General features: G+C 66.6%; 58 protein-coding genes and 4 pseudogenes (1 of these 62 only partly in view). 31 read left to right on the forward strand and 31 right to left on the reverse strand.

What is annotated here, in order from left to right; all coding sequences use genetic code 11:
- The first annotated feature begins 1,199 nt into the window (after positions 1–1,199).
- The 3 genes from A5767_RS07340 (at position 1,200) to A5767_RS07355 (ending at position 5,071) form a co-directional block, all read left to right on the forward strand.
- Positions 1,200–2,456, forward strand: coding sequence for an IS701 family transposase (locus A5767_RS07340; protein WP_006554210.1), 1,257 nt, complete (start codon positions 1,200–1,202; stop codon positions 2,454–2,456).
- Positions 2,457–3,107: 651 nt separating this feature from the next.
- Complete coding sequence (locus A5767_RS07350) at positions 3,108–4,097, forward strand: hypothetical protein (RefSeq protein WP_006554208.1); 990 nt, start codon at positions 3,108–3,110, stop codon at positions 4,095–4,097.
- Positions 4,094–5,071, forward strand: a complete 978-nt coding sequence (locus tag A5767_RS07355) for a hypothetical protein (protein WP_052040179.1) — start codon at positions 4,094–4,096, stop codon at positions 5,069–5,071. The genes A5767_RS07350 and A5767_RS07355 overlap by 4 nt, the downstream gene beginning before the upstream one ends.
- A 920-nt stretch (positions 5,072–5,991) precedes the next feature.
- Here the strand turns inward: A5767_RS07355 and A5767_RS23040 are convergent.
- Together A5767_RS23040 and A5767_RS07360 are read right to left on the reverse strand one after the other, a co-directional pair.
- Positions 5,992–6,375, reverse strand: a complete 384-nt coding sequence (locus tag A5767_RS23040; RefSeq protein WP_065996612.1) for a hypothetical protein — start codon at positions 6,373–6,375, stop codon at positions 5,992–5,994.
- Positions 6,376–6,551: 176 nt separating this feature from the next.
- Positions 6,552–7,765: pseudogene (locus tag A5767_RS07360) on the reverse strand (NAD(P)-binding domain-containing protein).
- A gap of 100 nt (positions 7,766–7,865) precedes the next feature.
- On the opposite strand from A5767_RS07360, the gene A5767_RS07365 reads away from it, so the two are divergent.
- The 4 genes from A5767_RS07365 (at position 7,866) to A5767_RS07380 (ending at position 10,978) form a co-directional block, all read left to right on the forward strand.
- Positions 7,866–8,753 (forward strand): helix-turn-helix domain-containing GNAT family N-acetyltransferase, encoded by an 888-nt coding sequence (locus A5767_RS07365; RefSeq protein ID WP_064061719.1) that lies wholly within the window; start codon positions 7,866–7,868, stop codon positions 8,751–8,753.
- An 18-nt stretch (positions 8,754–8,771) separates the two neighbouring features.
- Positions 8,772–9,089 (forward strand): DF family (seleno)protein, encoded by a 318-nt coding sequence (locus A5767_RS07370; RefSeq protein WP_006554203.1) that lies wholly within the window; start codon positions 8,772–8,774, stop codon positions 9,087–9,089.
- Positions 9,090–9,149: 60 nt separating this feature from the next.
- Positions 9,150–9,917, forward strand: a complete 768-nt coding sequence (locus A5767_RS07375) for a MerR family transcriptional regulator (protein ID WP_039586197.1) — start codon at positions 9,150–9,152, stop codon at positions 9,915–9,917.
- Positions 9,918–10,000: 83 nt separating this feature from the next.
- Positions 10,001–10,978 carry an arsenic resistance protein gene (locus A5767_RS07380; RefSeq protein ID WP_064061720.1) on the forward strand — a complete coding sequence of 326 codons (978 nt, stop codon included), beginning with the start codon at positions 10,001–10,003 and terminating at the stop codon, positions 10,976–10,978.
- A 28-nt stretch (positions 10,979–11,006) separates the two neighbouring features.
- On the opposite strand, the gene A5767_RS07385 is transcribed toward A5767_RS07380, so the two are convergent.
- The 4 genes from A5767_RS07385 to A5767_RS07400 are packed head-to-tail and all read right to left on the reverse strand — an operon-like array spanning position 11,007 to position 13,667.
- On the reverse strand, positions 11,007–11,462 hold the full coding sequence (locus A5767_RS07385) for an arsenate reductase ArsC (RefSeq protein WP_033098575.1): 456 nt from the start codon (positions 11,460–11,462) through the stop codon (positions 11,007–11,009).
- Between the two features lie 45 nt (positions 11,463–11,507).
- A complete protein-coding gene (locus tag A5767_RS07390; RefSeq protein ID WP_006554200.1) occupies positions 11,508–12,158 on the reverse strand; it encodes an arsenate reductase ArsC in 651 nt (216 codons plus the stop codon).
- A 25-nt stretch (positions 12,159–12,183) separates the two neighbouring features.
- Positions 12,184–13,224, reverse strand: a complete 1,041-nt coding sequence (gene arsB, locus A5767_RS07395) for an ACR3 family arsenite efflux transporter (RefSeq protein WP_006554199.1) — start codon at positions 13,222–13,224, stop codon at positions 12,184–12,186.
- A 35-nt stretch (positions 13,225–13,259) separates the two neighbouring features.
- Entirely contained in the window at positions 13,260–13,667 is a 408-nt protein-coding gene (locus tag A5767_RS07400) for an ArsR/SmtB family transcription factor (RefSeq protein WP_006554198.1), read from the reverse strand.
- A gap of 64 nt (positions 13,668–13,731) precedes the next feature.
- Here A5767_RS07400 and A5767_RS07405 point away from each other — a divergent pair, with 64 nt between their 5' ends.
- The 6 genes from A5767_RS07405 (at position 13,732) to A5767_RS07430 (ending at position 18,990) form a co-directional block, all read left to right on the forward strand.
- The gene (locus A5767_RS07405) at positions 13,732–14,148 is read left to right on the forward strand and encodes an arsenate-mycothiol transferase ArsC (RefSeq protein ID WP_006554197.1); all 417 of its coding nucleotides are present in this window, start codon (positions 13,732–13,734) and stop codon (positions 14,146–14,148) included.
- Between the two features lie 29 nt (positions 14,149–14,177).
- Complete coding sequence (gene arsD, locus A5767_RS07410) at positions 14,178–14,573, forward strand: arsenite efflux transporter metallochaperone ArsD (protein WP_006554196.1); 396 nt, start codon at positions 14,178–14,180, stop codon at positions 14,571–14,573.
- A gap of 54 nt (positions 14,574–14,627) precedes the next feature.
- On the forward strand, positions 14,628–16,424 hold the full coding sequence (arsA, locus tag A5767_RS07415; protein ID WP_006554195.1) for an arsenical pump-driving ATPase: 1,797 nt from the start codon (positions 14,628–14,630) through the stop codon (positions 16,422–16,424).
- A gap of 162 nt (positions 16,425–16,586) precedes the next feature.
- The gene (locus A5767_RS07420; protein WP_006554194.1) at positions 16,587–17,639 is read left to right on the forward strand and encodes a hypothetical protein; all 1,053 of its coding nucleotides are present in this window, start codon (positions 16,587–16,589) and stop codon (positions 17,637–17,639) included.
- The gene (locus A5767_RS07425) at positions 17,636–18,190 is read left to right on the forward strand and encodes a DUF6308 family protein (protein ID WP_006554193.1); all 555 of its coding nucleotides are present in this window, start codon (positions 17,636–17,638) and stop codon (positions 18,188–18,190) included. Before A5767_RS07420 ends, A5767_RS07425 begins: the two co-directional genes overlap by 4 nt.
- On the forward strand, positions 18,178–18,990 hold the full coding sequence (locus A5767_RS07430) for an SURF1 family cytochrome oxidase biogenesis protein (protein ID WP_039958570.1): 813 nt from the start codon (positions 18,178–18,180) through the stop codon (positions 18,988–18,990). The genes A5767_RS07425 and A5767_RS07430 overlap by 13 nt, the downstream gene beginning before the upstream one ends.
- Positions 18,991–19,437: 447 nt before the next feature.
- On the opposite strand, the gene A5767_RS07435 is transcribed toward A5767_RS07430, so the two are convergent.
- From A5767_RS07435 to A5767_RS07470, 9 genes are all read right to left on the reverse strand, one after another.
- Positions 19,438–19,785 carry a DUF3703 domain-containing protein gene (locus tag A5767_RS07435; protein WP_033098568.1) on the reverse strand — a complete coding sequence of 116 codons (348 nt, stop codon included), beginning with the start codon at positions 19,783–19,785 and terminating at the stop codon, positions 19,438–19,440.
- Complete coding sequence (gene lspA, locus A5767_RS07440; RefSeq protein WP_051121673.1) at positions 19,782–20,297, reverse strand: signal peptidase II; 516 nt, start codon at positions 20,295–20,297, stop codon at positions 19,782–19,784. Before lspA ends, A5767_RS07435 begins: the two co-directional genes overlap by 4 nt.
- Positions 20,294–22,252 carry a heavy metal translocating P-type ATPase gene (locus A5767_RS07445; RefSeq protein WP_033098567.1) on the reverse strand — a complete coding sequence of 653 codons (1,959 nt, stop codon included), beginning with the start codon at positions 22,250–22,252 and terminating at the stop codon, positions 20,294–20,296. The genes lspA and A5767_RS07445 overlap by 4 nt, the downstream gene beginning before the upstream one ends.
- Positions 22,249–22,611, reverse strand: coding sequence for an ArsR/SmtB family transcription factor (locus A5767_RS07450; protein ID WP_081263498.1), 363 nt, complete (start codon positions 22,609–22,611; stop codon positions 22,249–22,251). The genes A5767_RS07445 and A5767_RS07450 overlap by 4 nt, the downstream gene beginning before the upstream one ends.
- A 58-nt stretch (positions 22,612–22,669) precedes the next feature.
- The gene (locus A5767_RS07455) at positions 22,670–23,269 is read right to left on the reverse strand and encodes a cadmium resistance transporter (RefSeq protein WP_006554188.1); all 600 of its coding nucleotides are present in this window, start codon (positions 23,267–23,269) and stop codon (positions 22,670–22,672) included.
- A gap of 196 nt (positions 23,270–23,465) precedes the next feature.
- Entirely contained in the window at positions 23,466–23,987 is a 522-nt protein-coding gene (locus A5767_RS07460; protein ID WP_051121672.1) for a M56 family metallopeptidase, read from the reverse strand.
- A complete protein-coding gene (locus tag A5767_RS23325; RefSeq protein WP_006554186.1) occupies positions 23,948–24,382 on the reverse strand; it encodes a hypothetical protein in 435 nt (144 codons plus the stop codon). Before A5767_RS23325 ends, A5767_RS07460 begins: the two co-directional genes overlap by 40 nt.
- Complete coding sequence (locus A5767_RS07465) at positions 24,379–24,756, reverse strand: BlaI/MecI/CopY family transcriptional regulator (RefSeq protein WP_033098566.1); 378 nt, start codon at positions 24,754–24,756, stop codon at positions 24,379–24,381. The genes A5767_RS23325 and A5767_RS07465 overlap by 4 nt, the downstream gene beginning before the upstream one ends.
- A 109-nt stretch (positions 24,757–24,865) precedes the next feature.
- Entirely contained in the window at positions 24,866–25,375 is a 510-nt protein-coding gene (locus A5767_RS07470; RefSeq protein ID WP_072740577.1) for an iron dependent repressor, metal binding and dimerization domain protein, read from the reverse strand.
- Positions 25,376–25,833: 458 nt separating this feature from the next.
- Between A5767_RS07470 and A5767_RS07475 the strand changes: the two genes are divergently transcribed.
- From A5767_RS07475 to A5767_RS07520, 10 genes are all read left to right on the forward strand, one after another.
- Positions 25,834–26,466, forward strand: a complete 633-nt coding sequence (locus tag A5767_RS07475; protein ID WP_006554183.1) for a TlpA family protein disulfide reductase — start codon at positions 25,834–25,836, stop codon at positions 26,464–26,466.
- Positions 26,463–27,086 (forward strand): TlpA disulfide reductase family protein, encoded by a 624-nt coding sequence (locus tag A5767_RS07480; RefSeq protein ID WP_051121670.1) that lies wholly within the window; start codon positions 26,463–26,465, stop codon positions 27,084–27,086. The genes A5767_RS07475 and A5767_RS07480 overlap by 4 nt, the downstream gene beginning before the upstream one ends.
- Complete coding sequence (locus A5767_RS07485; RefSeq protein WP_006554181.1) at positions 27,083–27,904, forward strand: cytochrome c biogenesis CcdA family protein; 822 nt, start codon at positions 27,083–27,085, stop codon at positions 27,902–27,904. The genes A5767_RS07480 and A5767_RS07485 overlap by 4 nt, the downstream gene beginning before the upstream one ends.
- Positions 27,901–29,517, forward strand: coding sequence for a cytochrome c biogenesis protein ResB (resB, locus tag A5767_RS07490; protein WP_006554180.1), 1,617 nt, complete (start codon positions 27,901–27,903; stop codon positions 29,515–29,517). The genes A5767_RS07485 and resB overlap by 4 nt, the downstream gene beginning before the upstream one ends.
- Before the next feature lie 3 nt (positions 29,518–29,520).
- Positions 29,521–30,498 carry a c-type cytochrome biogenesis protein CcsB gene (gene ccsB, locus A5767_RS07495; protein WP_006554179.1) on the forward strand — a complete coding sequence of 326 codons (978 nt, stop codon included), beginning with the start codon at positions 29,521–29,523 and terminating at the stop codon, positions 30,496–30,498.
- Between the two features lie 69 nt (positions 30,499–30,567).
- On the forward strand, positions 30,568–32,145 hold the full coding sequence (gene lnt / locus A5767_RS07500; RefSeq protein ID WP_006554178.1) for an apolipoprotein N-acyltransferase: 1,578 nt from the start codon (positions 30,568–30,570) through the stop codon (positions 32,143–32,145).
- 252 nt (positions 32,146–32,397) lie between these two features.
- Entirely contained in the window at positions 32,398–33,069 is a 672-nt protein-coding gene (locus A5767_RS07505; RefSeq protein ID WP_006554177.1) for a M23 family metallopeptidase, read from the forward strand.
- 202 nt (positions 33,070–33,271) lie between these two features.
- Complete coding sequence (locus tag A5767_RS07510; protein ID WP_033098563.1) at positions 33,272–33,979, forward strand: DUF3105 domain-containing protein; 708 nt, start codon at positions 33,272–33,274, stop codon at positions 33,977–33,979.
- A complete protein-coding gene (locus A5767_RS07515) occupies positions 33,972–34,709 on the forward strand; it encodes a DUF305 domain-containing protein (RefSeq protein WP_033098562.1) in 738 nt (245 codons plus the stop codon). The genes A5767_RS07510 and A5767_RS07515 overlap by 8 nt, the downstream gene beginning before the upstream one ends.
- 59 nt (positions 34,710–34,768) lie before the next feature.
- Positions 34,769–35,041: a DUF4229 domain-containing protein gene (locus tag A5767_RS07520; RefSeq protein WP_006553277.1), complete on the forward strand. Its 273-nt coding sequence runs from the start codon at positions 34,769–34,771 to the stop codon at positions 35,039–35,041.
- Positions 35,042–35,075: 34 nt separating this feature from the next.
- On the opposite strand, the gene A5767_RS07525 is transcribed toward A5767_RS07520, so the two are convergent.
- Both A5767_RS07525 and A5767_RS07530 read right to left on the reverse strand, forming a co-directional pair.
- Positions 35,076–36,311 carry an Nramp family divalent metal transporter gene (locus A5767_RS07525; protein ID WP_006553276.1) on the reverse strand — a complete coding sequence of 412 codons (1,236 nt, stop codon included), beginning with the start codon at positions 36,309–36,311 and terminating at the stop codon, positions 35,076–35,078.
- 123 nt (positions 36,312–36,434) lie between these two features.
- Positions 36,435–37,004 (reverse strand): copper resistance CopC family protein, encoded by a 570-nt coding sequence (locus tag A5767_RS07530; protein ID WP_006553275.1) that lies wholly within the window; start codon positions 37,002–37,004, stop codon positions 36,435–36,437.
- A gap of 173 nt (positions 37,005–37,177) precedes the next feature.
- Between A5767_RS07530 and A5767_RS07535 the strand changes: the two genes are divergently transcribed.
- A complete protein-coding gene (locus A5767_RS07535) occupies positions 37,178–37,849 on the forward strand; it encodes a DsbA family protein (protein WP_006553274.1) in 672 nt (223 codons plus the stop codon).
- Positions 37,846–38,475, forward strand: a complete 630-nt coding sequence (locus A5767_RS07540; RefSeq protein ID WP_006553273.1) for a vitamin K epoxide reductase family protein — start codon at positions 37,846–37,848, stop codon at positions 38,473–38,475. The genes A5767_RS07535 and A5767_RS07540 overlap by 4 nt, the downstream gene beginning before the upstream one ends.
- Before the next feature lie 106 nt (positions 38,476–38,581).
- On the opposite strand, the gene A5767_RS07545 is transcribed toward A5767_RS07540, so the two are convergent.
- The 7 genes from A5767_RS07545 to A5767_RS07575 form a co-directional block, all read right to left on the reverse strand.
- A complete protein-coding gene (locus A5767_RS07545) occupies positions 38,582–39,217 on the reverse strand; it encodes an Rv2732c family membrane protein (protein ID WP_006553272.1) in 636 nt (211 codons plus the stop codon).
- A gap of 148 nt (positions 39,218–39,365) precedes the next feature.
- Positions 39,366–39,896, reverse strand: coding sequence for a hypothetical protein (locus A5767_RS07550; protein WP_085989315.1), 531 nt, complete (start codon positions 39,894–39,896; stop codon positions 39,366–39,368).
- A gap of 40 nt (positions 39,897–39,936) precedes the next feature.
- Positions 39,937–41,715, reverse strand: a complete 1,779-nt coding sequence (gene ctaD, locus A5767_RS07555) for an aa3-type cytochrome oxidase subunit I (RefSeq protein ID WP_039958315.1) — start codon at positions 41,713–41,715, stop codon at positions 39,937–39,939.
- A gap of 111 nt (positions 41,716–41,826) precedes the next feature.
- The gene (locus tag A5767_RS07560; RefSeq protein ID WP_006553269.1) at positions 41,827–42,774 is read right to left on the reverse strand and encodes a M56 family metallopeptidase; all 948 of its coding nucleotides are present in this window, start codon (positions 42,772–42,774) and stop codon (positions 41,827–41,829) included.
- On the reverse strand, positions 42,771–43,133 hold the full coding sequence (locus A5767_RS07565; RefSeq protein WP_033098755.1) for a BlaI/MecI/CopY family transcriptional regulator: 363 nt from the start codon (positions 43,131–43,133) through the stop codon (positions 42,771–42,773). The genes A5767_RS07560 and A5767_RS07565 overlap by 4 nt, the downstream gene beginning before the upstream one ends.
- A gap of 36 nt (positions 43,134–43,169) precedes the next feature.
- Positions 43,170–43,832: a M23 family metallopeptidase gene (locus tag A5767_RS07570; RefSeq protein WP_006553267.1), complete on the reverse strand. Its 663-nt coding sequence runs from the start codon at positions 43,830–43,832 to the stop codon at positions 43,170–43,172.
- Between the two features lie 370 nt (positions 43,833–44,202).
- Positions 44,203–46,215 (reverse strand): cytochrome c oxidase assembly protein, encoded by a 2,013-nt coding sequence (locus A5767_RS07575; RefSeq protein WP_006553265.1) that lies wholly within the window; start codon positions 46,213–46,215, stop codon positions 44,203–44,205.
- Positions 46,216–46,421: 206 nt separating this feature from the next.
- On the opposite strand from A5767_RS07575, the gene A5767_RS07580 reads away from it, so the two are divergent.
- Positions 46,422–47,345 (forward strand): cation diffusion facilitator family transporter, encoded by a 924-nt coding sequence (locus A5767_RS07580; RefSeq protein ID WP_039958313.1) that lies wholly within the window; start codon positions 46,422–46,424, stop codon positions 47,343–47,345.
- 57 nt (positions 47,346–47,402) lie between these two features.
- Here A5767_RS07580 and A5767_RS23670 read toward each other — a convergent pair.
- Positions 47,403–47,666: pseudogene (locus A5767_RS23670) on the reverse strand (arsenic resistance protein); the annotation flags it as partial.
- 95 nt (positions 47,667–47,761) lie between these two features.
- Here A5767_RS23670 and A5767_RS07585 point away from each other — a divergent pair.
- A pseudogene (locus A5767_RS07585) lies at positions 47,762–48,217 on the forward strand (HAD-IC family P-type ATPase); the annotation flags it as partial.
- A gap of 182 nt (positions 48,218–48,399) precedes the next feature.
- Positions 48,400–48,600 (forward strand): hypothetical protein, encoded by a 201-nt coding sequence (locus A5767_RS07590; protein WP_006553262.1) that lies wholly within the window; start codon positions 48,400–48,402, stop codon positions 48,598–48,600.
- A gap of 130 nt (positions 48,601–48,730) precedes the next feature.
- Here the strand turns inward: A5767_RS07590 and A5767_RS07595 are convergent, their stop codons facing one another.
- Together A5767_RS07595 and A5767_RS07600 are read right to left on the reverse strand one after the other, a co-directional pair.
- Positions 48,731–49,753, reverse strand: a complete 1,023-nt coding sequence (locus tag A5767_RS07595; RefSeq protein WP_006553261.1) for a hypothetical protein — start codon at positions 49,751–49,753, stop codon at positions 48,731–48,733.
- Complete coding sequence (locus A5767_RS07600) at positions 49,750–50,928, reverse strand: tyrosine-type recombinase/integrase (RefSeq protein WP_033098744.1); 1,179 nt, start codon at positions 50,926–50,928, stop codon at positions 49,750–49,752. Before A5767_RS07600 ends, A5767_RS07595 begins: the two co-directional genes overlap by 4 nt.
- A gap of 692 nt (positions 50,929–51,620) precedes the next feature.
- On the opposite strand from A5767_RS07600, the gene A5767_RS07610 reads away from it, so the two are divergent.
- Positions 51,621–52,412 carry a nucleotidyltransferase domain-containing protein gene (locus tag A5767_RS07610; RefSeq protein ID WP_064852049.1) on the forward strand — a complete coding sequence of 264 codons (792 nt, stop codon included), beginning with the start codon at positions 51,621–51,623 and terminating at the stop codon, positions 52,410–52,412.
- 21 nt (positions 52,413–52,433) lie between these two features.
- Here A5767_RS07610 and A5767_RS07615 read toward each other — a convergent pair whose 3' ends face one another.
- Genes A5767_RS07615 through A5767_RS07625 form a run of 3 tightly spaced genes read right to left on the reverse strand, consistent with a single transcriptional unit; the run spans position 52,434 to position 54,869 of the window.
- A complete protein-coding gene (locus A5767_RS07615; RefSeq protein WP_006550703.1) occupies positions 52,434–52,691 on the reverse strand; it encodes an Atu4866 domain-containing protein in 258 nt (85 codons plus the stop codon).
- A 23-nt stretch (positions 52,692–52,714) separates the two neighbouring features.
- Positions 52,715–54,115 (reverse strand): amidohydrolase family protein, encoded by a 1,401-nt coding sequence (locus A5767_RS07620; RefSeq protein ID WP_064852022.1) that lies wholly within the window; start codon positions 54,113–54,115, stop codon positions 52,715–52,717.
- 22 nt (positions 54,116–54,137) lie between these two features.
- A complete protein-coding gene (locus A5767_RS07625) occupies positions 54,138–54,869 on the reverse strand; it encodes an Atu4866 domain-containing protein (RefSeq protein WP_064852023.1) in 732 nt (243 codons plus the stop codon).
- Between the two features lie 141 nt (positions 54,870–55,010).
- Here A5767_RS07625 and A5767_RS07630 point away from each other — a divergent pair, with 141 nt between their 5' ends.
- Together A5767_RS07630 and A5767_RS07635 are read left to right on the forward strand one after the other, a co-directional pair.
- Positions 55,011–55,835 (forward strand): helix-turn-helix transcriptional regulator, encoded by an 825-nt coding sequence (locus A5767_RS07630; RefSeq protein ID WP_064852024.1) that lies wholly within the window; start codon positions 55,011–55,013, stop codon positions 55,833–55,835.
- An 80-nt stretch (positions 55,836–55,915) separates the two neighbouring features.
- Positions 55,916–56,053, forward strand: a pseudogene (locus A5767_RS07635) (nitroreductase/quinone reductase family protein); the annotation flags it as partial.
- A 155-nt stretch (positions 56,054–56,208) separates the two neighbouring features.
- On the opposite strand, the gene A5767_RS07640 reads toward A5767_RS07635, so the two are convergent.
- A protein-coding gene (locus tag A5767_RS07640; RefSeq protein ID WP_006550708.1) for a TerD family protein crosses the window boundary here: on the reverse strand, positions 56,209–56,247 show its end. It continues 621 nt past the right edge of the window; only the last 39 of its 660 coding nucleotides appear in the window; the start codon falls outside the window, past its right edge; it ends in the stop codon at positions 56,209–56,211.

A 56,247-nucleotide genomic window follows, 5' to 3' on the forward strand; every position in this document is an offset into this window, starting at 1 on the left:
GGGCGGACAGGCAGGGGGCGAGGGTGGCGGGCCCGGAAGGTCGTATCGGGCGCCCGAGGCAGCGAACCGACACCAGGCGGCGGACCGGGCCGGGCACGGACCGGTCCGGGCACGGCGAATGCGCGGCAAGCTCGAGTGCCGGGAGCGCGTCGTGCGGCGCGGTTCGCACGTCGCACGAGGCGGAGGGAACAACGCGCGCCGGACGGCACGGCGCACGACGCGATGCAGTGCGTGCGACGACGGCTCGAATCTGCGGATCAGGGACGTCACTCGACGGCATCGGGATTATCAGCGCCGAACCCCAGGTCACCGCCCATATCCAAATTGCCGATAATCTACATTATGTTAACTAGAGTGGAACCGGACCTCCTCCGGACAGGTGCGGCAGGGCGTCCGAGGCGTTCGGAGATCCCTGGTTCGCCCGGATCGATGCGATGGGCCCCACCTGTCACTCGGCCTCTGGCTCGAGTCCGGCTCACCTCCGGACTGCGACCGGCCTGCCGGCGCCCGTGCCGGATCGAGCCGCCGATCCGCTCGACGCGCGTTCGGCTGCTCATGCATCGGGTGCCATGCCGCAGCGACGCGCACACTGCACCGACCCACGGTTCACCGATGCGGCGTTGCGGCAGCACCGTGTGGTCGTCGCGTGCGCGTTGCGCGCCGCAGATCGCGCGGACGATGCGCATGTTGGTGGCGCGGGATCATCCCGTCCCCCGGGGTGCTGCGACCACCGATCGCCCCTTCTCGCCTCTTCCACATTTGATGGATAATCGGGGTTATCCATGATTTATCGCAGTGGCGGAACTGCGCAAGGGTGACCCCGCCAATCAGCGCCATCCTGCGATCCGAAGGACGCCACGTCGAGAGGCCGTCAAGCCCGCTGGCACGTGCGAGTTGCTACCGGGGATCCTCTGTGGGGTCGGAAACCGGGTTCTGGACCACTGTGTGTGATGGTGCGACACTGCGACTCAGGGTAGGGATCCTGGCAATTCCGCCTGGCAGACTTCGGCCATGGACCGGAACCGAGGCACCGGAAACAACGGTCGCCACGAGTACTACAGCACCAGCGACGTCGGTGAGGAACTGCCGACCGTCCGGCACGGTGACTTCGAACAAGCGGACTAGTAGGACTTTGTTAGGTTCACCACTTCCTGGTGTGAGGCCTCGAGATTCGGCGAGATGTCCGAGACGATAACCAGGTGGATGCCGCAGCCCTGACCGATGTCGGTGAACGTCTCGATGCGTTCATCGGCGAGGTGTTCTCCTCGCTCAAACGCAAGGACCAGCGAGCAACGGCCGGGGTATATGCGCGAGGGTTGATGCTCGACGGGCGCCGCAAGTCGATGCAGCCGATGGCCGACCGCCTCGGGATCGATCACCAACGCCTGCAGCAGTTCGTCACCACCTCACCGTGGGATCCGGTACCGGTCCGGAAAACACTGTCCCGCAAAGCGTGTGATTTGATCTCCCCGGATGCGTGGGTGATCGACGACACCGGATTCGCCAAGGACGGTGACGCCTCGCCGTGTGTGGCCCGGCAGTATTCGGGCACCCTCGGCAAGGTCGGAAACTGCCAGGTCGCGGTCAGTGTGCACGCCGCCACCGATACCGCGTCCGCACCCTTGGATTGGCGGCTGTATCTGCCTGAGAGCTGGGACGATCAGCGGTGCGACGATCCGGAGACGGCCTCGGCGATCACCGCTCGCCGGCGACGCAACGCGATCCCGACCGAGGAGCGCTATCGCACCAAGGCGGTGATGGCTCTCGAGATGCTCGACGAGCTGATCGCGTGGGGCCGGATCCCGCCGGTGATCGTCGCCGACGCCGGCTACGGCGACTCGGCGACCTTCCGGCAGGGCCTGACCGACCGCGATCTGGTCTATGTCGTGGCGGTCAAGGGCGCCACCCTCGCGCACCCCGCCGATGCAGTCCCGGCCGCCGCCGCGTACTCCGGGCGCGGGCGGCCTCCGACCCGACGCTACCCACCGGCCGTGACCTGCAGGGATCTCGTTCTGGCGGCCGGAGTAGGCGCGCTGACCGAGGTCACCTGGCGCCGCGGAACCAAGACCGGTCCGGGCAACCCGACCGCGGTGATGCGCTCACGGTTCGTGGCGCTGCGGATCCGCCCCGCGAACCGCACCATTCCCCGCGACGAGGATGGAACCCTGCCGCAGGCGTGGCTGCTCGCCGAATGGCCGGCGGGCGCGGCGCAGCCCACCGACTTCTGGCTGGCCACCCTGCCCGAGGACACCCCGCTGTCAGAGTTGGTGCGCCTGGCCAAGATCCGCTGGCGCATCGAACACGACTACCGGGAACTGAAAACCGGTCTCGGACTCGACCACTTCGAGGGCCGCTCCTGGCTCGGCTGGCACCACCACGTCATCCTCGTCACCGCCGCACACCTGTTTCTCACCACCCTGCGGCTGACCGACCCAAAAGCGATCGGGCGGGACTGACCCTCTACGGCATTGTGCGCGAACTCCAACGCACACTGGCCTATTGGATCGGTACCTGCCCGACCTGCCATCACACCTTCCCAACCTAACAAAGTACTACTAGGATATGCGCTTTTTGTCCGCGCTGACCAGACATCTGTCGGCACGATCCTGGGACACTGGGGTGTACGAGATCGAACGGCTGAGCTGGGCGGATTCGGTCATGACGTTGGTGGTGCGGGTATGGGGTCGCGATGACTCCGGCCTGGTCGGTTGGCGCGAACACCTGCCCACAATCCGAGCAGGTTTCGCACCCGACGATCCGGAGACAGTCGCGAGCGCCTGGCACACCGGCGAGTTCTGTCCCAGCTACCTGCCGCACCCGTATTCGCCTGGCCCCGACGGTATTCACTGGATCGGGACCCGGCGACCGTCTCACCCCGACAACCGGTGATACCGACCCCGCCGCTGGATCGTCACGGAAGGGTGGACCAGAACCGGACACCGTCACGTTAGGCACGCCGGCGCCGAGCCGCTCCACCGTTCGGTGCCCGCTCGTGCCTCCAGTCGACCAGCGACCGGGCGAACTTCGACATTCTTATACGCTCTAGCAGCTAATACAAGATAAAGTAGGATTTCTCATCTAAGCTTGTACACGTCGAGGGGACGAGCATGGCCGAAACATCACAGCTTCTCTCCGGCGCGATCGCGCTGCTGCGTCGTGCCGGCATCCGCCTTGTCTCCGGTTCCCTCGACGCCTGGGACCTGACTCTGCCCGACGGCCGGGAATTGCCGACCCGGGTGCGCATATCCCGGCGGCCACCCACCCCCACGGTCCTCGCCCGGCTGCTCGCCGAACCGGGCCCAGCCCGGCGCGTGCTCGTGGTAACCCCACACGCCACGGCGCATCTGCGCACTCTCGCGACAAACGGCGAAATCGATCTCATCGCCGTGGACGAAGACCTACTCGTATTCGCCGGCGCGCGCTACGACGTGACCGAAAACGCAACCCCTACATCCCCTGCCGCATCTGCTGCCCGGGGCCGCAAACCCTGGGTGCGCTGGGCTCTGGCCCGGGTCCTGCTGCTCTCGGATAGGGCGCAAACCCAACACCGGCTCGCCGAGACACTGGAGGTCTCCCAGCAGGCAGTCTCATTCGCCCTCAAACAGCTACAGGCGGCGCGGCGCACCGAGCACGGCTGGTTCGCCGCATCCCCCGAGGAGTTGCTCGCGGACTATCTGGCCGGCTATCCCGGTCCCGGTGGCGCCGTGACCTACTGGTACGGCCTGGATCCAGTGATTGCCCAGGCCACCGCCGTTGTTGACTTCTGCGCCCGGCAGGATGTGGCAGTGTTGGTCAGCGGCGATGCCGCGGCCGATGTGTACGCCCCATGGCGGCTGCCGACCCGGGCGATGCTCTACACCGATCGGTTCGTCGACCTCGCCGCCGCGGGCTTCAGTCCCGCCACCGAGGCCGAACACACCATGGCCGTGCAGGTCCCCGCCGATCCGACCCTGTGGCGCACCGCGGAGATCAGCGAGCCAGTGCTGTTGGCCGATCCGCTGATCACTGCGGGCGATGTGCTGCGCACCGGTGGCGCTGATGCCGCCGAAGCCGCCGATCATGTGCTCGCCACGATCCGTCAGAAGGCTGCTCTGTGACTGATACGACCGAGGTGGAGATCCTCGCCGCGTCGAATGCCGCCGACCGCGGCCTGCGGGCGTTGGCCGATCTCGCCGCGGCCACGGCCGGGGCCAACTATCGGGTCGTCGGCGGGCACATGGTGCACCTGCTCGGTCGCCTCTACCCCACCGACACCGCTGCCCGGGTCACCGCCGACGCCGATGCAGGCATGGACCCTGTCGCCGCGGCCGACGCCACCTTCCACACCGCGCTACTTGCCCGTGGTTATCGGCTGGTGACCGGCAACCACTACGAGGCACCCTCCGGGGACGGCACTCCCCTGTCGGTTGATCTCCTGGTTCCCGGCACCGGTGGTCGCCGGATCGAACGCGTCGAGTACGCCGGGCGCGGCTTCGACGCCATTCCCGGTCTGACCCTCGCGCTGGCCGCCGACCCGATTCGGGTGCGGGTGCGGGCACGCCTGACGACCGGCGAGACCGTGCGTTTCGGGGTGCCGGTGCCCGGCGTCGAGCAGGCGGTGGTGCTCAAGGCGCTCGCCTGGCGCAGCCGCCTCGCCGCCAAGGATGTCGCCGACCTGTGCACCCTGTTGTCGATCACCCATGAACACCGAGACCGGTTTCCCGCTTGGAAGCTGCACACCGCCCGTACCGGTGCCCGCAAGGACGCAGCCCGGGCTCTGCACGAGCTGGTCGCCATGCTCGACCGCGGCCAGCGCATCGACGGACTGACTATCGCCCCGGCGCGTCTGTCCGGTCTCATTCGCCGCTACGTGGTCGACCCCCACACGGCCCGACCGCCAAGCGACACCGGCACCGCGCAGCAGATCGCTCGTGATCCCAGCGGACAGGAGGCGTTGCTGTCGGCTCTGCGCGCCGCCGTGTCCGGTCACCCACCACGCTCGAAGCCCGGTACACCCGGCGGTAGTACGACCCCGGCCCAGCCGGAGCCACCCGACCACAGTCCCCAGGCTGGCCCCGACCTGGAGCTGTAAGCCCGGCATTCCTTGTTCGAGAGGAGCCCCAGACCTCGCACGCTGTCCGCGACCCACGGTGCATGCATGGCTCGCGATGCGTGCACGCATCGCACGCACTGCACGCATCGGTATCGACGCGGATCAGAAAGCCTGGGTCCGAGCCACTGGTGCAGTTCACGCTATCGTGCCCACGACAACTCGCGCCGGGAATAGCCGGAGGCAGGGGCGCGTTGCACTGTCCGGATCGGGTGCGTTTCCGTGTCCCCCGGGCTCAACCCTTTGCCTTCACGGAGTTCCGTTCGGCTGGAGCCGTGTTGCGCCTTTCGCCGAGAGGCGACCGAATGCACCCGATCCCTTCCCCGTCCACTTCGTGCCAGCACGCTGCGGCGGCGTAGCCCATTGCCCACCTGCCTCGCGCAGCATCCGGCCGGCACCGCGAGCTTCTGCAACGCCTTGTCGGTACGGTCGTGGAGCCGGTGAACCAGACACCGACATCAACCGGCGGCGGCACGATATGGGGACGACATCCCCGCCCGCTCGGACACTCCCGTGCCTCCGGACTGTCACCATCAGTATCGACACTTACGTCAGGTGCCAGGTCCAGCGACTTACACCAGGTGATCACAGATTATTCACGTGATGTGCCGCCGACGGCGATGTCGCTGGATGGTCCCGGGGCCAGGAGATGCGAATCTAATATCGTGCCGCTGATTGTGCCCCGGGGTCTCCCCAATCATCGTTTCGTCCGCTACGTTCGACCACCTGTCAGTTCTCCTGGACGCGAGAGCGTTCCGCTGTATCCCCTACAACCGGCGACTCGTCAGATCAGAGTTCTCGTTGACACTGGCACCCTCGAACAATCCTCGGTGGAGGCGCTGGTAGCGCTCTTGACGAGGAGCGAGATCGAGTCCTGCCTTGTCGTTCAGAACGACGACGATTCACCATCCGATTGGATGAATGCTCTCGGCATCGACCGGTGGTACCGCTTTCACTTCACTACCGTGGACGAGGCTCCCCGAAGGGGTGACTCCTCGGTCGTGGGGGTGGAGGGGTTTGTTGGCGTTGACCAGGTGCTGGGCGCCACAGGACACTTCTTCGGTGTCTACTCGCAGCTCGACCATCACCGTGGTGAGGTAGCCGCTGGCCACGATGAGTTGTCGATCGCCGACCGCCATCGAGCGGCTGCGTTGGCCAGTGCCGCAGGCACACTGGGCGCCGATGTAATTGTCACGGGTGCTCGCACGGCTGGACGACACGACGTAGCCGACAACGACATAGCGATCAGCCTTTCCCCGGATCAGTTCACCCGGCTTTTCGGTCACTATCTCCGGATAACCGGGAACCGGGACTTGGAGGTTTCCTTCGGACAGCTGGTCGGCGGTGGAAGCTACAGGCGCACGCACAGCGCTCGATCAGTCACCGACATGTACGAGGCGGGCATCGATGCGTCGGCGCCGCATCTGACTGCGATACGAGTGATGGCCTTGGGAGCGGGGGATCAGGGATTGGTCGATTCGTCGAAGACTCCGGCGCCGCCGCACACCCCGGTGTCGGGCAGGGTCAGCTCGACCCGGGCCGCGGCGTCGTGGTCACCGGCCAGGGCGGCGGCGATGCTGCGGACCTGCTCGTATCCGGTCATCGCCAGGAACGTCGGGGCCCGGCCGTAGCTCTTCATGCCGACGACGTAGAAGCCGGGTTCGGGGTGGGAGAGCTCGGCGACTCCGTGCGGATAGACGGTGCCGCAGGAGTGCACGTTTGGGTCGATCAGCGGGGCCAGCGCGGTCGGGGCCTGCAGGACCGGGTCGAGGTCGAGGCGGATTTCCGAGAGCCACGACAGATCGGGGCGGAACCCGGTCGAGGCGATGACCTCGCCGACGGCGTCGATGCGGGCGCCGGTGTCAGAGACCAGCGTGAGCTGACCGTCGGTGGTGGGTTCGACGGCGGCGGTGCGGAAGCCGGTGACGACCTCGAGGAGTCCGGCGTCGACGGCCGTCTTGGCGCGCAGCCCGACGTCGCCGCGGCGCAGCACCCAGGTCAGCCGGGTGCCGGGGGTGGTGCGGGCGAGTTCGGCCAGCGCGACGATGGCATTGAGCGTTGAGTGGCCACTACCGGCGATGACGGTGTGCCGGCCGGCGTAGCGGGCGCGCACCGCGTCCTCGCCCAGGTCCGGGACGCGGTAGGTGATCTTCTCGGCGGCGGCGCGCTCGCCCAGGGCGGGCAGTCCTTCACCGCCGAGGGGGCTGGGGGTGTCCCAGGTGACCGAGGCGTCGATCACGGCGCGGGCGAGCAGGCGGGATTCGGTGCCGTCGCGGTGGCGTACGTGCACCGACAACGGTTCGGTGTCGCGTCCGGCGTCGACGATCCGGTCGCGGCCGCGGCGGGCGATGCCGATGACCTGGTGGTCGAGCCGGACCGCGTCGCCGAGGGCGTCGGCCAGCGGGGTCAGGTACCGGCCGGCCCAGTCCTGGCCGGTGGGGTAGGAGTCGACGCCGGGGGCGCTCCAGCCGGTGGTGTCGAGGAGACGCGGGCTGCGGGGTCGATCAGTTCGGCCCAGCGGGAGAAGGTGTGGACGCTGTGCCACTGCGTGATGGCGGCTCCGGCGCTGGTACCCCGCTCGAGTACCAGCGGCTCGAGGCCGCCTTCACGCAGGTGAGCGGCGGCGGCCAGGCCGATCGGTCCGGCTCCCACCACGACGACGGGCAACTCGCTCATAACAGATCCTTTCATCGATGGGTATCGATCTAAGCTGCCGCCAGAATATAGATGGGCATCGATGAATGCAGCCATCGATGCCGATCGATATAGTGGGGGTATGACATCACTCGGCCTGCCGACCCCGGCCATCCCCGGCGCGGAGGTGGACATCGACGCCCTGAGCCCCGAGGACGCGGCCACCTACGCCGGGTGGTTCGCCTGCCTGGCCGAGCCCACCCGGGTGCGGCTGCTGCACCACGTCGCCGCCCGCCCGGCCGGCATCACCGTCGGGGAACTCGCCGAGATCCTCGGGATCGGCCAGCCCACCATCTCCCATCACGTCCGCAAGCTCGCCGACGTCGGCTTCGTCACCACCGGCAAACACGGCACCAGCACCGTGGTGATGGTCAACCCGAGTTGCTGCAGCGACCTACCCAGTGCCGCCGACGCGGTCATGGGTGTGCTCACCGCACGGCCGTGCTGCCCCGAGGACGTCCCGGCCGACGTGAGCGTGCGCCCGCTCGCCGACCGCGATTGGGAGGCGGTGCGCCGCATCTACGGAGAGGGCATCGCCACCGGTACCGCAACGTTCACCACCGAGGTTCCCACCCGCGAGGTCCTCGAGGACCAGTGGCTGCCCGGGCATCGGTGGGTCGCCGAGATCGAGGGCCAGGTGGTCGGCTGGGCAGCGTTGAGCCCGGTGTCGGGGCGCGAGTGCTACCGGGGGGTGGCCGAGAACTCGGTGTACGTCGGCGACGGCATGCGCGGACGCGGGGTCGGCAAAGCGCTGCTGCGTACCCAGGTCATCGCCGCCGATCAGGCCGGACTGTGGACGCTGCAGACCTCCATCTTCCCGGAGAACCGTCCCAGCCTCGCCCTGCACCATTCGGCGGGGTTTCGCACCGTCGGTGTGCGCGAACGCATCGGCAAACTCGCCGGGGTGTGGCGCGATACGGTACTGCTCGAACGCCGCTCCGAGTCCGTTCCCGCCGCTGACAACCACTGACGAACGGGACCGACCGCCATGGATATCGAACTGCTGTACTTCGACGGCTGCCCGAACTGGCAGCTCGCCCGCGACCGCCTCGCCGAGGCCCTGGCCGCAACCGGCAACGCCGGCACCCCGATCCGGCTGCGCCGTATCGAGACCCCGGAGGCTGCTGAGCGCGCCGCCTTCGCGGGCTCCCCGACGATCCGCATCGACGGGATCGACCCGTTCGGTCCCACCGAGGGTGTCGGGTTGACCTGCCGCGTCTACCGCACCGCCGACGGACCCGGCGGCGCCCCGAGCACCGCGGAGCTGATCGACGTGCTCCGCCGGGTCGAAGGTCGGCAGGGCTGAGCCGGTGTCGGGCTTGACCTTCGAGTCGACTCGAAGGTTTACCGTCGAGGAGTGAGCACGATGCTGATCTCCCAGTTCGCCGAACACACCGGTGTCCCGGCCACCACCTTGCGGTTCTACGAATCCGCAGGACTGGTCCCGGCGGGGCGCACCGACAGTGGATATCGCGTCTACGGAGATCGGGATGTCGACCGCGTTGCGTTCATCCAGGCGGCCAAGCACGTGGGACTCCCCTTGGGTGAGATCCGCGAACTACTGGCGGTGTGGGAGCACGATCCCTGCGCCGAGGTCCGTGCGCAGCTACGCCCGAAGATGGCCGCTCGCCTGGACGAGGCCGCCACCCGGACCGCGGAACTCGCCGCCTTCACCGACACGCTTCGGCATGCTCTTGCCCAGCTCGACGACCTGCCTGATCGCGCCGAGCCGTGCGATGCCGGCTGCGGATTCCTTGCGCCGCAGCCCCGCACCCAGGTCGTCGACCCTCCTTTCGCTGCGCCTGGCGCGGCGATCACCGTGCCGGCCGACCCGCCGATTGCCTGCTCCCTCGACGCCGCCGACCACGGGGAACGTGTGCACCGGTGGCAGCAGGTACTCGTCGACGTTGTCCGCGAACCCGGTCCGGCGGATGTGCGACTGCGCCTGCCCATCGACCGAGTCGGTGCACTCGCCGAACTCGCCGCCGCCGAGCAGCACTGCTGCCCGTTCTACGAATTCGACCTGCATCTGCGCGGTACCGAAGTGATCCTCGACGTGGGGGCACCGGCAGCGGCTGCAGAAATGGTGCGCGCGTTGTTCGGCGACGGCACGAGCGCCCCACCTGCTCGCTGACCACCGGTCCCACATCCCTGGCTTTCACAGCCGGTCCCCACTGCTGCCTCGCTCGACCCGCCTCGAAAGGCCTCTACCAGCGCATGTCCGCGACCCAGTGGCTCGAACGCCACCAGATCCTCGTCTACCTCGGTGCCCTGGTGACCGGCGCCGTCGTGGGACTGACCCTGCCGGATTCCTCGTCGGTGTTCGAAGCGAGCATCTACCCGCTGCTCGGGGCACTGCTCTACGCCACCTTCCTGCAGGTGCCGTTCACCACACTGGCCGAGGCCGTCCGCGACCGCCGGTTCCTCACCGCGGCCCTGGTTCTCAATTTCGTCGTCGTCCCGCTCGTCGTCGCCGCCCTGACGTTGGTGGTGACATTCCCGCAGGCCGTGCTGCTGGGCATCCTGCTGACCCTGCTCACGCCCTGCATCGACTACGTCATCGTGTTCTCCGGTCTCGCCGGAGGTGACAGCAGGCGACTGCTTGCCGCCTCACCGCTGCTGATGTTCGCCCAGATGGCGGCACTGCCGCTGCTGTTGTGGCTGTTCATGGGATCAGAGCTCACCGATATCGTCGACGTCGCACCGTTCCTCGAGGCGTTTCTCATCCTGATCGTCGCACCGCTCGCCCTGGCGTGGGTCACGCAGGCCCTGGCTGCACGGCGCCGTGTCGGTGTCGTGCTCACCACCGCGTTCACCGCGGCGATGGTTCCACTGATGGCCGGAACCCTGTTCGTCGTCGTGGCTGGTCAGATCCCGAAAATTCGCGACGAACTCCACCACGTCGGCACGGTCATCCCCGTCTACGCCGCCTTCTTGATTCTCATGGCCGGACTCGGATTCATCGCGGCACGAGTGTTCCGGTTCGACGTCGGCCGCTCACGTGCGTTGATCTTCAGTGGTGCCACCCGCAATTCGCTCGTGGTACTTCCGCTCGCGCTCGCCTTACCGGCCGGCTATGCCCTGACCCCCGTCATCGTCGTCACGCAAACCCTGGTCGAGCTCGTCGGCATGGTCCTCTACGTCCGGCTCGTGCCACGCATGGTTCCCGACACACCGACAGCATCTCTGCCGTGAGGCATCGCTCGCACTGTCGATGATCAGGTCATCGACAGTGCGGGGACGCTGATGCGCGGGCGACGTTTGGAACGAGCTCGGCGATCAGCGCCTCGACCTGGGCCTTGATCTCGTCGCGGATCGGCCGCACCGCCTCGACCCCTTGCCCGGCCGGGTCCTCGAGCACCCAGTCCCGGTAGGACTTGCCCGGGAATGCCGGGCAGGTGTCGCCGCACCCCATGGTGATCACCACATCGGAGGCCTGCACTGCGTCGACGGTGAGGATCTTCGGATTCTGCGTGGAGATATCGATCCCCACCTCGGCCATCGCCTCGACCGCAGCGGGGTTGACCTGCGCGGCCGGAGCGGAGCCGGCGGAGCGGACCTCGATCCGATCCCCGGCCAGGGCGGTGAGGAACCCGGCGGCCATCTGGGAACGGCCGGCGTTGTGCACGCACACGAACAGCACCGACGGCGTGCGATCGGTGGCGGAGTGGGTGGTCATGAAGTGGAACGTCCTTTCGTAGAGGAAGGTCAGGCAGAGACAAGATCAGACAGAGACAGCGCCGAGCTCGGTCAGCAGGACACGGACCCGGGCATCGATGTCGTCGCGGATGCCGCGCACCGCCTCGAGCGACTCGTCTTCCGGGTCGAGCAGCGACCAATCGAGGTAGCGCTTGCCCGGATACACCGCGCAGGCGTCACCGCAGCCCATGGTGACCACCACGTCCGCGGCCGCCACCACATCATCAGTGAGCGGTTTGGGGTATTCGGCGCCGAGATCGAGCCCGATCTCGGCCATCGCCTCGACGACAACGGGATGGATCGACGATGCGGGCGCCGATCCGGCGGAGCGCACATGCACGCGTCCGACGCCGTGGTGGGCGAGCAACGCCGCCGCCATCTGGGAGCGGCCGCTGTTGCGCACGCACACGAACAGCACCTCCGGTACGTCCTTGGTGATCGCACCGTCGGCTTGTGCCAGCGCGGTGAGGCGTTCGCCGGCGAACCGGGTGGCCAGGGCGGTCAGGTGCGTGTGGATCTTGGCGGTGCGGCGCAGCGCAGCGTACGACTCGAACACCATCCGTTCCACGGTCTGCGGGGAGAACACCCCGGCGTACTTGTCGGCGAGGTGCTCGGCGGAACGCTGCAGCACCGCCTGAGGCATGAGCAGTTCCGGTTGTGCGGGGTGTGAAGACATCGGTCGCCTCCTGGCGTATCGACTTTTACTGCACAGCAGGGGTATTTGAACTCTTGAAACGCTTGCGCAGCGCCAACGAGACATAGATGAGGGCGACGAGGATCGGCACTTCGATCAGCGGACCGACGACACCGGCCAGAGCTTGACCCGAGGTGACACCGAAGGTGCCGATCGCCACGGCAATAGCGAGTTCGAAGTTGTTGCCCGCAGCGGTGAACGCCAAGGTGGTCGTGCGCTCGTAACCCAGACCGATCGCGGCGCCGAACAGGAACCCACCGCCCCACATGAGGACGAAATAGGCGAGCAGCGGCAACGCGATCCGCGCGACGTCCCACGGCTGCGACGTGATCTGCTCGCCCTGGAGCGCGAACAGGAGCACGATCGTGAACAGCAACCCGTACAGCGCCCACGGTCCGATCTTCGGCAGGAATGTGTCTTCGTACCAGTCACGGCCCTTGGCCTTTTCACCGAAGTGCCGGGTCAGGAAACCGGCGACGAGCGGGATGCCGAGGAAGATCAACACCGATTTGGCGATCTGCCACGGGGAGACGTCGAAAGCGGTCTGCTCGAGTCCGAGCCATCCCGGCAGCACCGAGAGATAGAACCAGCCGAGGACGGCGAACATGATCACCTGGAACACCGAGTTGATCGCGACCAGCACCGCGGCGGCTTCGCGGTCGCCGCACGCGAGGTCGTTCCAGATGATGACCATCGCAATGCAGCGTGCGAGGCCGACGATGATCAGACCCGTACGGTACTCGGGCAGATCCGGCAGCAGCAACCACGCAAGGGCGAACATCAGCGCCGGGCCGAGTACCCAGTTCAGAATCAACGACGAGATCAGCAGTTTGCGGTCGCCGGTGACGGTGTCGAGACGGTCGTAGCGCACCTTCGCGAGCACCGGATACATCATGATCAGCAGACCGAGGGCGATCGGCAGCGAGATGTTGTCGATCTCGAGGACGCTCAGAGCGTCGCCGAGCCCGGGGATCATCCGGCCGAGCAGCAGGCCGACGACCATGGAGATGCCGATCCACACGGCCAGGAAGCGGTCGAGGGTCGACATTTTTCCTGCCACAGAACGGTTTTCGGTGGTGGTGGTCACGAAACGGTCTCCTGATGAGGTTCGGCCGGGGTGCACGCACAGGTCGATCCGGGTAGCACCCCCGATTCGGTGGCCAGCACTGCGGACAACTGCTCGAGCGCGGCAGGGATCACCCGGTAGTACACCCAGGTGCCGCGGCGTTCGCAGTCGAGCAGTCCGGCTTCGCGCAGCACCTTGAGGTGGTGCGAGATGGTGGGCTGGGACAGGTCGAAGGCGGGACTGATGTCGCACACGCAACTCTCGCCGCCCTGGTGGCTGGCGATCATGCTGAGCATGCGCAGGCGCACCGGATCGCCGAGGGCCTTGAACATGCGGGCCAGGTCGCCGGCCCAATCGGAGGTCAGGGGCTCACGCGAGAGTGGAGGGCAGCACAGCTCGGCCTCGCTCGACATCTGATTCGACATACGTCTATATTGACTTCTATCAATTCAATCGTCAACCCGAGTCCGTCGGAAAGGACCACCCCTCGTGCCCACACCCTCGGTGCTGTTCGTGTGCGTGAAAAACGGCGGCAAATCCCAGATGGCTGCCGCCCTCATGCGCAAGACCGCAAGCGACCGGATCGTTGTCCATTCGGCCGGCACCACGCCCGGCTCGTCGCTCAACGCCCTGTCGATGCAGGTTCTCGAGGAAGTCGGGGCACCCACCGCGGGCGAGTACCCCAAGCCGATCGATCCGCAGCTGCTGTCCGAGGTCGACCTCGTCGTCACCCTCGGCGGCGAAGCCCACGTCGACGCGCCCGCCGGCGTAGTCGTGGAGAACTGGGACATCGACGAGCCGTCCGAGCGCGGCGTCGACGGTATCGAGCGGATGCGTCTGGTCCGCGGCGACATCGCCACCCGCGTCGACGAACTCGCCACCCGGCTACTCGACGCGACCCGCTGAGCACCTACCCCAACCAGGAGCAGAACACCATGAGCACGATCGCAGTCTTCGAACCGGCCCTGTGCTGCAACACCGGCGTGTGCGGCGAGGACCTCGACCAGAACCTGGTCACCTTCACCGCCGACATGGCCGCGCTGACCGGGCAGGGCGCCACCATCACCCGCCACAATCTGGCCAACGACCCGCTCGCGTTCGCGCACAACGAGACCGTCACAAAGTTCCTCGAACTTGCCGGATCGGACGGTCTTCCGCTGGTGCTCGTCGACGACGTCACCGTCGCCACCGGGCGTTACCCGACCCGCGCCGAGCTCGCCACGTGGGCCGGACTCGATGTTCCCGCCGCAGCGCCGTCCGGGGTGACCATGCTCGGGCTCGCCGACGACAACGACTCGTGCTGCACACCGGACGAGTCCACCTGCTGCTGACCACCCAGATCCGCACCCGCCCGCCGATCCGTCCGACGAGGAGTATCTGCTGCCATGACTGCCACCGACCCGACGTTCCTGACCGACCCACCCAGGTTCGTGTTCTTCACCGGCAAAGGCGGGGTCGGCAAGACCTCCATCGCGTGCGCGTCGGCGCTGCGCCTGGCCCGAGCCGGCAAGAGGGTGCTGCTGGTCTCGACCGACCCCGCGTCGAACGTCGGGCAGGTCTTCGGTCTGAGCATCGGCAACACGATCACCGAGATCCCCGCGGTGCCGGGGTTGTCGGCGCTCGAGATCGATCCCGAACAGGCCGCCGCCGCCTACCGTGAACGCATCGTCGGCCCGGTCCGCGGATTGCTGCCCGACGCGGAGATCGCGTCGATCACCGAACAGTTGTCCGGCTCGTGCACCACCGAAGTGGCCTCGTTCGACGAATTCACCTCGCTGCTCACCGATCCCGACGACCGGGTCGCCGGGTTCGATCACGTGCTGTTCGACACCGCCCCCACCGGCCACACCATCCGGCTGCTGCAGCTGCCCGGCAACTGGACCGAATTCCTCGATAACGGCAAGGGCGACGCGTCCTGCCTCGGGCCGCTCGCCGGCCTCGACAAGCAGAAGGCCATGTACGCCGGCGCGGTCGAGGCGCTGTCGGATCCCGGTCGCACCCGCCTGGTGCTCGTCGCCCGCGCCAACCGCTCTGCGCTGACCGAAATCGCCCGCACCCACGACGAACTCGCCGCGATCGGCATGACGAGACAGCATGTGGTCGTCAACGGCGTGCTGCCCGCCCCCGTCGACGACACCGATCAGCTGGCCACCGCCGTGCATCACCGCGAACAGGCGGCGCTCGCCGCGGTTCCCGCCGCGATCGCGGCGCTGCCCACGGATCTGGTCGCCCTCAAGCCGGTGAACATGGTCGGTCTCGACGCTCTGGCCACCCTGTTCGACATCACCACGGCCTCGAGTGCCGTCGGCGTCGATCCGGACGTCGCGGCGGTCACCGATGCTTCCCTGGCGGATCTGGTCGATGAGATCGAGTCCGACGGGCACGGTTTGGTGATGTGCATGGGCAAGGGCGGGGTCGGTAAGACCACCGTCGCCGCCGCGATCGCGGTGGCACTGGCCCGCCGTGGCCATGACGTGCACCTGACCACCACCGACCCTGCCGCGCACCTGACCGACACTCTCGCCGGGGAACTCGACCATCTTGAGGTCTCCCGCATCGACCCCCATGAGGCCAGTCAGGCCTACCGCAACCGGGTGCTGGCCGCCAAGGGCGCCGGGCTCGACGACGCCGGCCGCGCCACCCTCGCCGAAGATCTGCGGTCCCCCTGCACCGAAGAAGTCGCGGTGTTCCAGGCGTTTTCGAAGGTCATCCACGAATCACGCCGCAAGTTTGTCGTCGTCGACACCGCCCCCACGGGTCACACCTTGCTGTTGCTCGATGCGACCGGCTCGTATCACCGTGAGATCGCCCGGCAGATGGGCGACGGCGGACGCTTCACCACTCCTTTGATGCGGCTGCAGGACCCGGCACAGACCAAGATTGTGCTGGTCACGCTCGCCGAGACCACTCCGGTGCTCGAGGCCGCCGGTCTGCAGGGCGATTTGCGACGCGCCGGTATCGAGCCGTGGGCGTGGGTGGTCAACAACTCTCTTGCCGCAGCGGAGCCCACCGCACCGCTGCTCCGCCGGCGGGCCGTAGCCGAACTCGAGCAGATCGACAAGGTCCGGGGTGAGCTTGCCGACCGGTACGCGGTGATTCCGCTATCCACCACCGAACCCGTCGGAATCACCGCGGTGGGATCCTTGGCCGAACTGCGTCCGGAACCGTCGCCGGTGCAGTAGCTACCTGTAGAGGATTCAGCGGAACTTCTCCCGCGGAAGTCCGTCCACAGGTCTACCCAGAATCGGGAGCTACTCGCCGCTCGAGTATTGAAACTCGATGCTGCGACGATGTATCGGACATTATCGCCCACCCTGCCGCCTGAATACCCGTGGAGAAGAACTGTGCCGACTGTCCTTGCGTCCGACACCACCGATCTTGTGTCCGCGGTGGGTGCGGCTGTCGGTGGTGGTGCGACGGTCGTGGCCGCAGCGGCGGCGGTCGCCGCAGCTTTCGTGGCTGTTCGCACGTTGCGGGCGACGAAGCGTGACAGTCGGGACCGATCACGGCCGATGGTCGGTGCTGAATTGGTGATCGATCCTCAACTATCTGCTCGGACGGCGTCTCTGGTCGTACGCAACTTCGGACCCTCGGTGGCGTACAACGTCAAGGTTGAATTCGACCCACCACTGGCTGAGCAACCTACCCACAGCGGCCAGCCGAGCATCATCGCATTCCTCCTCAAGCGCTACGCCGACCCCATCCCCACCTTCATGCCCGGTAACGAACTGTTCAACATCTATTTCATCGGCAAAGAGGACCCGGACGACCCCGACCGGTCCATCCGCAACGATGAACAGATCCCCGATCGAGTCACCGTGACCATCACCTACGGATCTGCCCCCAACGAGCGTGATACCTACAGCGACACGTTCGTGCTCGACATGAGCGTTCATAGGTGGGGAACATTCTCGACGCACTCGGACTCACTGCACTCCCTGCAGAAACGCTCAATACAGGCATTGGAGAAGATCGCCCCCGCGATGGCGCACCTCGCCACGGACATCGGACGGATCGAGGAGTACCTCAAGCCCGAAAAGATCCGAGCACAGCAGGCCGTCGAAAAGATCGAGGAATGTCGCCAGATGCGCGAATTGAGCCGCCAGATGCTCGGAGACCGTTCTCCGTACGCGGACGAGGATGGAGAAGAGCGGCATGCCACCAACCCGCTGAACTCGAACGCCTTACGGTCACCCGGTGACGACAGCGTCCCGGACGGAATCCGCTCGCTCCAGGACCTGCGGGCACTCGCTCGCACGATCCGCATCTCGAGCCGGCCGGACCCGACGGAAATCGCCGCTGCGACGACCGCAGACACGTCCGCTGCGACTCCATACACCGATCTGGGAGGCATCAACGACACCGACCCGGACCCGGCCGGGCGGCAGAAGCCATGAACCGCACCCGCGGCGAGGACGGGGCCACCGTGTTGGTGATCGCCGGACGCAGCATCGACATCGACACCGCGACCGCCAAGGCCCACGGCTATCCGGCGGTGACCGTGGCCCGCTACGACCTGCCCGGACCCGGAGCACTCAAGGAGATCACCGCCGACGAGATCGCCCGCACCCACAAGGTGCGCTCCCGCATCAGCCACGCCCAACTCGACTGGTTCATCCGTACCGCCGTCGACGCCCCGTGGGCGGCGGCGCCGATCGAAGCACAACTGGTCGAGGCCGACCCGAACATCAGCGGCGAGCTCTACGACCGGGCCGAAGCCCTCTACGACCATTTCCGCACGGCCGCGCCCCGGCGCGTGGGGGTAGCCAAGATCAGCAAGGTGCTCCACCTCAAACGCCCCGGATTGTTCCCCATCCTCGACTCGAAGGTCAGGTGGGTGAGGTCGAGGTGGAGGCGCCGCAGCAGCTGGGCGTTGAGCGCGTCGAGAGGGGATGCGATGGCAGAAGAGTCCACTCTGGGGTCTACCGTGAACAAGTGCGCCGTGTGATGTTTCTTCTCCGTCCGAGCTGGTTCATTCTGGCCGTGGTGGTAGTCGGTTTCGCGTATGGGTGCTTCACCCTGCTCGCCCCGTGGCAGCTGAGCAAGAACACGAGCACCGAGGATCGGAATGCGCGGATCTCGGCATCGATGGCGCAGGACCCGGTCCCTGTCGCCGAGCTGCTCGGCGGTGACAGTGCGACGATCGACGACGAGTGGAGGCGGGTCGTCGCGCAGGGCTCGTATCTGCCCGACTCTGATGTGCTCGTCCGGTTGCGCAGCGTCGAATCCCAACCCGCGTACGAAGTGCTCACGCCGTTTGCGCTGGGTAATGGTCGGACGATTCTCGTCAATCGAGGTTATGTGCGTCCGGTACGCGGTAGCGAGGTCCCCGCAATCCCCGCCGCACCGGGCGGAAATGTCTCGCTCGATGCTCGGATCCGCAAGTCCCAAGGCACAATGGACGGCAAGGAGCCCTTCACTGACGCGGGCTATCAGCAAGTGTATTTTATCGACGCGCCGCAGGTCGCGGCTGTGACGGGTCTCGAACTCGAAGACGTCTACCTACAACTCGATGCTCACCAGCCGGGCGGGCTCGGAGTCATCCCACTTCCCCAACTTGATGCGGGTCCGTATCTGTCGTACGGGCTGCAGTGGCTCGCGTTCGGGATCATGGCCCCAATGGGACTGGGGTATTTCGTGTGGGCGGAGTTGAGGGAACGCCGCAAGGTGAAGGCCACCCGAACCGACGACGAGACGCCGCTCTCCGCGAGCGAGAGTCTCGCCGCCCGGTACGGCCGGCCGCGGTAACCGAGCCCAACGTTGTGCTCCGATTCGACAGTCCACGAGCTACGCGGGCAGCGACGGCCATCTTTGGACCGCGCACATTTCAGCATCAACGCCCAGCGGTTCCTCATGCTTCGAGCAAAAAAGTTCCAGCACACAAAGTGCCGTGCCGGTTTCGGGATCTGCTCTGTAGAATGAGACGGAAGGTTTTCTTCCCTTCTGAGGGAAGGGAGAGTCAGGTCGCAGGACTCGTTCACCTCGGTTCGACGGTATGAGGGCAAGTCGAGTCCTGCGATTCTGGCCGCCACATGATTGCCCGGACCTCAACATAATCCGTGTCTGCGCAGCACAACGTGCGGGTGGTCCCTGACTGGCCCCTTTCGAACTCGGACAGCAAGTAGTAGATGAGGAAGACGGTGCACTACCGGACTTGTTGTTCCGTCTGACTCAATCGCAGCGAGAGGCGCGGTGTCAGGTGGGTCGAGTGAGCATCGAAACCAGATCCTCCGGGACCTGCATCGGGGTCATCAGCCCCGCCGAAGTACGCCCGGTGTTGCCTTGAGGGTAGCGGCCCAGCGCCGAGCCGGGAGCGGCGAGCAGAATCCGCACGACCTGGCCCACAGCCTCGCGGCGATCACGCTGGCGCAGCGCCAAGGTGAACATGGCGAGGTGGTTGCGGGTGTGCGGCCACGGGTAGGGCTGGGACAAGATGTGGGCGCGTTCGAGGTGGCGCCAGCGCCTGACATCGTCGCTGCTATGTCGAGCGGCGGTCATCTCCGCGGTGTAGAGGGTGCGCAGCTGTTCGGGCATTCGACTCATGAGATGTGGTCCCTGTTGGAGGTTGCGAGAAGCAGGGCGCCGACGACGAGGACAACACCGCAGGTGATGTAGGTGTCGGCGAGGTTGAAGGTGGGCCACCACCCGGTGTGGAAATAATCGGTGACTTTGCCATCAAGGAAGCGGTCGACGACGTTGGCGGTGGCGCCGGCGACGATCGCGGCCAGGCCGATGGTCTGGATCAGTGGACTGTCGAGTGCAGTGCGCCAGGCGAACACGCCGATCGTCACGGTGAGGGCAGCGGTGACGGCAAGAACGACGGTAGGGGGGAGCTGGTCACCGAGACTGAACGCGACCCCGGTGTTGTAGGCCAACCGTAGTTGCAACAACCCGAAATCGATTGCCCGCCCACCGGACAGCGCGTCGCGCGCCACCGGATCGAGGGCCAACGCGACCGCAGCCAGGGCACCCACCAGCACGACGAGAATACCTCGGCCGCAACGCCGCCTGCCCACGGGCACTACGGACGACACGGAGTTGTCCTTATCTGTCATGACCGAGCTCCGGCGACCGGCACGGATGACTTTGTCGATTCTGTTGTCGCGGTCAGGCTCCGGGCGTGTCCGGCGCGCACCCCGTTGGCGATCACAATGATCTCGGCGATCTCGTGGACCAGGACGACGGCGGCCAGCCCGAGTATCCCGAACAGGGCCAGGGGCATCAGGACGGTGATGATCGCGAGCGAGAGGCCGACGTTCTGCAACATGATCGTCCGGGAGCGTCGGGCGTGCTGCAGGGCTTGGGGTAGGTGCCGCAAGTCCTCACCCATCAGGGCGACATCGGCGGTTTCGATGGCGACGTCGGTGCCCATCGCGCCCATCGCGATCCCGAGGTCGGCGGTGGCCAGGGCCGGGGCGTCGTTGACGCCGTCGCCGACCATCGCCGTCGGCCGCGTACCGCGGAGAGTGTCGATGATGCGGGCCTTGTCCTCCGGACGCAGATCGGCGTGGACCTCGTCGATGCCGACGGCGGCGGCCAACGCTCGTGCGGTGCGCTCGTTGTCGCCGGTGAGCATCGCCACGGTGTAACCGTCGCGGCGCAACTCAGCGACGACGTCGCGGGCTTCGGGGCGCAGTTCGTCGCGCACCGCGACCGCGCCGATCAGGGCGCCGTCGCATTCGATGAGCACCGCGGTGGCTCCGGCGTGCTGCATCCGCTCGATATCCGCGGCCAGGGGGCCAGGATCGATCCAGCCGGGCCGGCCGAGCCGGGCGGGGATGCCGCCGACGTGTCCGGTCAGTCCGGCCCCGGGGACCGCATCGACGTCCTCGGCCGGGGTGTAGTCGTCGACGGCGGCGAGGATCGCTGCGGCGAGGGGGTGTTCGCTGCGGGCCTCGAGGGCGGCGGCGACGTTCAGGACGTCGCCGCGGGTGGCGCCGCCGGTGGTGGCGACGTCGATGACCTCGGGGCGGTTGCGGGTCAGGGTGCCGGTCTTGTCCAGCGCGACGGTGCGGATCCGGCCCAACGCTTCGAGGGCGGCACCGCCCTTGACCAGGACACCGAGCTTGGACGCGGCGCCGATCGCGGCGACCACCGTGACCGGGATCGCGATGGCCAGCGCACACGGGGACGCGGCGACCAGCACCACCAGGGCGCGTTCGATCCACACCAGCGGATCGCCGAACACGCTGCCGATCGCGGCGATCAGCGCCGCGGCAACCATCACCCCCGGAACCAGAGGCTTGGCGATCTTGTCGGCCAGACGCTGGGCCTCGCCCTTGCGGGACTGCTCGGCCTCGACGATCCGCACGATCTTGGCCAGCGAGTTGTCCTGCGCACCGGCGGTGACCTCGACCTCGAGAACGCCGGTGCCGTTGATCGAGCCGGCGAACACCTCGGAGCCCGGTGCGGCCTCGACCGGGACGGATTCGCCGGTGATCGCGGAGGTGTCCAGGGCGGTGCGGCCGGTGCGGATGGTGCCGTCGGTGGCGAGCCGCTCCCCGGGTTTGACGATCATGATCTCCCCGAGCACCAACTCTGCGGGGGCGACGGTCTGTTCACGACCGCCACGCAGGACGGTGGCGGTGTCCGGCACCAGATTCAGCAGGGCGCGTAGGCCGCGGCGGGTGCGGGTGACCGCGTACTCTTCGAGGCCCTCGCTGATGGCGAACAGAAAGGCGAGCATCGCGGCCTCGCCGACCTCGCCGAGCAGCACGGCGCCGACGGCGGCGATCGTCATCAGAGTGCCGACCCCGATCTTGCCGCGGGCCAGGCGTGTGAGGGTGGAGGGGACGAAGGTGTAGCCGGCGACGATCAGCGCCAGGGCTTCGAGGGTCAGCTTCACCGGGTGGGGGCCGTCGGTCCACCCCACGACCAGGGCGGCAACCAGCAGCAGCCCGGCGACGGCGGCCGCCCGAATCTCGGTGACCTGCCACCACTTGTCGGGCTCGTGGTCTTCCTCACCCTCGACGCGGGGTTCGTCGTGGCCGCAACCGCACGCGTCACTCACGACTTCTCCCCGGTGTCGGTGCTGTAGTTCGGGCACAGCGCGACGGCGTTGCCCGTCGCGGCCAAGAGGGTTTCGGCCGCGGCGAGCAGATCGAGCAGTTCCGGTCGGGTCAGCGAGTAGAACACCTGCCGGCCCTCGGGTCGGCCCTGCACCAGACCGCAGTCCCGCAGGCACGCCACATGCGCGGAAATCGTCGACTGCGCCAAGTCGAGCGCGCCCACCAGATCCGCCACGCGGGCTTCACCGCCGGCGAGCCGGCGCACGATGGCTAGGCGGGTGCCGTCGGAGAGGCTGTGGAACAACGCCACTGCCGAATCCACGGATTCGCGGGCGTGGCAACCCACATCATTGATCGTCATATGACGATAATAACCGGCACTCAACGATATGAATAGGTCGGGTCACCGGCGGGCATCCTCACAGCCCGAATGCATCACCCTCGGCGAGAATGAACACGCCGAGACCGATCAACACGATCGGAAACAGCACGTGTTCCCAGCGCTCAAGAACCTCGGCGATCGGCTTGCGGGTGGCGAGGTAGCGCGCCGCGATGACCAGAACTGCAACCAAGGCCAAAAAGACGATCGAGTAGGCCACCACCGCGGGGGCTCCGACAGTGACGAACACCGGGACGTAGACCCCGATGTTGTCGCCTCCATTGGCGAACGTAACCGCGGCGACCGTCCCTACCGCGACCTTCTTACCGGCGGTTTTCTGTTCGTCGTCCTCCCCTCGCCCCCGCCATGCCCGCCATGCGGCGTACGCACCCAGAAGCAGAGGGATCAGACCGAAGTAGGCGATCACCTCCTCCGGCAAGAAGGTCGTCGCCCCCACTGCGACCAGAACGGAGGCGGCGAGGATGGCGCCGAATCCCAGATACTGTCCCACCAAAATCGCTGTGGTGGTGCCCCCAACCCCGGCTCCTCGAGCGAAGAACAGCGACAGCACGATGATGTCGTCGATATTGGTCACGAGAAACAGGCCGACCGCCTGCAGGACGGACGCGAGCAGATTCATGAGCACCTTTCGACCCGGCGCCCGAACCCGTCCGCTTACGAGCGATCCGGGAAGACAGCAACGCTTCGGCGCACACCTATAATCGATTGAAGGGGATTATATCGGGTTTCGACGATGACAGAGTCGCCGCCCTGGTGGGATCGCCCTCGGCCACGCCGGCCCCCGGCCCCCGGGACCTCGGGTGCCGCCCAACGCCTCAATCCATCAAGGTGCACATCAACGGCCCCGCAAGGACAGTGACGATGACGGCCCCGAGCAGGACGGTGACGCCGAGACGAACGAGCGGCGGAGGCGGGCTGACCAGCCGCGCGGCGCGGGCGGTGAGCCCACCGCCGCCGCCGAGGGTACCTTCCGGGGCCGGATGCCCACCCAAGGCGAGCAAACCGCCGAGGAGGGCCCGCCTTCCCTGTCCGCGGACCGACACGTCGTCAGCGCACATCTCGAACAGACGCCCGATCTCGGTGGCGCCGACCCGGAACAGGGAAACCCCGGGCAGTGCCGCTGCCACACTGTGGACGACATCGAGCACCAGCGAGTGGCGGCGGCCGAGGTGGGCTCGCTCGTGCGCGAGGACGGCGGCGAGCTGCCGGGGATCGAGCACCGCCAACGCGCCACGGGTGATCACCACCGATCTTTCGCGTCCGGCTATGCAGTACGCCACTCGTTCCTCGGAGTCGATCACCACTGCGTCGAGATCGGGGATGCGACGTCCGACCATCCGGGCCAGGTGGGCGTGCTCATGGGTGCGGGCTCGGCGGCGCTGCACACCCCGGCAGATCCGCCACGCCCCGACGACCCCCACGGCCGCCCCCCGGACAATACGATTCCCGACAGCAGACGCATGTCTGCGCCGGAGTGCTCGCCGACGCTTGTCGAGAGCGCGCCGACACAGTCGACGATCCATCGAGCGGCGTCACCACCTCTGCCGAGCACGTCGACGAGGGCAATCGCCACGGCAGCGGTTGCGGCGACGGACACACCTGTGATTGCGCTCAGCCAGGCGGCCACGCCCAGGCGCGGGGCGATCCCGGCGGCGGTCAGCCGTGCCAGGACCACGGGACCGAACACCGCGACGGCGGCGGCGTAGAGCAGCAGGCAGAGGACGGGGATCACGCGGTGTCCTCGCCGCCGGACAGTCGACGCAGTGCTTGGCGCAGGCTCGCCGACTCCTCCGCGCTCATCTGCTCGACGAAGTGGGTCAAGACCAGATCGGTCTGCCCGCCCGCGTCGAACACCTCGCGCATCAGCCGAGCCGTGTGTTGTTCCCGGCTCAGTGTCGGCCAGTAGGTGAATGCCTTGCCGGTGCGGACCCGTGCCAGCCACCCTTTGCGGTACAGGTTGTCCATCGTCGACATCACCGTGGTGTAGGCGATGTCGCGGTGCGCGGCGAGAGCGTCGAAGATCTGCCGGACCGTGGTGGTGCCCTCGCGCTCCCAGATCCGGTCCATCACCACGGCCTCGAGTTCACCGAACCCCTTCACCCGCACCGTTGCCTCCGCTTTCGTGTCTGCCGTTCTCCCAGGGTAAGGCGGGCCGGATGCGTCCGCGGCCGGTCACCGCCGTTGACCCTCCCGATCACCCGGATCGACCGTGCACCTACTGAGCGCAACCGAGCGGATGGATGTGCCGGTGGCCGGCGGTGTCGAAGTGCACCAGGTCGGTGACCGGATCGAGCACCACGTCGGTCAGGACGGTGTGCAGGCCGATGTGGACTCCGGTCAGCAGTCCGAGCGCCACCGAGTCGTGATCGGCGATGCGCCGAACGGTGAATCGTCGACAGGGCAGGACGGCGGTCAGAAGATCGGGCCACGACTCGGCGCGGTCTTCGGTCGGGAACGGGATGGGACTGCCGAACGGGTTCGACCGCGGATATCCCAGGACCCGGACGAGTCGGACCTCGAACAGTATGCCGACAACATGCTCGAGCCGGTCGGCCTCTCTCGGGAGTTCGATCCACAGCAGGGACAACTCCGGTGCCCTGAAGGTCTTCACCGGGCAGTTCCGCCGCACCACGTTTCTCGCGTGTTGTCGGCCGTGGCCGGTCAACTCCGCTCGGTGCGCCGTGGGGCGGACGATCAGATCGGCGGCCCCCTGGCGTCGGTGCATGGTTGACACTGCTGACAGCCTCCAGCCCAGACGGGCTGCCCGCGCCGTGGTCGAGGTTTCTTCGCAGCGGCCGCTCCGACGGTAGAGGCTCGCAAGTTAGTCCTCCACCGCCTCGAGGTGGTGAACCCGCCACGGGCGCCACAGCGGAGGTGAACCGGTCGTTTTCGGCATGAACGCTTCCTTGCTGGACGAGCCCAGGACCAGCGTTCCCGTCTACATCTACTATCTACGTACGGAGATAGTAGATGCGCGAAAGCGGCGCATCGCGATCGAGGAGGAGGTGAAACATGCAGGAAATGATTGCGAATTTGCAGGCGCTGTGGGACTGCCACGTGATGATGCTCAGCGGCGCATGCCAGATGTGTGCGTCGATGATGTGCTGCTGATCCCGACCGGTCGTCCGATCGAAATACTATCTCGCGTAGTATTTCGGTCGGACGACAACGGAGAGGGGCCACATGTCTACCAGAGCCGCATGGTCGATCACGTGTCTGTTCGTGATCGTCGCGTTCGTGGTGGCGCTGTGGCCCCAACGGGAGGACGACACCGTGACCCCAGCCGATTCCGGGCTACAGCCGACCGCGGTATCCGCCCGCCCCGCCCCGGCACGCAACGCTCTGCCCGACCCGGGCGCGACCCCGCCCTGCCCGACCGGCACGGGCATCGGGGCTGCAGGTCCCCTGGCGGAGGTGACGGTGCGGTGCCTGGGTTCGGACCGCCCCGTCGATCTCGGCGGCGCCCTGGCCGGGGAACCGGCCCTGCTCAACGTGTGGGCCTCGTGGTGCGGACCGTGCCGGGAAGAAATGCCCGTGCTCGATGCCTACGCCCGCGAGCCCGGCGCGGTGCGGGTGATCGGGATCAACGTGCAGGACACCGCGGGCTCCGCCGCGACGCTGATGACCGACCTGCGCATCGGCTACCCCTCGTTCGTCGACACCGACGACCGGGCACAGCAGGCACTGGCCGGCCCACCCGTGTTGCCGCTGACCTTCCTTCTGCAGCGCGACGGTTCGGTGGACCGGATCGCCGAGCCCGCGGTGTTCACAGGCCCGGACCAGGTCCGTGCCGCGGTGAACGGGCTGCTGCGATGACCGGCGTAAAGCCGACAGGCGGCCGGCCGTCTCGACTGCTGGGCCGAGTGGTCCTGGCCGTGGTGGTGCTGGTGGGGGTGAGCGGCTGCGGCACCGGCTCCGACGCCGTCGCCCAGGGTGGCACCTTCGATTTCGTCGCCCCCGGTGGACAGACCGACATTTTCTACGATCCGCCGGCCGACCGCGGCACCCTCGGCGCGCTCTCCGGCCCGGACCTGATGACCGACGGCGTCACCGTCGACCTGGCCGATTACGCCGACCAGGTGGTCGTGCTCAACCTGTGGGGACAGTGGTGCGCCCCGTGCCGCAGCGAAGCCGACGATCTCGAGCGCGCCTACGCAGCCACCCAGGATCTGGGAGTGCAGTTTCTCGGTATCAACGTCCGCGATCCCCAGCGCGACAAGGCCCAGGACTTCGTGATCGACAACAATGTGTCCTACCCATCGATCTACGACCCGCCGATGGCGACCTTGACCGCCCTCGGTGGCGCCTTTCCCACCAGCGTCATCCCGTCCACGCTCGTCCTCGACCGGCAGCATCGCGTCGCGGCGGTGTTCCTGCGGGCCCTGCTGACCGAGGACCTGCAACCGGTCATCGAACGCGTGGCGGCCGAACAGTGACCGTGACTGTGCTCGCGCAGGGAATCGGGGCGAGTTTCCAGACCGCGGCCGCGTCCGGGCCGCTGCTGTTGGCGGTGGGCGCCTGTCTGTTGGCCGGGTTGATCTCGTTCGCCTCTCCGTGCGTGGTGCCCCTGGTGCCCGGCTACCTGTCGTATCTGGCCGGCGTCTCCGGCGCCGAAGCACCGGCCCTGACCCCTGCCGGTGTAGGCACCGCCGGGGTACACACCACGGGCCGGTGGCGGGTCACCGGCGCCGCCGGCCTGTTCGTCGCCGGTTTCACCGTGGTGTTCGTGCTGGCCACCGCCTCGGTATTCGGGGTGATCGGGGCACTGCGGATCAACCAGGAACTGCTCCAACGCCTCGGCGGGGTGATCACCATCGTGATGGGCCTGGCCTTCATCGGCCTGATTCCGGCATTGCAGAAGGACACCCGTTTTGCGCCCCGGCGCATCTCCTCACTCGCCGGCGCCCCGCTGCTCGGTGGGGTCTTCGCGCTGGGGTGGACACCGTGCCTGGGCCCGACGTTGGCCGGGGTGCTGTCTGTGGCGGCCGGCACCGAAGGCACCACCGCCGCCCGCGGAGTGCTGTTGATCGTCGCGTACTGCCTGGGACTGGGACTGCCGTTCATCGCCTTGGCGTTCGGTTCGTCCTCGGCCCTGCGCGGTGTCGGATGGCTGCGCCGCCACTCTCGCACCATTCAAATCGTCGGCGGCGTGATGCTCCTCGCGGTCGGCATCGCTCTGCTGACCGGGGCATGGGAGTTGTTCATCGCGTGGATCCGGGATGAGTTCGTCACCAGCGTGGTGCTACCGATATGACCCTCACCGACCGGAATCCGGCACCACCGCTACCGAGTCCTCCTCCGTGGCGCCGCGCCCTCGCCCAGGCCCGGAACCTGTGGCGTCAGCTCACCTCGATGCGCACCGCCCTGGTGCTGCTGTTCCTGCTCGCGGTCGCCGCGATCCCCGGGGCGCTGCTCCCGCAACGCAACCTCAACGTCGGCAAGGTCGACGAGTACATCGCCGCCCGCCCGGTTCTCGGCCCGCTCCTGGACCGACTCGAAATGTTCGACGTGTTCGCCAGCTTCTGGTTCACCGCCATCTACGCGCTGCTGATGATCTCGCTCATCGGATGTCTGCTCCCGCGCCTGCGCGAGCATCTGCGGGCGCTGCGCAGTGAGCCGGTCGCGGTACCGCGCAATCTGTCCCGGCTGCCGCACCACCACCAGGGAAAACTCGACACTCCCATCGACGACACTCTCGAGCAGGTACAGACCGTGCTGCGCCGGTGGCGAACGGTCACCCGCACCGGCGACGACGGGCACCGGTCGATCTCCGCCGAAAAGGGCTACCTGCGCGAGGCCGGCAACCTGGTCTTCCACTTCTCCCTGGTGGGGTTGTTGGTGGCGGTGGCCACCGGCCGGTTGTTCGGGTACGAGGGCGCGGTGATCGTCATCGCCGACGGCGGTCCCGGGTTCTGCAACACCTCCCCGGCGGTGTACGACTCGTTCCGAGCCGGTACCGCCACCGACGGCACCGGACTCGAGCCCTTCTGCGTCAGGGTCGAGGACTTTTCCGCCGACTACCTCGACAACGGCCAAGCGAAGATGTTCACCTCGAACATCTCCTACCAAAACGGAGAGGACTTGGGCACCGACCGCTGGCAGCAGCACCGACTGCGGGTCAACGAACCGCTGCGCCTGGGCAACGAACGGGTCTACCTCACCGGCCACGGCTACGCGCCCCGGTTCACCGTGACCTTCCCCGACGGACAATCGCGCACCGAAACATTGCAGTTCGCCCCCGAGGACGCCACCACGTTCCTCAGCAGCGGCGCCCTGCGTTTCGATCCGCCCGGCGGCACCTACCCGGATCCGGACGAGCGCCGCCGCAACCAGATCGCGCTCGAAGGGCTGTTCGCGCCCACCGCAGCGTTCGACGGCACCTTGCTGACCTCGGTGTTCCCCGACATGTTGGATCCGGCCGTGGCCATCGACATCTACAAGGGCGATACCGGCCTGGATACCGGCATTCCGCAGTCGATCTTCAAGCTGAACTCCGAAATGATCAATCAGGGCCGGTTGGTCAAACAGGACCGCGTCAACCTGAAGCCCGGCGAGTCCACGACCCTGGCCGACGGTACCGCGGTACGGTTCGACGGCGCCGAGGAATTCGCCTACCTGCAGGTCTCTCATGATCCCGCGCAGAACTGGGTGCTGGTCTTCGCAATCACCATGATGGGCGGACTTCTGGCCTCGCTGGTGATCAAGCGCCGCCGGATCTGGGTGCGGTTGCGCCCTGACGGCGCCGGCACCGCCCTCGAACTGGGGGGATTGGCCCGTACCGACCAGGCCGGGTGGGGTTCGGAGTTCACCGACATCTGTCAGCGCCTGCTACCCGATGTGCCCTCTGCTCCGAAGGAAGACCGATAGCGTATGCCGATTGACGACACCCTCGCCCGCTACTCCGACCTGAGCTTCGAAACAGCCTTCGCCATCTACTTACTGGCGCTGGTGCTGTTCATCGCCGAATTCGCGGCCGTGCGGGTGCGCCGTACCGCACCCATCCTCGCGGCCGCCACCACCTCTGCCACTTCTACCACCTCTGCGGTCCCCGCCGACAGGCCGGGCCGGGTCGCCGAGCCACCCCGGCGGGACCTTTCGGACCGGCTCGGCCGCATGGGCGTCAGCGTCCTCGTGATCGCCCTGATCTTGCACGTTGGTTCGATGGTGCTGCGCGGGCTGGCCACCGCGCGTTTCCCCTGGGGCAACATGTACGAGTTCGTCACCGTCACCTGCGCGGTGGGCGTACTTGCCGGGCTGATCGTGCTGCGCCGCCCGGCGCTGCGCGTGCTGTGGGCATTCGCGCTGATCCCGGTGCTGATCCTGCTGTTCGTCGCTGGCACCGTGCTCTACGCCGATGCCGCCCCGGTGGTGCCGGCGCTACAGTCTTTCTGGCTGCCGATCCACGTCTCGGTCGTGTCCGTCTCGAGCGGAGTTTTCCTCGTCTCCGGGGTGGCCAGCACGCTGTTTCTGCTGGCGTTGAACGCCGAAAAACGCCCGGATACCCGGCTGGCCCGACTCATGCAACGGCTCCCCGACGCCCGCGCCCTCGACCGTCTCGCCTACCGCACGACGATCTTCGCGTTCCCCTTGTTCGGTGCCGGGGTCGTCCTCGGCGCGATCTGGGCCGAAGCCGCCTGGGGCCGGTTCTGGGGCTGGGACCCGAAAGAAACCGTCTCGTTCATCGCATGGGTGATCTACGCCGCCTACCTGCACGCCCGGGCCACCGCCGGCTGGCGGGAAACCCGCGCGGCCTGGATCAACATTGCCGGGTTCGTATCTATGCTGTTCAACCTGTTCATCATCAACATGGTGGTCTCGGGGCTGCACTCCTATGCCGGACTGAACTGACACACCCTGGGCATGTGTACCTGTGTGTACAGGGGTCTGCGCGTCCGCCTAATAGGAGGGAACTCGTCGATGAGTGAGGGGGCCACCACCGTGGCGCTCCCTACCTCGGTGCGCCGCCGCGGACCGGAGTTGTCGGTGCCGGTGCGTAGTGCGGCATCGATTCTGGCCGGGCTGATGCTCTATGCCAGTTTCCCACCCCGCACGGGATGGTGGTTGGCCCCGCTCGCCATTGCCGTGCTCACCGCCGTACTGCACGGCCGACGCAGGCGCGCCGGCTTCGGCTACGGCTACCTGGCCGGGTTGGGGTTCTTTCTGCCCTTGCTGCCCTGGGTCGGTGTCTACGTCGGACCAGTGCCCTGGTTGGCGCTTGCAGCGATCGAGGCGCTCGCGGTCGGGATATTCGGCGCCCTGGCCGCGGCGCTCAGCCGCCGCCCGGCGGCCCCGGTATCGATTGCCGCCGCCTGGGTGGTCACCGAAGCAATACGCGCACGGATTCCGTTCGGAGGATTTCCGTGGGGACGGCTGGCCTTCGGGCAAGCCGAGGGGCCACTTCTGCAGCTGGCTTCCCTTGCTGGGCCTGCCGGTGTGGGCTTCGCCGTCGCGGTGATCGGCACCGCGGTGGTCACAACCGTGATCGCTGCGCGCGAGCGGCGGCCTGCGGTCGCGATGGGTTCGATGCTGCTGGCAGCGGTCGCATTTGCGGCGGCACCGCTCGTCGGGATGCGCGACTCCGCCCGCTTCCCGGCATCGACGGTCACGGTCGCGGCCGTGCAAGGCAACGTGCCGCGAATGGGGCTCGATTTCAACGCCCAGCGTCGGGCCGTGCTCGACAATCACGTCGCGGCGACCGAACGACTTGCCGTCGACGTGGCGTCGGGTCGCGCGCCCCGGCCGCAGCTGGTGGTGTGGCCGGAGAACTCCTCGGACATCGATCCGCTGCGTCAGGCCGATGCCCACGCCGAGCTCGATGAGGCCGCTGCCGCCATCGGCGTGCCCATCCTCGTCGGTGCCGTGCTCGACAACGGGGACGGCACCAGCGGTAACAGTGCGCTGGTGTGGGATCCGGTGACAGGTCCCGGGGCCCGGCACCTCAAGCGGCGCCTGGTGCCATTCGGGGAATATCTGCCGCTGCGCCCGGTGATCGAGCGCCTGTGGCCGGCGGCCGCGCAGGCAGGCCGGTTCATCCCCGGAGACGGTACCGGCCGGGTCGAGCTCAACGGCGTACCGGTGGGGGTGGCGACCTGTTACGAGGTTGCCTTCGACGATGCGGTTGCCGAGTCGGTGCGGGCAGGCGCCCAGTTGCTGGTAGTGCCCACCAACAACGCGACCTTCGGCCGCACCGAGATGACCTACCAGCAGCTGGCCATGTCTCGGCTACGGGCGGTAGAGCACGGGCGGTCCGTGGTGGTCGCGGCTACCAGCGGCGTCAGCGCTCTGATCACTCCCGACGGCGCGGTCACCAACCGCAGTGCGATGTTCACCGCCGACGTCCTCGTCGGTGAGCTGCCCCTGGGTACCCGACTGACCTGGGCGACCCGGCTCGGTTCGGGCCCTGAGGTGCTCGCCGCCGCGGCCGTGATGTGGATCCTGCTCATCGGTCGCCAGAAGGCCCACACCCACCCAATTACTAAGACAGGTAGTTTTTAGCGCCTTCTTAGTATATCGTTTCGTTATCTTACCCGTCGCGGCAACGGCGGATCTACATCGAAAGAGCATGTCAGGAGCGTTATTGTGGGACGGCACCATGCATCAACCCGGAACCAAATCCGTTACCTTACCGATATAGAACCGGGTTCCGCGCCAGGATCCGAAGGACGCCGGGGGCGGCACCGGGCGCCGACGAACCGCGCCACGACCGGGGCATGTGCATCGTCGGTCGCGACCGGCGCACTGCTGATCGTGGGATCTCAGATTCTCGCTCCGGGCACCGCGGCTGCCCAGCCGACCTCGGGTGGTGTGCATGCCGCCGCGCCTGCACCGGTCCCGTTGCCAGCCGAACTCGCAGCACTGGCCGCTCTGCCGGAGGTCGAGGCGGCGCTCGACCAACTTGCCGCGGTTCCGGGTTTTCCCGCGGTAGTGTCCCCTGCCGCCACTGTTCCGGCCCTGCCGTCGAGCTCAGCGGTGCCGACAAACGCAGCCTCCTGGGCGACACCGACACTGCAGCCCCTCGCCGTCGCTCCGGTCTCGGGCACCTTGACCTCCGCGTTCGGACCGCGATGGGGTTCGTCCCACGCCGGTCTGGACATCGCCAACAGCATCGGCACCCCGGTCTATGCTGCCGCCTCGGGCACCGTGATCGACTCCGGCCCGGCCTCCGGGTTCGGTCTGTGGGTCCAGGTCCGGCACGATGACGGGTCCACCAGCACCTATGGCCACATCAACGAAACGCTGGTTGAGGTAGATCAGCGTGTGCAAGCCGGTGAGCAGATCGCCACCGTCGGCAATCGTGGTCAGTCCACCGGTCCGCACCTGCACTTCGAAACCACCGATCCGGCCGGTACGAAGGTAGATCCGACCCAGTGGCTGCAGCAACGGGGTGTACCCCCGACAGACCTGTCGCGGATGGCATAGCCGCCGCGTCGGCTCGGCGATGGCAGCCTCCGACGGCCCCCACGTGGAAAACTATGATTTATAGTATTTACGGTAGGGCGACGGCCTATCGGTGCCGAGGAAGGCAAACGCGGTGAACAGCTCAGACAAACCGAAGTCGCAGACGCCCCGAAAGCGACCGGGACCGCTCCTCCTAGCCGACTCGCACCGGGTGCCGTGGCCGATGATCGGCGCTGCCGTGGTGATCATCGCCCTGATCGGGGCCATCGCGTACAACCTCGTCCCGAAGATCTCCGAACGCACCGAGGCCCAGAAGTACGTGCCCAGTGCGGACAACCCCGATCCGTCTGCGGTGATCGACGGGGTGGAGAAGATCGACTACCCGGCCGGAACGCATGTGCAGGCACCGCAACGGGTGGCCTACGACCAGACTCCCCCGATGGGGGGCCCACACGATCAGTACTGGGCCACCTGTACCGGCACGGTTTATTCCGAACCGATCCGCAGCGAGAACGCGGTGCATTCGCTCGAACACGGCGCGGTGTGGATTACGTACGACCCGCAGAAGGTCACCGGGGACGAGGTGTCAACATTGGAGGCGAAGGTCGACGGCCAGCCCTACACCCTGATGTCGCCCTATCCGGGCTTGCCATCCCCGATCTCGGTGCAGTCCTGGGGCCACCGCCTCGCGCTCGATGACTCCGAAGACGATCGACTCGCCCAGTTCATCACTGCCTTGCGCCGAAACCCCAACACCCACCCCGAGGCAGGTGCCACCTGCTCCACCACTCCAGGCAGTTTCGATCCGAGCGCTCCGCCGCCGTTCGATGCGTCCGCGCCGGGGCCGGACGCCGTCCCCATGACCGTGGGCCAGCAGTCTGCCCCCGCCGCCCCGGCGACAGGCTCGAACCTCGGACCCGGCAATGGCTGAGTCCGACGACACTCCCGTCCTCACTGCCCCCGCCGCTCCCGCTGCCGGTGGATGGGCCAGGCTCGGCCGCACGCTCGCCGTGGGTGTGTTCGCGCTCGTCGTCGGTCTCTATCTGGGTATCGGTGCCTCGGGACTGAGAGGCGGTCATCCCGAGCCACCTGCACAGGACTCGGTCGAGGTTGGCTTCGCCCAGGACATGTCGGTGCACCACAGCCAGGCGGTAGAAATGTCGGCCATGGCGCTGACCAACGCGACCGACCCGGCGGTCCGCACCCTCGCCTACGACGTGCTCACCACCCAGCAGGGCCAATGGGGCACGATGCAGGGCTGGTTGGCCGTATGGGACCGACCGCTGCAGGCGGCCGGGGAACCGATGACCTGGATGCGCGCTACCGAGGACAGCGCCGGGACGGCGGCAGGTATGACCGAGCACGCGGCGATGCCGCCCGGATCGGCCATCCAAGGACCACGGATGCCCGGGATGGCCACCACCTCCGAACTCGACACGCTACGACGCACCACCGGCCCCGCATTCGACACCCTGTACCTGCAACTGCTGCTTCGGCACCATCAAGGCGGCCTGCCGATGGCACGCTACGCCGCGGCCAACGCCACCGAACAAGTGGTCACGACGCTGGCCCGACAGATCGCCGACACCCAGCAAGCCGAATCGACGACGATGCAGCAACTACTTACGGCCCACGGCGCCGCACCCTTACCGATGAACTGACCGGCGAAACTGCCAGGACCCGGACCGGCACCGTCCCGGGTCGGCGCTCAGGAGCGATCATGAAACAGTCGTCGACCATGCGGGTGTCCCGCCTGGTGTTCCTCTACACCGCAGTCCGTCTGGCGGTGGTCGCCGGCTGCGCCGGCGCCGCGGTGGCCGGCGTCCACCTTCTCGGACTCGAGGTGTCGCTGACGTGGACGCTCCTTGTCGGTGTACTCGCCGGGATAGCAGTGTCGCTGGTAGCCCTGCATCGGCTGCGCACCCGGATCAACGACGAGATCCGCATCATCGATAACCAGCGAAAATACCCACCGAAACGGCCCCGGCCCTGATCCTCATCAATCCGATGTTTCGGAACGGACGCAGTCAAGGCCGCGCCGTCAAATAGATCAACACCAAATTGAGCGCCGTGATCGTGGCAGCAATAACCCACGCCACCATGGTGGTGAGCCGATGGTTGACGTCGATGCCCATCAGCGCCCGATCGCTGGTCAGACGCACCAGAGGGATCAACGCAAAAGGAATACCGAACGACAGCACCACCTGCGAGAGCACCAGGGCCCGGGTCGGATCCGTCCCGAGCGCGACCACCACCAACGCCGGCACCAGGGTGATCAAGCGCCGCGCCAGCAGCGGTATCCGTCTGCGCAGCAGCCCGTCCATGATCAAGGACCCAGCGTAGGCACCCACCGAGGTCGACGCGAACCCGGAGGCCAACAGGCCCAGCGCGAACAGCAGCGCTACCGTCGAGCCGAGTTCTAGGCCCAGCGCCGTGTGCGCCTCCTCGATCGAATCGACCCCCTCCCGGCCCTGCAACGTTGTCGCGGCCGTGAGCAACATGGCCAGATTCACCGTGCCCGCCACCACCATGGCCAGTCCGACATCCCAGCGTGTGACCCGCAGCAGCACGGCCCGTCGCGGACCGGGCTCGGGATGACCGTGACGATCCCGGACCAGTCCCGAGTGCAGGTACACCGCATGCGGCATCACGGTCGCACCGAGCATGGCCGCCGCGAGCAGCACCGATTCGGCACCGTCGAAGCGCGGCACGAGTCCTGCGGCCACGGCGTGGGCGGGGGGCGGGGCAACGAAAAGGCTGGTGACGAACCCGATCGCGATGACCAGCAACAGACCGGTGATGACCCGTTCGAAACCGCGCTGACCACGCGTGTCCTGCACCAGCAGCAAGAGCAACGAGACCGCTCCGGTGATCAACGCTCCCGTCAGTAGCGGGAGATCGAACAGTAGGTTCAGGGCGATGGCGCCGCCGATGACCTCGGCCAGGTCGGTAGCCATGGCGACCAGTTCCGCCTGTCCCCAGTACGCCAAGCGCGCCGGTAGGGACATGCGCTCGCGGAGCACCTCGGGCAACGACCTGCCGGTGACCAGACCGAGTTTGGCGGACAGGTACTGCACCAGCGCGGCCATGACATTGGCCACCACGATGACCCACACCAGCAGATAACCGAACTGGGCCCCGGCACTGACGTTGGAGGCCACGTTGCCCGGATCGACGTAGGCGATAGAGGCGACGAATGCCGGTCCGAGAAGAGTCCCACGGCGCCACCGTTGCACTGGCCCGACATTGCGCGTCAGCGTCATCCGCCCTCCAAAAGGTTTCCCTGAATTAAAAGTCAGGGGAACCGAAATTTCAAGAAGTCGCGGTGTGCACAGAGTCCCGGCGAGGAGATGACTGCGGGCAGCACCTCCTCGCCGAGTCCGGTGTCAGCTCTTCCGGAAGGCGCGCATTGCCGCCCAGGTGCCCCCGGCGATGACCAGCACCCCCAGTACTGCGAACCCCAGCAGCAACGGAATCGACGAGCCTGAGGACTGTGAGTCCTCAGGGGCAACCTGCGCTTCGGTGGTCTCGGGCTCGGCTGCGCCCGACGAGGGGGACGCCTCCTGAGCCTCGGAGGTCGGTGTCTGCCCGGCCGCCGCGGTGACGGTGAAGGCGTAGGAACCGGTGATGGGATGGCCGTCGGCGGAGACGACCCGGTAGCCGACGGTATACTCCCCTGCGGTCAAGGGCTCCGGGATGGCCAGCCGCACCCGTTCTGCGTCGACAATCGCCTCGGAGCTTCCCCGTTGAGTGCCCGAACTGTCGGTAAGTGTCACGGTGGCGAAAGCGGTGTTGATGGGTTGGTTGAACTCGAGTTCGATTCCGTCCGGGGAACTTGCCACCGTGGCGTCGGCGGCGGGAGTCGAACCGATCAACATGCTGTGAGCTTGCGCGGGCGCGACGCCGAGGAGCAGCACCGCGGCGGCCGCGGCGAAGATCGTGATGAGTCTGGTCATGGGAACATACTTTCTCGGCTCCCTACCCCGGCGCAGCGTCCGGCGCGGTGGCCTGTCGAGAGAACGCAAAGGGTGCTGATCGGGGTCTACCCTAGCCCATCTACTATGTACCGTAGTTTTACGGTTGGTCGGTGACGCTACCGGCTCGCTCAGACACCGAGACGGACGAGAATATGAAACTGACGACCAATGTGAAAGTGTCCGCGGCTCTGGTCGCCCTGTTCGTGGTGTTGTTGTCGGTGTTGCTCTACACCAATAGGGCCGGGACGAACGCCGGGACGACTGGCCAAGAGGCGCCCGGCGCTGCCACGGCACCGGTGTGGACCCCAGATATCCGTACCTTGTCCACGGCCCCCGACGACAAGGTCCAACTCGTCGAATTCCTTGATTTCGAATGCGAGTCCTGCCGGGCCTTGTACCCGGTGATGGAACAAATCCGCAACGAGTACGTCGGGCGGATCGACTTTGGGATCCGCTACTTCCCCATTCCCAGCCACACCAACAGCCATCTGGCCGCACGGGTCGTCGAAGCCGCGGCCCGGCAAGGGCGTCTCGAGCCGATGTATCAGCTCATGTACGACACCCAGGCACAGTGGGGCGAGTCGAGCCAGTCCCAGGAAAAAGTATTCTGGGGTTTTGCCGAACAACTGGGCCTGGATATGGCCGCATTCGAGCGGGACGTCAACGATCCCACCGTCAGCGCGCGCGTGGACCGGGACTTCGACGACGGTCTTACCCTCGGTGTACAAGGCACACCCACCCTGTTCCTCAACGGCGTCGAGCTGCCCCCCATGCCCACCTACGAACAGCTACGGGCCCGGATCGACGCGGCGCTGGCCGAGTGAGCGCCCCGACGCGTCCGGCGGCGCCTGCCACCGACGAGGCGTCGGGTCGGACGCTCGGCAGCACGGGGGTGGGCTGGATCCTCGTTGTCTGCGGCGCAGCGGGGCTACTAGCCTCGCTGGTACTCACCGTCGAAAAGTTCGCCGTGCTGGCCGATCCGGCCTATCGGCCCTCGTGCAGCATCAACCCGGTCATCAGCTGCGGGTCGATCATGACCTCGTGGCAAGCGGAACTGTTCGGCTTCCCTAATCCGTTGCTGGGCGTCATCGGTTTCACGGTCGTACTGACCACCGCCGTAGCGGTCCTGGCCGGGGCCGGCGTGCCCCGCTGGTATTGGAACGGCCTGTTCGCCGGCCTGACCGCGGCGGTCGCCTTCGTGCACTGGCTGATTTTCCAGAGCCTCTACCGGATCGAAGCGCTGTGCCCGTACTGCATGGTGGTGTGGCTGGTCAGCGTGCTCGGCTGGTGGTATTGCCTGCTGCACCTCGAGGCGGTGCAAAAACATCGACCGTTGCGGTCATGGCAGCGGCTGCACCGGCTGCATGCAGTGGTCCCCACCGTCTGGACGCTGACTGTATCCGCCCTGGTAGCGCACGCCTTCTGGCCGTACTGGCAAACCCTGATCTGACAAAAGTTTCCGGGTAGCGGCAGCCTCCGCTCACTCACGGCGCATCGAGCGATATTCTCCCCATCGCGAGGTACCTTTTGCGAGGCGCGCGGGAATGCTCGGACGACTACGTGCCGTCCTCGCGTGGTGGAGGAAGCCGGTGCAGGTACTGCTCGGGCAGCTCGGATTCGGCAGCCCGACGGGCAGCCTCGGCCTCGACCATCTGCGACGACCGCGCCCAAACCACCTTGATCCAGTGGTACGCCAGGACGGTCATCGCTCCCCACCCCAAAAACAAGCCGATGCCCGGGCCGGCCCCACCGGCGACGGGATCGAGGGTCTGCCGCGACCACACGGCAAGCACACCGAACACGATCGCCAGCGTGCACCCGGCGCTGGCAAACCAGGCCAGCACCCATCGTCGGGTCACCAGCGCCAGCATCGAGAGCACGATCCCGAACACCGCTGCCAGCACCAAAAAGATCCGCGAAGGAAGGGTGATGGTTTCGGCCTGTGCCACCGTAGAGCCGGCCAGCACCTGCCAGCCGTTGGCGCCACCGTTGTGCGGAAGTGAGAACGAGACCGCCACCACCACCACCACTGCAGCGACCACCACCGCACGCATCCCGGGATCGATCTGTCCGGCGACCCTCTTTTCGGCGGCCGCCAGCTCCTGTCGACGGTGGACCGGATCGGGGTAGACAGTCGACTCGTCGCCGGGCTGTACCTCGTCCGGATCACTACGGTCACCCGACTCGCTCATAACTCGACCTCCGCCCTGGGAAAATGTTCCGGTGACCGCGACCGTCCAAAGCGGAGCAGACCGGTCGGCCCTCGGATGGATCCAGCCCGATCCGTCCGAGGACCGACCGGCGCAGGTACCCGCACCCCTCGGACCAGGCACCAGCCCTCTACCCGGGATCGACCAGCACCTGTGCCTGGGGCTCGTCCCGCCACAACTGCGCAATGATCGCGCAATACGACCCCGCGGTAGCGGACCAGGTCGCGGAGGCATCGACTACCCCCAGCCCCCGGCCGATAACTCCGGCCGCGAGCAGCACCGCCCGATTGGCCAGTGCCGCAGCCGGACTGCCACGCTCGACGACGGTGCCGGCCAGGTCCGCCGCCACGTCGAAGAGCTCTGTCGGCACGGCCGGTACCGACTCGGTTCCTAGGCCATGCTCGCGCAGGTGCGCACCGGCACGAAGATGCCGATCCACCTGCCCGAGAACATGTTCCAACGCACGCACATGTCGGCGCAACTTACCCGGCTTGCCGATGTGCGCGGCGGTGATCGGCGGCAGGCGACGTAACCGTTGAGGATCCGGAAGCCCTGCATGCTCGAGCGTCACGGCGGTCAGGTCTCGGATGAGCCAGTCGGCCAATGCCGCGGTGGCTCGGTCTGTTGCCGGCACGGTCACCACCGGCATGTTGGTCTTCAACGGTATTTTCCGATCTTTCGGCGCCGAGACGGCGAACGATTTATTCCTTCGTATCGGTGCGTGCCGAGGCCTCGCCGGTGCTCCGCGGTTCGGCAAGCTCACGCTTAGCGATTTCGGTGCTCCTGGGCGCACCACCGAAACCCACGTGTGCCTCGGCCCTCATGCGTTCGACCATGTGCGGGTAGTGCAGCTCGAACGCCGGCCGTTCGGAGCGGATCTGCGGCAGTTCGGTGAAGTTGTGTCGCGGCGGCGGGCAGGTAGTCGCCCATTCGAGCGAGTTGCCGTAGCCCCAGGGGTCGTCGACAGTGACGATCTGCCCGTAGCGGTAGCTCTTGAAGATGTTCCACACGAATGGCAACACCGAGGCACCGAGGACAAAAGATCCGATCGTCGAAATCGTGTTCAGGGTGGTGAATCCGTCCGAGGGCAGGTAGTCGGCGTACCGGCGGGGCATGCCTTCATTGCCCAGCCAGTGCTGGACGAGAAAGGTGGAATGGAAGCCCAGAAATGTCAACCAGAAATGCCACCTGCCTAGGCGCTCGTCGAGCATTCGACCGGTCATCTTCGGAAACCAGAAGTAGATACCCGCATAGGTCGCAAACACCACGGTGCCGAACACGACGTAGTGGAAGTGCGCCACCACGAAGTACGAATCGTGCAGCTGGAAGTCCATAGGAGGGGAGGCCAGGATCACGCCCGACAGGCCGCCGAAGAGGAAGGTGATCAAAAAACCCACGGAGAACAACATCGGTGATTCGAAAGTCAACTGCCCCTTCCACATGGTGCCGATCCAGTTGAAGAACTTCACTCCGGTCGGGATGGCGATCAGGAAGGTCATGAACGAGAAGAACGGCAGCAGCACCGCGCCGGTGGCATACATGTGGTGCGCCCACACCGCGATCGACAGGGCCGCGATGCCGAGGGTGGCGTAGATCAGGCCGGTGTAACCGAAGATCGGCTTCCGGGAGAACACCGGGAAAATCTCGGAGACGATGCCGAAGAACGGCAGCGCGATGATGTAGACCTCGGGATGACCGAAGAACCAGAACATATGCTGCCAGAGCATCACTCCGCCGGTGGCGGGATCGAAGAGGTGACCGCCGAGTACCCGGTCGTATAGCAGCCCCATCAACGCTGCGGTCAGCAGCGGAAAGGCGATGAGGATCAGGATGGAGGTGACGAGAATGTTCCAAGTGAAGATCGACATCCGGAACATCGTCATGCCGGGGGCTCGCATACACACGATGGTGGTGATGAAGTTGACTGCGCCCAGGATGGTGCCCAGTCCTGAGATGGCCAGGCCCACGATCCATAGATTTGCGCCCATGCCGGGGGAGTGCACTTCCGTGCTTAAAGGCACATACGCGGTCCAGCCGAAGTCGGCGGCGCCGCCGGGGGTGATGAAGCCGCCGACTGCAACGAGGGATCCGAACAGATACAGCCAGTAGCTGAAGGCGTTCAGCCGGGGGAATGCGACATCGGGCGCGCCGATCTGCAGTGGAAGGATGTAGTTGGCAAAGCCGAACACCACAGGAGTGGCGTACATCAGCAGCATGATCGTGCCATGCATGGTGAACAGCTGATTGTACTGCTCATTCGAGAGGAACTGCAGACCCGGCGCGGCCAGTTCGCTGCGCATGATCAGGGCCATCAGGCCTCCGATCGCGAAGAACGCGAACGCGGTCACCAGGTACATCTGACCCAGTACTTTCGGGTCGGTCGTGGTGATCATTTTGTGGATGAACGCACCCTTGGGGCCGCGCCGCGCCGGCATGGGGCGGGTAGCGGCAGGCCAGGGTGGCGGGGCGAGAGCGGTCATGTGCTGTCCGATCCGAAGTTTCGCGCGAGCGCACGGTGATGAGACGCCCTCGAGCGTACCTAATTACTATGCTGCATAGTAATTAGGGTCGGTTCGGTCGCCCGTGCCGGATCATGCCTGAGCGAGGGTCAGGCACACGGCCGCGGAGGTCGCCGCCAGCCCGACCAGCGCGGTAGCGACAGGCATCGCCATCGACAACGCCGCAGCTGTGGCGTACGACACCTTCGGGCACCGCGTCCGCCAGCTCACGCGCAGCTTGAGCAGTCGCAGCGAGATCTCGTTGCTCAACCCCAAGGTCCCGGCCGGCTGCGGCAATGTCGAAGCGGAGACCACGGTCAGCGCCGAGCACACCGTCGCCGTGCTGGTGGCGCGGGCAGCGTGCTGATCAGCGGTCAGTTCGACCAGGGTTTTGACCGCGGCCGGGGCGGCGGCGAACAACGGCACTGCCGGAAGCACCGCGGCCAAGATGTCACATGTGGTGACGATCAGGTGGTGACTGCCTCGCAGGTGTGCCCGCTCGTGGGCCAGGACAGCATCGCGTTCGGAACCGCTCAGACACTGCGAGAGTCCGTCGGTAGCCACCACGAATCCGGGTCGGCCGGCCACGCTGTAGGCCATTGGCATCGGGTGCGCCAGCCACATCACACCGTCGTCGCGGGAGTGGGCGACGATGGAGACCACATCACGGTGGTAGTCGAGTAGACGGGTTTGTTCTCTGGTGTACCGCCGACCCAGGATCACGGCTCGCACGGTTATGGTGAGCAGGGCCAGGGCTCCGGTAGCGGCCAGGGTTTCGGTGATCCACGGCTGCATCGCGTGGGAAACCGCGGACAGACACCGCACCACGGCCTCGACCGCGGTCTCGGCAGGCGCATGGTCGGGCCAGGCCAAGGTGACCACCGCGGAGGCGCCGAAGAACAAGGCCCCGGCTATGCTGCCCAGCCACGCCGCCAGCAGGACTCCGGGAGGCACGGAGGTGGCGGCGAGCGGACCGAGCATTCGCGGGGCCGCCATCGAGATCAGGGCGGCGCCGAGCAACAGGACCAGGGCCAATGTCATTGGTCGGCGGCCCGGCCCGTCCAGCCCCGGCGCAGGGCATCGTATTCGCGGTCGCTGACCGTCTTGGCGAAATGCAGCAGCACCGCGCTGGGGTCGGTGCTGCTGTCGAGCAGGGCGCGCAGTGCCTCGGAGGTGGCTTCCTCCCGGCTGCGTGAGGGCGAATAGTAGTAGGCGCGACTGCGTTTTTCTCGCTGCACCCAGCCCTTCTCATACAGATGGGTGACCACGGTCAAAATGGTGGTGTAGGCGAATTCCTTGCGATCGCGAAGCCGTTCGACCAGGCCATGGACCGACTGTGGCTCGTCGGTCGACCACAGTTCGTTCATCACCTCGGCTTCGAGACCCCCCAACCTGTGTATGGCTTCCCTCGCAGACATTCGCCGATTATCCCTTATCTATGTGCGTGCATCTGACGCGATCTGAACCCCTCGTGCGTTCAACCATGCCATGGGATCGGCCTTCTGGCCGTCCGGTCCCCACACTTCATAGTGCAGATGTGGCCCGGTCGATTGTCCCCGATTGCCCACGGTGGCGATCTGTTCCCCGGCTCGCACGCGCTGACCTGCAGAAACCAAGGCCTGATCGATGTGCCCGAACACCCCGATCGTGCCGTCGTCCTGCAGGATTCGTACCCACAGTCCGAAGCCGGAGGCGGGACCGGCCTCGAGTACCGTGCCATCGGTCACCGAGACGATCGGGGTGCCGATCGAGTTGGCGATGTCGAGCCCGTAGTGGCTCGTGCCCCAGCGGGGTCCGAAGTTCGACGTGAGCGTGCCACTGACAGGCATCAGCGTTTTTGGGCGGCGCGCCTCGGCCTCTTGCATGAGTCGGCGCTCCTCCCGGATCCGTGCCCGGTCGAGTTGATCCGCGAAGTCTGCCAGCATCGGCACCTGCACGGCCTGCAACACCTGGGGGGCCTGGGGTAGCACATCCGTAGGGGCTGAGGGTTGCGACGCGGCCTCGATCTCGTCGCTGACCGTGGGAGGGACCGAGGCGGCATGGGCGCTCGAGGTCGTTGCTGCCAGCAGCGCGCCTGCCGCTACCGACACGGCCAGCACGCGTCCGCTGGTTCCTGGGCTCGTTCGGCGATGCGCGCCTTTGCTTCGGATCGGCCTCGGGGCGAGGGCGTCCGCATGCTCGGCAAGGGCATCCCGATGCTCGATATCGAGACGTTCTGCCGGGTCCAGGACAGCCACTGTCGTCGGGAAAGCAGCGTCATCGCGACCTGCGTCGATGGGATCGGTCGGCTCGGGAACAGGCCACGCTGCAGTACTACAGTCAGAGCGGCGGGGAACGACGAGTTGGGGCTCTGGTTTACGGTGTCGGGCCAAGATCGCATCCTCAAGAAGGCACCCGCTCGCGTGATAACGAAACGGTGACGGACACCGACACGTTACTACTATTCTGCATAGTTTCAATACCGGATCGTTACCCGGTCTCCGATTCGCGCTTGGGGTCGTGGCCGGAGTCAGCGGCGTCGGCTGCTGCCGCGGTACGAGAGTGTGGGTGCAGTCCGTTCAGCATCGCGTTGTACGCGGCCAGTTCGCGATCTCCCTCGCGGTCGACCTGGTCGTTCCGCTTCCGGGCACGCTGGTTTTCGATCGAACTCCATCGCACGAGCGCGAGCACGGTGGCCAGTAGCAGCGGTAGCTCGCCGACGGCCCACGCCAGGTTTCCACCGAGTCGCTGATTGGCAGCCAAGTCGTCGAACCAACCCAGTTGCAGTGAGGTATAGAACTCGGCGGCGATCACAAAATCCGCCATGATCAGGGCGACCAGAAAGAACGCGTAGCCGGCCAGCGCGACCGCCACTGCTCCCACGCGCGTCAACGGTCCCTGCGGCACGGGGACAGGATCGATCCCGACGGTGACCCAGAAGAAGACCAACCCCACCGCCAGCAACCACATATCGAGCACCATGCGTCCCGGGTAGGAGCCGCCGTCGTACAGTCCTCCGAGATACAACAGGTAGAAGGTGCCCACGAGCACCACCGCGGCCACCAGGGGATGGGTCACCCATCGCAGTGCGGTGCTGGCGAAAATCGCCCGCATCCAGTCGCGGGCTCCTGGAACTGCATCGCTGGGGCCGGAGCGAACCGCGCGGGCCGCCAAGGTGAGCGGAGCGCCCAGAACCAAGCACATGGGCACCACGATCGCCAGCGCTGCGGATGCGGGCAGGTGCACGCTGAACGCCGCCGGGGCGTAGCGCCCGACCCCGGAGGATGTCACCAGAAGCAACACTAGACAGCCGAGAAGCCAGGACACGGTGCGCCGGACCGGCCACGGCTGCCTCACTGCACGTAGCCTCCGCACTCCCAGCAGGTAGAGCGCTGCCAGCACGACCGCTGCGGTTCCCAGTAACAGATCGAACCGCCACTCCGTCAGCAACCTGCCCAGCGTCGGGGCACCATCGAACCCGTACCCCAAGACTTCGTCGACCAGGCTGGGTTCGCGACGTTCGCCCAATGGCGGCGGAGTACGGCCCAACGCCACCCCGAGTCCAATCGTGGCCGTCAGGACCGCAGATTCGATTACCGCCAAGCGTATGAACGTCCCCCGATTCGACGCGTCGGCGGCCAGAGCCGTGATCGCCACCGTCCGTTGGCGCCAGCCCAGCCACCCCACTACACCGAGTGCGACGACCTTGGCCAGGACCACAAGTCCGTAGGGGCCGGACAGAAACTCCCGAAGCGGAACCCGCACCAGAGCATTAATTATTCCCGACGCAGCCATCACCACGAATGCCACCGTCGCCAGCGCGGAGAACCGGCGTGTGGCGACATCGAGATGTCCGCCACCACGCACGGCGTGCAACACCAACGCTGCCAATCCCCCGGCCCACAGTCCGGCCGCCACCAGATGAAGTATCAGGCTGTTGGTGGCAAGATCATGCGATCCGCCCCCGGCGGAATGTCCCGTCAACGCGCGTGGCATCAGGCTCCCTACCGCCAGGACCAGCAACAACGGTGTCCACCGGTGCTGCAGAATGAGGCGGCATCCCAGCCCCACCGCGGCAGCCATACACGCGGTCCACAGCCAGGCGGTGGATGCCTCGATTTGCCCCACCGACTGCACGAACGGAACCGGATCGGCGAACACGGTGCTCAGTGGTTGGCCGGAGGTGTCCGACAACGACAGAGGAATCAGCACCAGCGCCGATCCTGCCCATAGCGCTGCAGCCGCGCCCGCAGTCCGCACCGCGCGGTAACCGTCGACATCGAGCAGCCCGGAACGCTGTGGTGGTACCAGCACCGCCGCCACCAGCAACGACCCGATCATCACCACCGCCGCCACTTCCCCTATCGCGGTGGCGGCCGGGAGTCCGTATCTCGTGAGCACTCCTGGATCCGGCAGCCCGAGCAACCGCAGAACCTCGCTGCTCGACACGGCCGCCAGGGCGGCCGCCACCAGGGCCGCGCCTGCCGTCCAAGAGACCATCATGCCGACTACAGCTCTACTGGTACCTGCCACGGAAAACCTCACCTCGTCCGTTGTTCGCCCGTTCCCGCCGGCCGAACCTGCAGGCCGCGCCTCGCCGCCGAAATACTATGAAGGATAGTTGATCGTGCCGATCCAATTTTCGCGACCATCCTATATATTCATGCGCATATGACTATATGATGTCGGTGTCTTGAGAAAGGAAAACGATGAGCCACGGACACGGACACGGCCTCTCGCCCGCCCAAGCCACCAGCGCCTCCGGCCGACACGTCCGACGGTTGTGGATCGCCGTGGCCCTGGGCCTGGTGACCTTTGTGCTCCAGGTCGTCGTCGGACTCTCCACCTCGTCGCTGGCCTTGCTCTCCGACTCCGCGCACGTGTTCACCGACGTGTTCGGCGTGTTGATGGCCGTCACCGCTATCACCGTCGCCCAGCGTGCCCGCACCCGACCGGACCGGACCTTCGGCCTGTACCGCACCGAAGTGTTCGCCGCCCTGCTCAACGCACTCCTGCTGTTCGGCGTCGCCCTCTGGATTCTCTACGAAGCCCTCCAACGACTGTCCGCCCCACCCGAAGTCCCCGGCCTGCCCGTCACCATCGTTGCCGTGGTCGGCCTCACCATGAACGTCATTTCGTTTCTCCTGTTGCGCGCCGGCGCCAAGGAGAGCATCAACGTCCGCGGGGCCTACCTCGAAGTCCTGGCCGACATGCTCGGTTCGGTCGGCGTGCTTATCAGCGGTGTGGTGACCATCGTGTTCGGCTGGCGGTACGCCGACCCGCTCATCGGTGTCGCCATCGGACTCTTCGTCCTGCCCCGGGCCTACAATCTCGGCCGACACGCGATCGGCATACTGCTCCAACAAGCCCCGAAGAGTATCGACATCACCGAGGTCAACGCCGCCCTTAATGCCCTTCCTGGAGTCCATGAATCCCACGACCTGCACGTCTGGACTCTTACCTCGGGCATGGAAGTGGCCTCTGCACATCTGGTCACCGAATCCGACGCGGACTCCACAGCCGTGCTCACAGCGGCACAAACCTTGTTGGCGGAACGCTTCGGCCTCGAACACGCCACCCTGCAGGTCGAACCCCACGACGGCGAGGGACGCTGTCGCGAACTCTCGTGGTGACCTCCACAGACCCACCAGGAGTCCCTGGGACGAACACGGCGCACGCTGCAGCTCCTTCGATCCTACGGTCACTGTCGCCGAGGCTGCGATGGCCAGTTCGAAGTTGTTGCCCGCGGCGGTGAACGCCAGGGTGGTGGTGCGCTCGTAGCCCAGACCGATCGCGGCGCCGAACAGGAACCCGCCGCCCCACATGAGGACAAAATAGGTGAGCAGAGGCAGAGCGATGCGCACGACGTCCCATGGCTGCGACGTGATCTGTTCGCCCTGGAGCGCGAATAGGAGCACGATCGTGAACAGCAACCCGTACAGCGTCCACGGCCCAGCCGGTCGACAGAGGCAGCACTCGCCAGTTCGACACGCTCTTCGGCAGCTAGACCTATTCCGAGGTCGCCGATCTGATCGCTGAGCCGCTGCGCCTGCAGGCCGGGCTGCTGCCCGACGGCAAGGTCGCCGCCGTACGCGCGCTGCAGGCCGACGGAGCGAAAGTGGTCGTCGTCGGAGACGGCATCAACGACGCTCCCGCGCTGGCCGCTGCGCATGTCGGTATCGCCATGGGTGGCGCGGGATCGGATCTGACCTTGCAGACCGCCGACGCGGTCGTCGTCCGTGACGACCTCACCGCCATCCCTGCGGTGATCCACCTGGCCCGGAGGGCTCGACGCCTGGTCATCGCCAACCTCGTCATCGCCGCCTCGGTCATCGTGGTCCTGGTGACCTGGGACCTTGTCGGCACGCTGCCGCTGCCGCTGGGAGTGGCGGGTCATGAAGGCTCCACCATCCTCGTCGGTCTCAACGGACTGCGATTGCTGCGAGAGACCGAATGGCGCCGTGCTGTCCGCACAGACCGACACAGTTCCGCTGCGCACGTGTGACCTCGCCACCGTTAGTCATCTGGCCGAATCCACCTTCGACGCTCACCTGTCTCATCTGCTTCAGGTGGTCACCGATTTCGAAGAGCATGGCATCGGTTTTCCCTCGGTGACCGCATCGATACTGTGGTAACGAAGTGCTCCATCTCCGATGTCACAGAATGTACGTCTATGGAAGGCACCTGATGCTGCGCAAGTTCGTCGTCGTGACCGCTGTGACCGCCGCGCTCGGAGCGGGTTCGATGGGTACCGCTGCTGCGGACACCGCCCCACCCGTGCCTGCCCTCAACTTGTGCAAGTGGGAGCGCTTTACGCCGGAGTGCATTGCACTGTGGTTGGCGGGCGTGGCGACCGGCTCGGCGGGATCCGGTTCTGCCTTGTCCTGATCGACGGCGCTCGTTAACTGTGGCTCTGGCGCACTCCTGTGGGATGCGTCGGAGAGAATCAAGACCGACGACAACTGCATGAATGCACGGCATGCGTGCACGTCCAGCGGGCGACTCCATCAGACTCCCTTCACAGTCCCTCAAGCACCCCCATCAGGTCCTCGAGGAGCGCATCGGTGCGGGCTTCGATCTCGTCGAAGACGTCGGTGAGGTCTTCGAGGGTCTGGTGATCGCGGCGGCGGGCGGTGGTACCGCGGTCGTAGTAGCCGGCGTCGAGGTCGATCTCAGGCTCGACCCAAGCGTCGACATCGTCTTGCGGGGGAACGGGCAACACCTTCCGTACCGGGGCCCGGCCGGACAGGTGCGCCCGGGTCAGCGCCGACACCGATTGCGGGGTCATCGGCTGCGCGTGTGGGAGGTGTCCCCAGCGGTCGATCGGACACAACAGCGGTTGCCGAGCCTGTTCCGCATCGAGCGGATCGGTGATGATCTCGCTCGGGTCGGTGAGGTGATGGCGCAGCAGATGGGTGCCGGGATACTGGTCGAGGAACGCCTGGATCTGCGCCCACCGCTGGTAGATCGCGACCGCGGGGTTGTCCCCGGTCTCGGAATCCGGTGGGAGACGGAATCTTTCGCCGGTCCGGGTGGTAACCACGAGGGTGTTGCCGTCGAGGCGGAGGTCGCGGCGGCGCAGCCGGGTGAGGTCGGTGAAGGTCATGCCGGTGGCGGCGAGGACCAGCAGGAGCGCGTCGCGGCGGCCGAACAGTCCGCTCGGCCATCCCTCGACAGGTAGTTCGGCCGCCCGCTGCACCAGAAGGCGCCCGAGCCGGTCGAGACGCGAAGCACGAGTGGTGTCGAGGTGCCGGCGCACCATCTCGGTCCGCCCCGGGGCGGGATAGCCGTGCCCGGTGTGGACGGCGTTGATCGCCGACAAGCGGCGCCGCTGCGTCGCGACCACGGCCGGGTGCTCGTGCAGGAACAACGCCAGGGATTCGGGTGCGGCGGGGATGGGATGGTGGTCGGCGGCGGTGCACCAGTCGGTGAACAGGGCCCAGTCATGGCGGTAGCGGGCGGGGATCCGCAGGTCGAGGTCGGCATCGTGAACATCGGTGCTGCGGAAGAACTCTCGTCCGGCGCTGGCGCTCACGGTCACAGGCCGAGATTGGTGACGGCGTTGCCGATGAGTGGTGCGTGTTCGCGGGCGTAGGTCTCGAGCATGGCGGGGGTGGTGTGACCGGTCTGGCGCATGATCGCGTGCGCGGAGGCGCCGTTGCGGAAGGCCTGGGTGACGAATCCGGCCCGCAACGAATGACCACCGAGCTGTTTGACGATGTCGGGGTCGTAGCCGGCCTGTTCGGCGCGGCGCCGGATCGCTTTGTGTACCGCCGCCCCCGACAGGACAGTGTCGGAGAGGTTGCCGTGCTTGCGGATCGCCCGCAACCACGGCGAGGACGGCGCCATGCGTGGTCGCGATCCCCGGCAGACGTGCGCCTCGAAGGGTTCGGCGGTGCGGAGCAGCCGGATGACGGCGGGGCGGCCCCCGGTGTCGAAGGCGGCGACGACCTGCGCCCACCGCATCCACGCACACGGCGGGCAACTGACGTGGCTGTGCGTGAACGGCAGGGCCCGGATACTCCCCCGCCCTTCCTGATCGGTCTTCGATTTCCGGAGTTTGATGTGCAGCCCGTCGAGCCGGTGCAGCGACACGTCGCTACAGGTGAGCGCGACGAGTTCGCTGCGGCGAAACGCCCCGGCGAAGCCCACCAAGAAGATGGCGGAGTCGCGGCGTTCGAGGACCTCCGCGGCCCAACTGCCGGTATCGGCGCGCATCTTCTCGACGATGGTGACGATGTCGGCGGTGAGCAACGGCGCCCGCGGGGTGCGGGGCCGCTCCCCCGCCGCCGCATAGTCCCGGCGGATCCCGGACAGGGTCGCGGTGACCAGCTCGTCCGCTCCGGGGGCGGGGTGGCCGGCGCGGCGGTGGTGGAAGCCGATCCCGGCGACCCAGCGGGCCAACGTCGAGGGTGAGTAGGCCCGCTCCCCCACCTCCGACACCGTCGATGCCGCGTCGTGGAGGTAGGCGGCGACGGTGAGCGGATGCGCCGGCAGCGGGGCGTGTCCTTCGCGCTGGCACCAGGCGGTGAAGCGTTGCCAGTCGGCGGCGTAGTTGCGGCGGGTCGACTCCGACCGCGACCGCCCCGCTGTCCCGGCCACCTGCACGAGGGTCTCGGTCGGCAACACCGGCACCGACGGCGCAGCTGGGGCCGACTCGGTCGGCACAGGCACGGAAACGTCGTCCGGACGGTGGCTGATCAGGTCATCGGGCACGAAACAGGAGCCTACCGTCCCGCACCGACGCTCTCGAGCAGGAAAAGGCGCTCAACAGGTGTTTCGGGGGCGATGGTGCGCTAATGGCAATTAGCGCACCACCACACGTGTTTGACATAAGCAGCCAAACTCCAGCGCTCATCCCCGACCCAGTCCTTCCCTCCGGAAGTAGAGCGTCTCAACTCTTCAGCCCCATCCGAACCGATCGGGCCACATCAGATACACCAAGTCATAGCCTTATGATTAAACCGATTTTCCCACAATAGTTTTCGGCACACGTGCCCTGTCATTCCATACCAAAACGTGCGACCGAGATCAGACTGTCGATGTACTGTGCCAGATACCAAGAACTTGTTGTGTCAACCAGTAATTTGGTCGCCTCTCGGTTGCGGATCGAGGCGCTTCGGTGGCATGCTCGCGCGGCCTGTCGACACGAACCACGGTTACCGGGGTAATCCACGATCCATGGCGGTAATGAGCCGATGGAGTCTGCATACCGGTGGTGAGGTCGAGCACGGGCCGTGGATCGATCACATCGCTTCCGACCTGGCCTGCACAGGTCTGCGGACGTGGGCCATCACGGAGGAGACCGGAAAGCTCAGTGACCATACTTGGGTGGCCTGCATCGTGCGCCTCACTACGTAGAGGCATGCATCGTGTGCACGGCACGGTGTGCCGCGCATGATGGGGTGGTGCCGAATATCGATGTAGAGCCATACCTCGAAGCCGTCGTGGACACTGCCCGGGAGGTGCTCGGTGCGGAGTTCGTCGGGGCGTACGCGGCCGGGTCGCTCGCCCTGAACGCCTTCCATCCCGGCCGCAGCGACATCGACATCGCCCTGCTCTGCCGCGACCCCCTGAGCGAAACGATGAAGCGGGAGTTGATCGCTCGGCTGCGGCACAGCGCCCTGCCATGTCCGGCCCGAGGTCTGGAACTGGTGGTCTACACCATGGCTACGGCGCAGTCGGGCACCGGAGAACCGGGCTTCGAGCTCGAGTTGAACGACGGGCCGGACATGACCTTCCGGCAGACACTTCAGCCCACAGACCGCCCGGCAGCCGACGGGACGTTCTGGTACGGACTGGACCGCAGCATCCTGCACCAGAGCGGCCGGGTGTTGGCGGGACCGCCGGCCCCGGAGACATTCGCCGAGCTGGCACCGGAGGAACTACAGAGCCTATTGGTCGACTCGCTGCGCTGGTGGATGGCGCTGCCCGGCCCAGCCGATGACCGGCCCGCACCCGGAGCCGACGACGCGGTCCTCGGAGCCTGTCGCGCGCTGGTTCGACATCGCTACGGGAAGTGGCTGTCCAAAATCGACGCCGGCCGACGGTTACTCGGGACCGGCTACCAGCCGGTCGAGGCGATCGAACAGTCCATCGCAGCACGCTCCGGTGAGCTTCCGCCTTCAGGTCGGCAAGCACGGACTTTCCAGGAAGGCGTGCTGCACGAGCTCCTGGCTGCGACCGAACGGCCCGCATGACCATCGTCCGGATCGGCACTCCTATTGCCGCGCTCTCAGGTGCCGATACATGACCATTCCCGCGTGGTACAGCACGTCGTCGCGGAACTCACCGTCGGCGGAAAAGCCGGTGTCGTCACGGTAGTAGATCATCGTTCCTTCGATCCGGTAGTCACCGGTGTAGGCAGCTTCCCGGCTGCCGCGGGCCTCGACGTATCGCCCCTCCGGCAGGAGACGCTGGCGAATGTTACCGTCGGCGGTCACCCACAGTCCGACGAACGGGTGCCCGGCTTGTTTCATGTCCTTCACTTCCCTGGAGGTCGTCACAGTGTCGCCGCCACCCGCCCGATGATGGCGTTGCGGGAACGGATCACGGCCTCGCGCAGGGCGTCGATGTCCTCGCCGACCAGCGAACCCGCCCACTTGCGCGGGTTGCCGGCGACGAGGACGGTGTCGATGTTGCGTGCGTCGGAGCCGAGCACGAGGGTGCCGACGGCGTCGTTGAGCGGCATGTTGTTGATGTCGTCGGCGCGGACGATGAGCAGGTCGGCCTCCTTGCCCGGTGTCAGCGAACCGGTGACGTGCCCGAGCGCGTTGGCATGCGCGCCTTGCAGGGTGGCGAAGTCGAGGACGTCGCGGGTGGTGATCCGGTTGCGGGTCTCCTCCGTTCCGTATGCAGCATTGGTGGCGCGCATGCGTTGGATGGCATGCAGGGTCCGCATCTGGGTGAACATGTCGCTCGCGAGCGCGACCTCCACGTCGATGCTCAGACCCGGCCGGATCCCGACGGCGAGAGCCTCGTCCACAGCGGGCACCGCCGATTCGAGGCCGATCTGGGCGTCGGAGGTCGGGGCGAGGGAAACCGTGACACCGGCATCCCCCATCGCCGTCCACGCCTCGGGGGTCAGGCCGGTCGCATGGATCAAGGTGAGGGTCGGATCGAGGATCCCCATCCGTGCCCAGCGCAGGATCGCCTCCGACGACGGTATCCCGAAAACCGCGTCGATGCTCGTCCACACACCGAGATCACGTGCGAAAGCAGCGAGTTCGGGCCCGTAGGCGATCGCAGGTCCGGCGATCTCGTCGGTCGCCAGGGCGGCCAGCCGCACCGTGACGAGACCGTCTGCGGCGCCGTGGAAGTCGCTCACCAACCGGTTCATATCCTTGGGCCATTGACGATCCCACTCACCGAAGTGAGGACCCATCGAGGCATGCACGCCCCGAATTCCGGTGTCGATGAGCGCATTCAGTGCAGCATCGGAGTGCGCGGAAGTGCGGGAGTTGTGCGAGAAGTCGAGCATGGTGGTGATGCCCGAGTCGAGCGCGGTCAGCGCGGCGAGACGGGTACCGATGTACATGTCCTCCGGTGCGTAGTTCGGGGCGACGCCGGCCAGGGTCGACATGACATATTCGCCGAGGTCGGAAACGTCGGGAATGCTCCGGCGCAGTTGCGCTTCCCAGGCGTGACGGTGGGTGTCGACGAAACCGGGGCCGACGATCGCACCGCGGGTGTCGACCACGAGTGCCGAGGCTGCTGCGGCACCGTGCCCGGGATCGGAGCGTAGGTCGGCGCCGATCGCGATGATCTGCGGGCCGACGAGCAGGACGTCGCCGGCATCGAGGTCCGGGATCGAGGGGTCCATGGTGACGACGGCGCCACCGGTCAGCAGGATCGGACGGTCGCTGTCGTGGGCCGCGGTGAAATCGGCGAGAGTTGTCTTCATTGTGGTGGCTTTCCGATGAGTGTCAGGCGCGGCGGAAGGTGTAACCGGCGTGCTGCAGGGTGCCGTCGACGAATTCGCCGAAGGCCCAGAATCCGAGGTCGTCGCGGTAGTCGATGCGGTCGCCGGTGATCCGATAGGAGCCCTGATATGCATGCGGGCGTCCACCGCGGGTCTCGTCGTAGCGACCGTCCGCGGTCAGGTGCTGGTGCACGAAATCCGTTTCGTCGATCCAAGTTCCGAGATGACGGTCCGATGCCACGTCCGTGGCGGTCGGGGTCTCCGTCGGGTCGTCGGCGTGGACCGATCGACCGCCCCAGAGGGCGATCTCACCGTCGACGACGACCGTGTGCGCGGCGTCGGCATAATCGATGAATCGTTGCAGCACATCTGTTTCCGAGTCGTCGCGAGAAACGGGCAGGATCGCGAAGGTTGCCGGATTGCCGGGTGCAAGCGCGGATGGTGACCGGAAGGAAGTCGGACGCAATCCACGGAGCCGCATGACGTCGACGATTGCGGGCACGATGACGTACCCGGCGCAATCGATGACGATGGCACCGTCGTCGTCGGCAGCGGTCAACAGGCCGGGGCCGATACCGACCACACGAGAGCCACCGAGCAGGACGTCGCCGCGGTCGAAATCGCCGATCAGGGAGTCGCCGGTGATGATCCGGGCATTGCCGAACAGGAGCGGACGATGCCCGCCGGCGTTCTCGCGGATGAGTTCGAACAATTCGGGAGTGAAGGGGATGGTCATGTGTACTCCAGATGAGGATCGGGGTGCCGGGAGATCCGGCGAGTTCCACTGTCGGGGCGGATGGGCGGCCGGAACAGGCCGGTGTGTGCCTGGGTGCACCAGGGCCTGTCTGTACCGCATCCGGGGAGCTAGCGTCGTCTCATGTCCTCCACCGAACTCGGAACCTTCCTCAAGGCGCGACGCGGGCACGTGCAGCCGTCGGATGTCGGCATCACGGCGCAGTCGGGGCGGCGGGTCTCCGGTCTGCGTCGCGAGGAAGTTGCCATGCTCGCCGGTGTCAGCGTCGACTACTACACGCGACTCGAACAGGGTCGCGAACGGAACCCGTCTCCGGCGGTTCTCAACGCCCTCGCCGGCGCACTGGCTCTCGACACCGACCTGCGCGAGCACCTGTTCCGTCTCGCCGGACTGGCTCCGACACCGCCCACTGCGGTGCGGAAGACCGTGGACGATTCACTGCGGGAGCTTCTCTCATCCTGGTCGCACACACCCGCGCTCATCATCGACCGCCGGTTGGATGTTCTCGCGTACAACGAGCTCGCCGGTGCGCTCTACAGCGGCTTCGAGCGCATCGACAATCTCGTGCGCATGACCTTCCTCGATCCCTTCGGGCGCCGCTTCTTCACCGATTGGGAGCGCGCCACGACGTCGTGCGTCGCGAATCTCCGGCTCGCTCTGGGCCACACCGGCTCGGTCGACGACGTTCGTGCCCTCGTTCTCGAGGTGCACGATGCGAGCGCGGAGTTCCGCGAACTGTGGAATCGGCACGATGTGCGGGGCAAAACACACGAGGCCAAGGAGTTCCGGCATCCTGCCGTCGGCGATCTCGTCCTCGAATACAACGCATTCGACGTTCGCAGCGCACCTGGACATCAGTTGATCGTGTACCGGGCCTCTGCCGGCTCGCCCAGTGACGACAAACTTCGGCTATTGGGATCCTTGGCGGCGACCACCGACCGCTCGTGATTCCTCGTTCCGGACCCCGTGGTCCTCTACATGATTACGGTGGTTCGTAGCCGACTGCAGTAGCCAGGAGGATTTCTCCCATGAGTTCGTCCGACGACTGGAATGCGCAGGTGATCGCCGAGTTCCGGGCCAACGGAGGCCGGGTCGGCGGCAACTTCGAGGGTGCGCCCATGGCGCTCGTGCATCACCGTGGCCGCAAGACCGGTCGAGCAGAGGTCGAGGAGAAGACGCGCGGGAAACGCACCATTCCGGTCCTCGCTCTCCGACGACGCTGACCTGCTTGCACCCCTGGAACCCCCGAGATCCCGCCGACATGCGTCGGCGGGATCTCCCGTGACCGGCCACCAGGCCGGAAAGAAGTTCGCACTAGGGGCTACTTACGCCCCGCCTGCCACTGCATGCCCCACCCGAA

This window comes from Rhodococcus sp. 852002-51564_SCH6189132-a, from assembly GCF_001665495.1.
In the GTDB taxonomy this organism is placed as follows: domain Bacteria; phylum Actinomycetota; class Actinomycetes; order Mycobacteriales; family Mycobacteriaceae; genus Rhodococcus; species Rhodococcus pyridinivorans.

Bases quoted from the DNA above. Each gene is read 5' to 3' on its own strand.
- A5767_RS07350 (WP_006554208.1), top strand. From the start codon at position 3,108: ATGGCCGAAACATCACAGCTTCTCTCCGGCGCGATCGCGCTGCTGCGT.
- A5767_RS07365 (WP_064061719.1), top strand. From the start codon at position 7,866: ATGACATCACTCGGCCTGCCGACCCCGGCCATCCCCGGCGCGGAGGTG.
- A5767_RS07370 (WP_006554203.1), top strand. From the start codon at position 8,772: ATGGATATCGAACTGCTGTACTTCGACGGCTGCCCGAACTGGCAGCTC.
- A5767_RS07375 (WP_039586197.1), top strand. From the start codon at position 9,150: ATGCTGATCTCCCAGTTCGCCGAACACACCGGTGTCCCGGCCACCACC.
- A5767_RS07380 (WP_064061720.1), top strand. From the start codon at position 10,001: ATGTCCGCGACCCAGTGGCTCGAACGCCACCAGATCCTCGTCTACCTC.
- A5767_RS07385 (WP_033098575.1), bottom strand. From the start codon at position 11,462: ATGACCACCCACTCCGCCACCGATCGCACGCCGTCGGTGCTGTTCGTG.
- A5767_RS07390 (WP_006554200.1), bottom strand. From the start codon at position 12,158: ATGTCTTCACACCCCGCACAACCGGAACTGCTCATGCCTCAGGCGGTG.
- arsB (WP_006554199.1), bottom strand. From the start codon at position 13,224: ATGTCGACCCTCGACCGCTTCCTGGCCGTGTGGATCGGCATCTCCATG.
- A5767_RS07400 (WP_006554198.1), bottom strand. From the start codon at position 13,667: ATGTCGAATCAGATGTCGAGCGAGGCCGAGCTGTGCTGCCCTCCACTC.
- arsD (WP_006554196.1), top strand. From the start codon at position 14,178: ATGAGCACGATCGCAGTCTTCGAACCGGCCCTGTGCTGCAACACCGGC.
- arsA (WP_006554195.1), top strand. From the start codon at position 14,628: ATGACTGCCACCGACCCGACGTTCCTGACCGACCCACCCAGGTTCGTG.
- A5767_RS07425 (WP_006554193.1), top strand. From the start codon at position 17,636: ATGAACCGCACCCGCGGCGAGGACGGGGCCACCGTGTTGGTGATCGCC.
- A5767_RS07435 (WP_033098568.1), bottom strand. From the start codon at position 19,785: ATGAGTCGAATGCCCGAACAGCTGCGCACCCTCTACACCGCGGAGATG.
- lspA (WP_051121673.1), bottom strand. From the start codon at position 20,297: ATGACAGATAAGGACAACTCCGTGTCGTCCGTAGTGCCCGTGGGCAGG.
- A5767_RS07450 (WP_081263498.1), bottom strand. From the start codon at position 22,611: ATGACGATCAATGATGTGGGTTGCCACGCCCGCGAATCCGTGGATTCG.
- A5767_RS07455 (WP_006554188.1), bottom strand. From the start codon at position 23,269: ATGAATCTGCTCGCGTCCGTCCTGCAGGCGGTCGGCCTGTTTCTCGTG.
- A5767_RS07460 (WP_051121672.1), bottom strand. From the start codon at position 23,987: ATGGTCGGACGTCGCATCCCCGATCTCGACGCAGTGGTGATCGACTCC.
- A5767_RS07470 (WP_072740577.1), bottom strand. From the start codon at position 25,375: ATGCACCGACGCCAGGGGGCCGCCGATCTGATCGTCCGCCCCACGGCG.
- A5767_RS07475 (WP_006554183.1), top strand. From the start codon at position 25,834: ATGTCTACCAGAGCCGCATGGTCGATCACGTGTCTGTTCGTGATCGTC.
- A5767_RS07480 (WP_051121670.1), top strand. From the start codon at position 26,463: ATGACCGGCGTAAAGCCGACAGGCGGCCGGCCGTCTCGACTGCTGGGC.
- resB (WP_006554180.1), top strand. From the start codon at position 27,901: ATGACCCTCACCGACCGGAATCCGGCACCACCGCTACCGAGTCCTCCT.
- ccsB (WP_006554179.1), top strand. From the start codon at position 29,521: ATGCCGATTGACGACACCCTCGCCCGCTACTCCGACCTGAGCTTCGAA.
- lnt (WP_006554178.1), top strand. From the start codon at position 30,568: ATGAGTGAGGGGGCCACCACCGTGGCGCTCCCTACCTCGGTGCGCCGC.
- A5767_RS07510 (WP_033098563.1), top strand. From the start codon at position 33,272: ATGATCGGCGCTGCCGTGGTGATCATCGCCCTGATCGGGGCCATCGCG.
- A5767_RS07515 (WP_033098562.1), top strand. From the start codon at position 33,972: ATGGCTGAGTCCGACGACACTCCCGTCCTCACTGCCCCCGCCGCTCCC.
- A5767_RS07520 (WP_006553277.1), top strand. From the start codon at position 34,769: ATGAAACAGTCGTCGACCATGCGGGTGTCCCGCCTGGTGTTCCTCTAC.
- A5767_RS07525 (WP_006553276.1), bottom strand. From the start codon at position 36,311: ATGACGCTGACGCGCAATGTCGGGCCAGTGCAACGGTGGCGCCGTGGG.
- A5767_RS07530 (WP_006553275.1), bottom strand. From the start codon at position 37,004: ATGACCAGACTCATCACGATCTTCGCCGCGGCCGCCGCGGTGCTGCTC.
- A5767_RS07535 (WP_006553274.1), top strand. From the start codon at position 37,178: ATGAAACTGACGACCAATGTGAAAGTGTCCGCGGCTCTGGTCGCCCTG.
- A5767_RS07545 (WP_006553272.1), bottom strand. From the start codon at position 39,217: ATGAGCGAGTCGGGTGACCGTAGTGATCCGGACGAGGTACAGCCCGGC.
- ctaD (WP_039958315.1), bottom strand. From the start codon at position 41,715: ATGACCGCTCTCGCCCCGCCACCCTGGCCTGCCGCTACCCGCCCCATG.
- A5767_RS07560 (WP_006553269.1), bottom strand. From the start codon at position 42,774: ATGACATTGGCCCTGGTCCTGTTGCTCGGCGCCGCCCTGATCTCGATG.
- A5767_RS07575 (WP_006553265.1), bottom strand. From the start codon at position 46,215: ATGATGGTCTCTTGGACGGCAGGCGCGGCCCTGGTGGCGGCCGCCCTG.
- A5767_RS07580 (WP_039958313.1), top strand. From the start codon at position 46,422: ATGAGCCACGGACACGGACACGGCCTCTCGCCCGCCCAAGCCACCAGC.
- A5767_RS07590 (WP_006553262.1), top strand. From the start codon at position 48,400: ATGCTGCGCAAGTTCGTCGTCGTGACCGCTGTGACCGCCGCGCTCGGA.
- A5767_RS07615 (WP_006550703.1), bottom strand. From the start codon at position 52,691: ATGAAACAAGCCGGGCACCCGTTCGTCGGACTGTGGGTGACCGCCGAC.
- A5767_RS07620 (WP_064852022.1), bottom strand. From the start codon at position 54,115: ATGAAGACAACTCTCGCCGATTTCACCGCGGCCCACGACAGCGACCGT.
- A5767_RS07625 (WP_064852023.1), bottom strand. From the start codon at position 54,869: ATGACCATCCCCTTCACTCCCGAATTGTTCGAACTCATCCGCGAGAAC.
- A5767_RS07630 (WP_064852024.1), top strand. From the start codon at position 55,011: ATGTCCTCCACCGAACTCGGAACCTTCCTCAAGGCGCGACGCGGGCAC.